Origin of the sequence: Bacteroides salyersiae WAL 10018 = DSM 18765 = JCM 12988 (assembly GCF_000381365.1) — a bacterium.
In the GTDB taxonomy this organism is placed as follows: domain Bacteria; phylum Bacteroidota; class Bacteroidia; order Bacteroidales; family Bacteroidaceae; genus Bacteroides; species Bacteroides salyersiae.
Map to the genome: position 1 here is coordinate 184,744 of NZ_KB905466.1, position 57,671 is coordinate 242,414.

Below are 57,671 nucleotides of genomic sequence, written 5' to 3' on the forward strand. Positions count from 1 at the left end.
TTTAGGAGAGCTATCCCCTTGAAGTGTAAGTATAATAAAAATCGGACCAATATAAGATACAACTGTTGTACCAAATGCTTCTGCTGCAGTACCCAAAGTCGTTAAAATTGGAACAGGAAGAGCTGTTGCAGATTTTTTCTTTTCCGTTTTTTCACTTTTCTGTGGATTATCTTCTATTTTGTAAGAATCTATAAAAAGATGCTCTAATACAAATTGTGGCACATGTACAGATGACGCACTCGAAAATACTTGCTTATTATAAATATCCATATTAAAATTCTGTATAGAAAGCCAGTCAGACACACTACTCTCTTATCAATATATTTTATAAGATTCCCCATACAATATGCATACGGATTCCAATCATAATGCAAGATTCACCATTTTCATTCTTTCAAATTTATAAAAAACACTATTTTTTTCTGCTGCTTTTATATTCACCTCTGGTATAAACCCCAATCCACTTATCCATGTCAGCGTATCTGTATATCAAGAAAATAAAAAGGAAGAAAAAACCAAAAACAACCATACCTGATTCCGGACTATTCAATTTCAATTCTTTTGTTCCAACATAACTTAAAAAAGGAATTTTCTTATTATAGTACACACTATTCTCATAAAAATCGCATTCTGCAATACTTGGTATGTAAACAGACTGTTTCGATTCGTATACTTTCTGATCAACAACGTATTTATAAAATATTGTTTTTGTTTCCTTTATAGAATCAATCTTAACATGAGTCTCAAGCTGTTCAGGTTTTACGTATTCAAAAATATCACCAAAACCATTATATGCAATATATTGGAAAAAAGCAATTAAAAAGCCTCCACCCAAAAATAAAAAATTAGCAACAAATATTAGTTTTACAAACAATTTCATTTCAATGTCCTCCTTTTTTTATACGATCTTCTACTAATTTTGTTGAAGCTTCGGTTACAACTGATGTAACAGTCTCCACTTTTATCATCGATTTTGTAGTATTAGCTCCTACAGTTCCCATCCCTTTGGTTATACCACTTACTGCCGTGGTTACAGTTCCTTGAGAAGCACCTTGTTCGGTTAATGTTGCTACCGTTGTTGTGATGTTTTTAGACATTGTTCCTTGAATAGCTTGCGTAGAGGAAGCTGCAGTTTTTCCCATTACTCCTAACAATCCTCCACTAAAACCGGTTATTGCACCACTTATTGCACCTCCTTTAGCTTTATCTGCAAAATTATCAGTCGAGATATTACTTACTGCTTGAGAAAATGTTTTATTTTCATTTTTGGCTGTAACAACTTGCCCCACAACATCTCCTGCAATCGCTCCTGTAGCCCCGGCTACCGTTCCTGCAGCAACACCCGCTCCAATTACAACCAAGGCCCCACCTCCAGTAGCAACCGTGGCTGCAACAGCAAGATCTACAGCCGCGCCTGTTATAGCACCAGCTACCATTCCTTCTGCAGCCCCTGCCCAAACATCAGTGCCATTCTTATGAGCCTCATATGCTCCCTTTATTCCTCCAACAATTGTCCCTATGGCAGTTCCTATAAATCGTCCGTCCGGATCAACATACCTCATCGGATTATTTGCGCAGTAAGCATACAAACTGATATCGTAATACTCCTCGCATAACGGATCCCGCGTCGTAAAATGAGGAATCTGAAATTCCTGCATACGCGCATCCGAATCATACTGATTCAATCCATGCATGGAAATTAACTCCTTACCTGTGTATTTATTAGATTGCAAGTCATAGTTTGTACTACGAAAAATCAATCCGGACGGATAATATTCCAAACTTTGTACAACATCCCCCGTCACAGCATCACATACTTGACGAATGCTACCCAGATGATCGCAAATATATGCATAATAACCGATAGCATTTAAAGCACCGGATGTTTTATTTACATCTAACTGTAAATAACCGTCTTCAATATCTACCCGTTCCGCTATACCGTTTTTATAATGTATCCCTTCATTACGCCATTCCGTAGTTTCCACATAAGGATCAGCACTATGAGTTACTCCATCCAATGGGACCGACAGTGGAGTCGTATAGGTGCGTGACACACTCCCTAACTTAGTACCATTTGAAAGATAATAATTCACTATACGATTTCCATTCCCAAACTGCACTGTATCAGGTAAATTAAGAATATTGTAACGGGTGGCAACAATGTTCTTATCGAGATTAGCTATCTCGTTCCCATTACTATCATAATAATATTCTTGTTCGTGGTCAACAAGATCAGGATAAATAGCAAAATCATAAGTTGCAGGAAAACTATGATTTCCATCCGTCACTTTCAACAATTGGTTTCCACGATAATGAATATCCAAATCATTCACCGACCCCGATTCTTCCAAACGAAGTAAAGAGGTTATATTACCCATTTTATCGTAATCGAAAAATTCATCATTCCTCATACGACTACCATTCACTCCATACATCATACCCGACGTTAAACGATCAAAACCATCATAATCAAAATGATAGAAATACAAACGCCCGCCCTGAGAAATGGATATATCAGCTATATTACCATTATTACAACGAGACAATTGATAGGGTAACATAGAATTGCCGAAATAAAGAGTTTCATTAAAGCCATTCATGCTGCCAATATTGAACAACGTTCCGTCATTATGATAACCATATGTCATCTTAACTTTATTTCCTTGCATCATTTTTTCAGAAATACGACCATGGGAATCATAAGTAAAAGCACGCAGAGGAGAAGTATAATGAGTGGTCCCATATCCCAAAACACATATACTGTTCTTTTCCCGTCCTGCATGATCGTAATTATAATCCAATCTCAAAGAATAACGATTACCGTAACGGGAGTCACTTCGTATCAATGCTCCACTAAAATTATAGCTATAATCGGCAGACAATGTATTGTTCGACAGAGTCTCTTTAGAGTCGCGACGAATCAAGCGTGATTTATCATCATATTGATTAATCGTAAAACGTCCTTTATCAGGTTGATTTAACACAGCTTCAAATACCCCTGTCAGCAAACCTTTGGCAGAAGCGGATGACGCCATATTAGCAAAAGACCAATCAGAAGAAAATTCTGTAAAAGCATAATTATCATAATAACGTATACAAGTTAAAATATAACGATTCTGTCCCATCTTTATATGATCTGTGTATCCACGACAAGGTCCTTCAGTTCCAATATATTCTTCGTGTACCAATACATCCTCATATATATCAGCCAAATCATCGCGAGTACGTTTATCTTTAACTATGCCTTCTATAACAACACGCCCTAAGCCGTCATATTTAATAAAACTCCATTCATCCCGTTTCCGCTGATTACCATCTTGGGAAAGAATGGGGCGATAATCTCCATCATATACTGTGTAAATCCAGTCCGCACCCGGATATTTTACGCCAACACATTGGTTATCGTTATCATAAATATAAAAATAAGCATACAAGTCGAGAAAATTACCGGCTGAAAGACTTTGATCATCAAAAGAAGAGTAAGCATCTACAGCAGCAGGTGGAAGAACACAACGTAAATGGTCGTAAGCATCGTATACCATATATGTATCGTGATATACATCTCCATCTACGCGACGCTTTAGCACCGTATGCCCATCGCTATCAGTAAACAAAAGAATACGATGTCCATCCTCATCTATTTCTTCCACCACCTGATAAGCCCCTCTCGCAGCCATACGTTTATTTATTGTAGTATTGTTCTGCATCCTGAATTCTAAAGCCGATAACTCCGGTTCTGAAGAATTACTTAACCGATAATCATATTTTATACTTTTTCCTCCGACATGCATCCCGGAAGTTTCTACTATCCGACCTTCCGTAGAAGCTTCATACAGATGCGTACGAGACCATGTCTGGGTGCTTTGTTCAAATTCAGAGACAGGTACAAAGACTCCATTATTTCCGGTAAAAGGAGTAGAGAGATACTCTTTCGCTATCCGGCCTGCTTCATCAAATTGAATATAATCCGCCAAATCTTCACCATTCGGTCCAAACCCTTTCCGTATCGTTTGTATCAAGCGGCCTGCCGTATCATAATACTCAATAGTAGTGACCGAGTTAGCATCATTTACTTCTGACACTTTTTGTACCGGTTCACGCAAAACGCGAGAAGTCAGAATATTCTCCTGTGCACTGAGAGACAGTGAAGTCCAAAGGAATCCTATAATGTATAATCTACTAAAACGTTTCATTTCTCGGTTGCTAATTTAAGATGGTTTGTTTGAATAATATTATAATCATTATCACGTACACAACTCAACCGCCCCATATCATCATATTCATAATAGGTCGTCATTCCACGTCCATCCGTTTTTGAAGTAATACCAACTTCCGGTTCATAGGTCATCACGCTCACATCCGCTTTCGGGAGTTTACTTCGCAAAGCATGTAAAGCCTGCCACTGTGTTGCAGTGGGCTCGGCAGTACCACCTATTTTTTCAATGTCAACTCCTTGTGCTTTGACTTCTTCCAATGTCGCATTAAATATCTGAGCTATCACATATCGTCTGTGGTATCCCCAAACATAGACAGCACTTTGCCCCATACGACTTTCAATAGAAGTATGGTTACTCAAAGAATCATAACCAACATAGCGGATATCCGGTTTCTTATACAAACTAAAGTCACCGTACCGTACAGTAGGCTCTGCCAAACTTTCCGGCTGATAATAAGTATACTCAGCATCCGGAACAAAATGCCCTCCATGTATATTTTGCTTATTTTCTTTGTACGCATGCAAAGTTTTCTTTATGAGCCTGTTTTGTGCTCCCTTATAAAAATTCTCTTCTATCGGAGTACAAACCATATTAGCCTTGCTACACATTTCTCTATAAGGAGAACGATCCTTAAAATCAGTAGTATAAAACAATTCTTGTGTTTCACTACGGTTACGGTCTGTTACCACTTTAGTAATTTGCCGAGGTTGAAAATTATCCGGATTATATTGATAACTAATTAAATTTGTATGAACTACTGGAAGCTCGGCAGAATTATCAATAACAGAATCACGACGCTGAAAAAGCCCACAGAACTTCACAGGTATCTTATAAGGAGAAATTAGAAAGAAATTTCCTTCATCCTCCCGAAGAGCTTTCAATTCATATAACGGAGTTTCCTGATAAACAAATCCGGAAGATTTTACCAATTGTCCATCCCGATAAATACAATGTCGTTTTAGTTTTCCGTTAGTAAACACAAATTCTCCCGGATATCCCGGAATTACCGGTTCTTTTTCTTTTCGATTATAATAATAAAAATCTTCTATCAAATCACCGTCTTTCGTATCAGTCAATACTCGTACTTTGCTATATCCGAATAATACTCCCGCTGTTTGACTCTCTACCGGATTAACCGGCATTGAACTTTGTTTTAATACGGCTACAGACCCTCCTTTTACAAACAAATTACCACCAGCAGATACTTCTTTGTTATAAAAGGAATAAGTTTCGCGAACCGTATGTAACAAATCACGAAGTAAAATGCCGGTACTTTGGTTGTTACTATCAACATATTGAAACCTTTTGGTTGATAAAGGAGATTTCACTTTCGCAATACGAACACCACAAGAAGGCGGAAGGCCCGTGTAATAAGGGATTTCATAGAATTTTATGGTTATCTCCGATTCAACCACTGTCGTGTTGGATTGAAGGTCAATCGTACTTATCCCCTTAAATAAATGAAGTTTATGTTTATTCATTATAAAATTTTCCCTGTCGTCAATATCCTGAATAGTAAAGTAATATTTACCAAAAGCAACCATAGCCGTCCCTTTTTCTTCTGCGGCATGAAATTCATTACCATGATACCGATACTCAAAATCGATATAACCATCACACGGCATATTAAAAACAAATGTACAAAGGTGTTCTTTAGCAGGTTTTACAAAATGTACTGAACCTCTATATACTCCATCTGATGATAGAGGAATACGTACCGTTTCTCCAGCTATTTTGTTTGGCTCATATGTAAACTCGGTACGTCCCCCTTCCGGAGTTTCAAAAGCCGTCAACATGGACGAAGTAACAAGTGCTGGATTAGCTGTACGGTCAGCACCGGATAAAGAAGTTCCTTTATGCATGGCTATCTCACCTTGTAATCCCAAGTAATCACGATCTGTTACAACCGATGGATAAAGGCATGTATTCGCTTTTCCGTTATAATACCCCCAGTAATCACATGAAAAACTGTATTTAGCAGGTAAAGCATGTAATGTATCATACTCCATTTTATACATTTGACAACATTCGGATGCCCCCTTTAAAGTTATAGAGTCTAACCTCAAACGAAATCTCAAATAAGGTTCACAAAATTTATCTGAACTAAAATAAGAAGTATGGAATTTATATGTTTTTAAAAGCCGATTATTTTTCCCCGAACTGTAAATTCGAATTTCTTGCAATGAACGGGCATAATCATTTTGGGTTGTCCCCCAAGAATGTTTATAATCATCCAAAGAACGTATATCCTTTCTTTTAGCTTCAGATGCGACAAATTCAATATACCCATTCTCCCATGTGATACGCTTTAAACGAGGATATTCAACAGTCAAATCTGCGGAATATATTCCTTTCGAATCCAATAAATAAGCTGGATGCTTTTCGCCTTCTTCTGCTAATATATTATACAAGTATTGAGAGACGCTGACCGGAGATAGATAAGCATTACGTTCTTCTTCATAATCAAATGTTATACGATTACCATTGGGGTAGTAAATATCTTTCAGATACCAAGCTGTCGTATAAGCATTATTGTTTACGAAAATATCATTTTGCGCAAATGGGCCTTCGTAACTATGCATACTGGCTCTCTCGTCCTTTATTACTTGCGAGTACTTCATTTCAGGTTGTACAAAACCATAAGCCGTTCCATCTGGTGTTGTTATTTTAAGACCAGCAATAGCTGTTTCACTGCCCAAATGTATTTCCTCTATTTTAAGGTTATTTTCCGGCTCAGCACAAATAAAGCCACTCCCGGGATTTATCGCTTGTAGTTTATCACCTCCGCGTTTGCAATAAAAATGTCCAGAATAATCTGCAAAATTATAATAAAAAATATCTGGTTCTACATCACATCCGAAAAGTAATCGGCAATAATCCAATTTACTCACCGGATCCTTCGTAAGACCTGTATAACCACTTTTTTCGATATCCGAAGTTTTTTCAGGAATCTCTTCTTCATTATAATAATAACCCTCAAAATCATCATGCCCCCTAATTGTCCGCATAATAGCTCCACCGGCATTCAAAACCCATCCCAATCCTACCCAAGATGCTTCCTGAGCCACTCGAATACCAGAAGCGTGATAACTCAAATTTATAGGAAACTTATAGTCTCCCAAATCAATCGTATAAATAGGTATGTCAATAGCAGGAGTTCCAGTATATAGAGATACTGGAAAGTCCGCATACTGAGCCAACGCGCATGAATTAGGAGAAGGAATAATATCTCTGAACGGTGTCAGGCCTTGACTTTGCGCTTTCAAAATAGCACAACCCAATAACAAGCAACAAAATAACGCGTATCGTGTCTTCATAATAACAATAATTTATACGAAGTTAGTAACAGATAATTTTTTGAGATTCCTGTTGCCCATTAACAATAGTACAAAGAACAAATTCATTTTCTCCTTGTCCGGCAAGACTCACCTGTTCGGTATAAATTCCATTAGAAACGGTATGAACTGGTTGATGATAAAGCACAATACCCGAAATCGTCGTAATAATCACTTCCAATTGTACCGGTTCATCAACCTGATAATGTAATGTCAGTTGTTTTTCGGAAGTCAGCATATAGTTTAATAAAACATTGCCATATTGTCCGCCGGAGGTGAATGAAAAATCGTTCGATTCTTGTTTGAAAGCTCTTTCATCAAGCATAGCTAACCGATCGCGAATAATACGATTTTCCGGGTCGTCTGCAAGATAGCACTGTTCCGTAAGAGGATAATAAAAAGCTGTATTAAAATGCTTGTACAAAGAACCGGATTTATAAATAGAGTTCTCAAACGTTTCGAATACCGGATAGCGATAACCGGGAACATACCACTGGCAATGAACAACATGCCACCTGGCCGGATCATGTTTCAGCCATTGTCGTACACTATCCGGCAAACAAGAAATACTATCGTTCATAAACTTACTTTCAGCATGATAAACTTACCCTATATATTGATTGTGACGAATACGGAGAACCTGTCGTAAAGTATCTACACCAGGGAGCAAAAGAGAACCTAAGCCATCTGCTACGGTAGAAGTAAATCCATAAGAAGAAATTCCTAAAGAATGGCTGTAACTACCCTCGCCATAAAAGTAAGACCCGATAGAATCACCATAAACAAAAGGGTAACATAAAGTAACTGCCGGAAGCTTATTTTCGATACGGATATTGGCATTTTCATAACCGACAAAAAGTAACGAATCTCCTGAAAGCCTATATTTATACTGTGTCCTTGATTCCGAAAGACACAATATTGAATCAATCTTACCAGAATAACTTACTTTGTAATTATCATCACGTACTGTCTGTTTACGAAAATCCCATATCACCTCTCCCCCACTCGCACCAGAAGTCGTGTAATCTAACTGTGTCTTATCAAGTATATCTCCCGCACGAGGAAGAGATATCTCTTGAGATAACTCCTGCGCAGATACCCGTATAAACACAAAAGACAGCAAAAACAATAAAATGTAATTTTTCATATCATCATTTATAGGTTAACATATTTCAGATAACTTTTAATAGTTTTTTTTAATTATCGTAAAAATACAACAAGAAAACCTGTAAAACAAATAAATAAATATTTATTTTACAGGTGATTAGTATGTTTGTTAGCATTTATCAGCCAACAAAGCATTTTATATATTAATTATAAGTAGAAACTAAAGGAAAGTTGCATACCCCTCTCATTCATCATTTATACCCCGGATTCTGAATCAGATTCGGATTCATACGTCTTACCTTATCGGGAATCGGAAATACGGTAGTATACCCATTTCCCTCATCCGGCAGTTGTGGCCGGCTGCTATATGCACGGGTAAACAAGTCGAATCTGATAAGATCTTGCCGTCTCCAACCCTCCCAGGCAAATTCTAATTGTCTTTCGGCAAGCAAATTTTCCAAAGTAGCTTCACGATACGAAGCGCCCACTCGGGAACGAACCCGGTTCAATTCTTCATCGCCCGCTCCACCGTTGCGGATTTTTGCTTCACTCTTCATCAGGAGCACATCGGCATAGCGATAAAGTACGATATCATTTTCCATCAGTTTACCGTCTTTCGTGGCCGTTTCATCCACTTCATATTTCTTCATACGGGCTCCTGCCGTTTTTTCATATGGGGTGTCGGATATATCTAAAGCAGCTTCCCAAGGCAGATACTCAAGTACCGTGCCATCGTCCAATCGGACTACATTCCCTTTCAAATCGTATACAATACCGGCAAAATAACAAATATCAAAACGGGGATCGACCTCCGCAGTGCCATACCCAAAAGTGCGCAACGCCTCGATGGTTGCACTGGAGCCATTCTCGCCGCTCAGTCCGTAGGCTTTGGCATGATTGTAATGGCGGGAACGGAAAAGATATTGCATTTGGTTAGTATACAGGTTTTTATTCATTGGAATAATAAATATATTCTCGGCCGACGACTCATTGAAAACTGCGAAGTTCATCTTATAGTCTTCTTCAAGACGATATCCGAATTTCGTAATAGAATCACAGTAGGCTTCCACTGTCTGCCAGGCATTCAAACGCTTTCCGTCAACAGTAAAATAAAGTTCCCGTCCATCCGGACGTACTCCGTCCGTCCAGTCATTATCAGCATATACCTCTGCATTCAAAGCCAATTTTGCTAAAAGGAAATAGACAACCGGACGGGTAATACGTCCATAATAAGTGCCGGGTAAATTGCTATGAGCCGTACTCAACTCCGGAGCTGACTCTTGTAATTCCTGTACCACGAAATCATACACTTCCCTGCGGCTCTTCTGCGTCACCTCTTTCATCGACGTGGAAGAAGAAAGAACCAAAGGGACATTTCCAAACAGATCTATCAGATGATAATAATACAGTGCCCGTAATGCACGCACCTCAGCCCGATAAGCCGCCAACTCCTTATCAGTGTGAGTCTCAGCGTAAAGATCAATTCGCTCCAAAGACTTATTGCTGAGTACTACTACCTTATACAGATACTCCCAAGTTGCCTGTATGGCATCATTATTGACACCCCAATCATGCAAATAAAGTCCTTGCCAGAAACCACCGTCATACCAGTCACCTCCCCGAGTCGGCATAATGGCCTCATCGGTAGTGAAAGTGTTCAGATCGTAAATACCACGGCCGGTTCCCTGCAGCCCTTGACTGTCGCTATAACCGCCTATATGGTTATATAGAGAGGCTACCGCGTTCAGATAGAGCTCCGAAAGGTTCCGATAGGCTTCTTCCTCACCTATTCTATCCCGGGGATTTTCCCGGAGAAAGTCATCACAGGATATTTGTGACAATGACAACAACAAAAAATATAGTGCATAAATAAATGAACGTTTCATAGTGCAACCTTTCTTTAAAAGTTAATACTCAATCCTAATGTATACGTACGTGCCAACGGATACCCCCGTTTATCATCTACTCCTAATGTGGAATTTACAGTGGAACTGTTGATCATGGGCGACAGTCCGGAATACCCGGTGATGGTAGCCAGATTGTTCACCGTCAGTGCCAGGCGAAGCGACTGGATATACTTCCGGCTCTTACCCAATGGCACATCCCAGCCGATAGTCAGATAATCAAAATTGATATAATCTCCCTTTTCCAACCAATAATCGGTAGCAGTCTGGTCCTTGATGTTCCGTCGGGGAGCCTCTTCCATAACGTTATAATCGGGAAAAATATTCATATTCATGTAAGTAAGCGAGGTGCCGTTGTAGATTTTATGCCCGAAAGCGCCATTGACCTGCAACGAAACGTCAAACCGTTTATAGCGAAAGCTAATATTGGAGCCCAACAACGTTTTAGGCACCGCCTGCCCGGCCACATAGCGGTCTTCGCCATCTTCAAGACTGACTCCGCCACCATTCAGATCAGCAATACCATAGGTATATCCACCGTTGCCGTCGGAAACGAGTCCACTGGAATGAGGAAGATAAAAGACACCCAAAGGCTGGCCTACTATCTGATAAACAATATGATTGTATCCGCCGTGAAAGCCGGCTCCGTCAAGACTCGCCAGACTCTTATACTCCGGCGCCGAAATATTCTCTCCATTGTAATCGCCGCTCAAGGATAGCAATTTGTTTCTTTGGAAAGTAATATTGGCATTGATGTTCAGTTCCATATCCCGGGTTTTAAGCGGAGTGATGCCGATGGCTATTTCAGTACCGCTATTGCGCATGGAGCCGATATTGGCCAGCAATGTATTGTAGGCAAATGGCGGGACGCTGACATTGTACAGATAAAGCATGTCGGTCGTTTTAGAATTGTAGTAGTTGATAGAGAACAACAGGCGGTTCCCAAACATCCCCAAGTCTGCTCCGGCATTAAAAGTGTGCTTCACTTCCCATTTCAAATCAGGGTTTATATTCTGCATCTCGCCCAATGTGACTACGGCAGAATTTCCCACAGGTACTACTCCGTTGGGGCGAACCAATCTCAAAGTGGTGTAAGAATCTATTCCATTCTGATTGCCGGCCAATCCGTAACCCACACGAAGTTTCAGATTATCCACCAAAGGAATGCGTTTCATAAACTTCTCCTCACTCACCGCCCATGCCGCCGAGACAGATGGGAAAAAGCCCCATTTATGATTATTACCAAACTTGGAAGAGGCGTCCGTACGGGCATTGACCGTAAGAATATAACGGTCGGCATAAGTGTAGTTGAAACGCCCCATAAAAGAAGCCAAGTGTGGCTCTTCATAATAAGAATTCGTCCCCTCCCAAAGCCGGACAGCTCCTGCCTGAAGATTGTCATAGCCGAAAAGATCGGTACTGAAATTAGTGACTGTGGTGTAATATCCGGTATATGTCTCCTTTTGAAGCTCTGCCAACGCCAACACATCAAAGTAGTGTTTCCGCCAATTCTTCTTATAGGTCAGCATCAGATTACCCAAAAGCGACTCCATCTTTTGGGTTCCTTTATAGGCTTGCCCATGTGCCCATACCGAAGTAGGAAGATACTGGGAGTTCTCTACTATATTATAAGTATAAGACCCGAACATGACGAGTTTCAGTTCATCAAGCAGGTTAAATGTCAGCTTCGCATGGGTGCTGATGTGAGACGTTGCATCATGGTCCTTCACTTCCATCCATGCCAGAGGATTGGTTATCTGGCTGGCATTGGTGATTTGATCCCAGGAACCCGTCTCCGTATTCTTATGATTCGGAAAAGTAGGATTAAAGGTAGCTGCCGAATAAAAAGTCTTCTGATAATCGAAAAGATTGTGATTTTTCTGTACCGAACCGAACATACCCAACTCGCAACGGATAAAATCACCGAAGATTTTCTGTGTCATATTCATATTGGACGTGAAATTCTTCATATCCTCATTCAAGATCACTCCTTGCCGGTCAACATACCCTAAAGAGACACGATAATTGGAAGCATCGGAACCACCATAAAAGGCAATATGATGATTTTGCTGGAAGCCGGTCTGTTCAATCTCCTTTTGAAAGTCCGTATTATTTCCCAAATCGAGAATGGAAATGCCCTGCTCAGCTGCTACTTGACGGAAAGCACCTGCCGGAAGCATTTTAAGATTCTTATAGACAGTGGCTATACCAAAACTACCGTTATAGCTGATCCGATTTTTGCCGCTAACGCCCTTTTTAGTGGTGACTTCAATCACTCCGGAAGCTCCGCGAGATCCATACTGGGCAGTTTCGGAAGCATCCTTCAAAATGGTGAAACTCTCAATATCAGTGGGATAGATAGACGAAAGCATATTCAGATCACCGAACACGCCGTCTACAATAATCAAAGGATCGTTGCCACTGGTAAGCGAGGTCGTTCCGCGCAGGCGGACGGCATCCAAAGTGGCCGTACCGTTTGTTCCTTTTTGTATGGTAAGTCCGGGAACACGTCCGCGAATAGCATCGAGAGGATTCAGTATCTGATCGCGGTTCATCTGTAACTCGGTGATTTTTTCCACAGAACCGGAAAGGTTCTTAATGTTGCCGGTGGCATATCCTACAGTAATCAAAGAGTCGAGAGGAACGGCCGACGGCTTCTGAGAAAAGCCATCCAATGACATTGCCAACAGAGAAAAACAGAATGAGACAGTCTGAAGAAAGATGAGTCGGTGTTGTTTCATGTTATCTTTATATTAAGGAATATAAAGATAAAACAAAAAAAGACTAAAAGCTGTTCTCCGGATACGGTCTTTTTTATCCGGAGAACAGCTTTTTTTAGCGGGAACGGAAAGTAGAAGCCGGCAAGCTCTGAGAGTTTACCAGATTTGCCCGGGTAAACGGCCGCCAGGCATAACGGACATGGCATGGATGTTTCACCCGGTCACTGTATACCTTCACCTGGTTTCCCACAACTTCGGCTTTAGCCGGATAATATACCCCTTCCGTCTCGGCTATTTCAAATTCCCTGATTGGCCTCCCGTCAGCCGTATGCAATCCGTCGGCATAATCAAAACTCACATAAGCCGCATCCTCCCGGAAATCCACACTACGAAACAAAGGTCCCGACGGAACAACCTGTTTCTTATCATAAGTACGGTTTAATGCCCAATGTGCCAACCGTTCGCCTATGGGACGTTTATTCTTTGGATGTACATCCAGTGAATCGCCATAATCGCTCGAAACCGCCATTCCCGTATGAGGAATCGCATCCATCAGCCTTCGTTGGCTATCGCGAAACCAAGGCCATGACGGCCTGTCGATAGAAGACAACTGTACATAGTAAAAAGGCAAATCCGGATCATTCCAGTTCTCACGCCAGCTACCGACCAACAAACGGAACAGTTTCTCATGTGCCTCATAATTATGGGCATTCGATTCTCCCTGATACCAGATAACCCCTTTTATGGGATACCTATCCAACGGCACTATTCCCGACTCAAACAAATAGCAAGGTTCATAGGGATGGCGCTGTAATTTATCAGTTGTCAGCTTAATATTCAAAGCCGCACGCCCGTGTACCCACTTCTGAACAAAATCATTCTTCAGCCAATCGCGCATAATAGCCGGAAATTCATATTCCAAAGCTTTACGACCTACCCAAGCTTCCGTAGGCGAACCGCCGATAGCATTGCAAATCAACCCTACAGGAACCTGCAAGCTGTCTTGCAGCATCTTCCCAAAATAATAGGCAACGGCTGAAAAATCCGCCACCGTCTTCGGGGAACATTCCACCCATTCGGTATTTGCATAATATTGCAAATGATTCAGTGAATCCAGCACGGAAGCATCCCATTTTACTGCATTCGTACGCCAACGGGCTTTCATATCGAACAAACGAATGCCCGCATTCCCACTCTGTGGAATATCGACCTTGCCATCCACCCCCTCCTTCATCATGAATTCCATATTGGACTGTCCGGAACAAAGCCAGACTTCTCCTACCAGCACATTCTCAAAATGCAACCGGCGCTTTCCGGTAGAGACGGTCAGAGCATGAGGGCCTCCCGGTTGTAGCGGTTTCAAGCATATAGCCCATTTACCGTTTGCACCTGCTTTCGTACTTTCTGTCTGTCCGGCGATACTGACGGTGACTTTTTCACCGGCATCGGCCACACCATGAATATCCAACGGACATCCACATTGTAACACCATGTTATCACTGTATATTTCGGACAAACGCAGACCGCCGTAATCTCCGGTAATGGCAGAATACACAACTCCCGCTAAAATACCCGCTCCCTCTACCGTAGGATGTACTGCATCCGGTAACATGAAAGGATAACGATAAAGCGGTTCATGAAAATCAATCAACTGTACATTGGCGTATCTTGCAACGGTCTCAATGGCTTGTTGTATCTCTCCATGCCAGTCACGCGTACCGGACTCAAAACGCGGATGACGATCGGCAATAGGAGTCATCCGTGCCACCAAAATCCGTACATCAGGGTTTACTACACGAAAAGAGTCGATCAGTGCCAGATAATCCCTGACAAAAAAATCCCGATAGTCGGGCCAGTTTCTCGGATCCGTATCATTAATGCCCAAATGAATGACAACGATGTCTCCGGCAAAAGCCAGCGCCTTTTGAAACTCTTCCTGCTTCATATAAGGACGGTGACCTTTATTCAGCAAAGTCGCTCCGGATTTTCCAAAATTTCCAACGGTATACCCCTCACCCAGCATACGTTGTAACTGGGCAGGATACGAATCTCTTTCCCTGTTTTCAATCGTATAGCCATACGTAATGCTATTTCCTACACAGGCAATCTTTACAGGTGCTTTGGCCGATACCCCCAAACACAGCAAGAGACATAAGGCTCCTAAGAATATCTTTTTCATTTCTTCGAAATATAAGGTTTCACAATCTCTACCCATTTCAAATAACCTTTCCCCAAAAGATGGAGACCGTCATTGGTATATTCAATATTCATCTTACCCGTCTTTGAGTCTACAAAGTGGGAATAAAGATCGATATATGTCAGTTTTTCCTTCTCCGCCAGCCGGATTAATCCTTCATTTATCTTCGCCACTTCTTCCCAATGTGCCGTATGCCCTTTGAACATATTATAATGATCGCTTACCGGAAGCACACTTTGTAAATATAACCTTGTTTTAGGGGAATCTTTTTTTATTTTAGCAGCAATCATCCCGATATATCCGACAATGGTATCCGCCGAAGTCCCCCGGCTCACATCATTGATACCGATCAACAAAAAGATCTTTGCCGGCTTTCCTTTTAAAACGGCATCCAGACGATCATAGACCCCCATACAGATATCCCCGCTGATCCCCCTGTTCTTGACATGCTTATTACTGAACAGTTCCGACCATTCCGCTCCATTCGTAATGCTGTTTCCTAAAAAGATAATGTCTTTCGAAGTGACCGGAAGTTCTTCAAATAAAGTTGCCCGTTGATAATAGAACGTTGAATATTTCCGCTCCTGAGCATTGCCTGCCATCGATACAAGCAACAATAAAATAAAAATCCATTTGTGCGTCATCATATGCTTTAATCATTTTACTTGATTGTAATTCTGCTGATTTCTGCGGTACGAATACCCGGTTTCAGTTCGCCTCCTACAATAAATAATTGCTGTCCTTTCCCTAATAAAGCAGCACCGGCCCGTGCCAGGCAAGCAGATTCCTCCCATTCCTCCCAATGGTTCCGGCGGGTATTGTATGCCATCAACCGGCCATTAAACCGATACCAAGCAACGGGTTGCAGCAAATAATCTTCTTTTGCAATTCGCTTATAATCACCACTGATAGCATCCAGAAAAATATCTTTATCCACTCCACCTGTACATAGAATAATACTATCCGACCAAACGCAGGAAGTTCCTCCGGTCAAAGTAAGCGGCTCTCCTGTTTCTGCAACGGCAGGCGCCGGTACCGGTTCCCATTGTTCTTGTAAAGGCAGATACCGGTAACCATCAGTAGCTACACTGGCTTCGCCCCCATTCTGTGAAGGACAAAAGCCTCCCCACAGATACAACATACCATCTTGTACGGCACAAACTGGCTGTACACGTGCAGCACCCGGAAATGGAACTTCTTCTTTCCAACCGAGCTCCGGTTCATTGAGATTTAAAGACAACATCGAAGTAGAAGGAGATCCATTCCGGTTTCCCCCCGCCACATAAATCGTATTGCCGGATGCAGCACCGGACATATTGTCCTGTGCAAAAGGCAACGCTGGCAATGTATCCAAAATAGCCCCGCCATCCTCTGCCAGTTTCAGACGGAATACGGAGGTAAGCCCTCCGTCTGCATTATTCCCTCCGATAAGAATCATCTCACCGGACCGTGAGATAGAAACTCCATAGGCTACCGGTGACGGCAATTCTCCAACTTGTTTCCACACGAGCACGGAATCTTTCGTTATTTCGGCTGTATATATGCCTTTATAAAAATATTTCGGCCCACCTTCTGCCGCAGATTTCCCTGCAAAATTACAACCTCCGGCCATAACCAATTTGTTACCGATAATACCGGCGTAACAAGCAGACACTCCCAACTCATAACCGAATTCCTGATTCGGAAAGCCGGACATCTGCTGCACATGGATATCCTGCTTCCGGGACGAGTTTTCCCGAACACACGAAGCTGCCAAAAAGAAAAATGGCACAGCACTGCATAACAAAACCTGTCTTACCTTTATCATCGTTTCATCCTTTTTATTTTTGAAGTAACCCTGTTCAAACATTTATAAAGAGCAGATATGAAAAACCGAATTAATACAGTAGTTAAGTAGTCAAGTAGTTAAGTAGTAAGTAGTAGATAGTTAATGGAAACACATCAAACAAACTATTTCTACTTAACTACTTACCACCTGACTACCTACTATTTGACTATCTACCACTTACTACTTAACTATCTACTACTTGCTACTTGACTATCTACTACTTGCTACTTAACTACTTGACTACTTAACTACTTAATTATTGCATATAAATCATTCCGGGCAATATACCGCTTCCCGGGCAAGTTCGGAAAACAACTTTGCATATTTTTCCGCAACGGCTTCTGCATATCTTTTTCCTTTTTCTGCCGTAGCCAGTTTAGGGTTTCCGATCCCCGTATCATCAGACACTTTCTGCCAGTCACGTGGGATCCACGCAACCTTTTCTTGTAAAGACTTTATAGCAAACGGCTTGTACCGGCCCTCACCGGCTTCCTCCAGATTTACCAATTCAGGATGATAATGCATCATTACGGAAGTCTCCAACTCATCGGCATGATCTCCCGGCTGATCAAAATAATCTTTTGCAGGAAGCACTGTAAACCACTCACTGCAAGCAATCAGAAAATCGGGATAATCCATTGACAGGTCACGGATCATATTCTTAAAATTGTTTCCTCCATGTCCGTTTACAATAACCATTTTACGGATACCTTGCGTATGAAGCGAAGCTACAATGTCCGTAAGGATTGCTTTCTGTGTTTCATACCGGGCATGTATACAAAACGGCAGTTCGCGCTGTCCGGGGTTTTGTGATCCCATCGTCACAGGAGGCATCACCATACAACGTACACCATATTCTTTTTTAGCCCGTTCTGCCGCATCGACTGCAATCGAATGAGATAATATGCAATCCGTCAAATAAGGTAAATGCAAATTATGGGGCTCAGTAGCTCCCCAAGGAAGAATTACTAAATCGTAATCCAAATCTTTCGTCTTTCCGTAGCATGATACGGATAAATCAATTTCTTTATTCATCACTATCGTTATTATCAGATAAATCTCTTCTACCGAATCCTGAATGAGGAGATAATCCTCTTTTTCTTATGAAATTTCCGGAATCGTTCTTATTTCAGTTTCTTCTCAGGAGAATAAACCAACCCGTCGACAGCACGTTCACCATCAAGCGTGACAAAAACAGTAGTAAACATCCATTTCACCAGACGTACCTGATGAGTTTTAAATTCTCCTACGGGAAGTTTCAGCAATACCTTGTTCCATCCTTTATTCAAATGCACCTTCAAGGGAGGACGAGCCGTGAAGTTCTCATTCCCCAAGGGTATCTCATTATCCAACACAGTATGGTTGGCTGTCCACACAGGAGGAAGTATCTCGGTGTCATTCAACCAGATACGACTTCCTTTATAATCCCACTTACCGGCAGGAGGAGGCAGATCTTTCTCGGAACGTCCATAGTTCTGAAACTCTGCCCACAAACCAACCTCCTGGCTTTTGGGAGAATAAACCCAAGTATATGCATACGCCGTATGATTTTCTTCAGGTTCTTTATAGAAAGCAGGAATCAGAGTTCCCCACACATGACGCAGATAGATACCGGCACCAATGGCTTGTCGCACATTGTACTCCTGTCCTTCGTATACATATGATTCTTTCAACTCGGATTCGGGAGGAAACGTACGTTCCAAATCACCTTCATTGGGAAATGCATCCGTAATGTTCCATTTCACATTGGTTTGTTTCACATAGGCAAAAGGATACCCCTTGAAACAATGCTCTTTGTGCCACAACATTCTTCTCTCGAAATCGGCAAAACTCCGGAATTCGTCTGAATCCTCTCCCGGAAGAATCGTCCCGTTTTTATCGAAATACTCAAAGCCGCCTCCTTTCCAAGACCGTTCGGCAAAAGCCAGCATATTGGGATAAAAGGAATTTTCTCTGATAACATTCACTTCCGGTACGACCCATCTGTCCTGCCACACAGACAGAATACTTCCGGCAATATCATCACTGCCATAGGGCTGGTTATAGATGCGGCTATTGTACAAAGCAATGATATCGGCAAACACATCAAAATGATTGAGATAATGGAATCTTGAATCGATGGCCGGAATACCCTCCTGCGCCTTCCCTCTATAACTCCATAAATGGGTCATATCTATCTCCCCCGGCTTATAATGCCAGCCCGGATTCCAGGAAATCGCCTTTTTCCCTTTAGCACGGACATAGGCCACCATTTCCGGCACAAACTGCGGATTGGTAAATGCCACCTCATCCGTCCCGATATGCAAATACGGCACATCGAATGTCTCACAAATTTCATCCACCAATAATTTCAGGATTTTCATACCGGCTTCACTCTGCATATCGTGTCTGAAAGCCCGCACAAAAGCCGCACTATGCCCCGGCATATCAATCTCCGGAATAAGCATCACCTGCCTTTGTTTACAAAACTCCACCAGATCCCTAACTTCTTCCAGTGTATAAAACTTGCCGGGCATACGTGTCATATTGCAACTATCATTCAATACCGGAAAGATTTTGCTTTCAAGACGCCATGCCTGGTTCTCCGTCAGATGCCAATGAAATACATTGATTTTATAACGGGAAAGAATATCTATTTCCCGTTTCAATTCCTCTACGGAAATATATCCCCTGCCTACATCCTGCATGAAGCCACGAACGCGAAAAGCCGGCCAATCTACAATCTCCCCTCCATGAATGAGAGCCGTTCCTTTACAATGTAGCTGTCTTAAAGTCTGTAACCCCCAGTATGCTCCCTGTTCCGTAGTTGCTTCGATAGATATTTTATTCTTCCTCACAACCAAACGATATGCCTCGTTCTCATTCAAAGCTATTCCATCCAGTTTTTCTACTAAATGGATCTCAATTACGGAAGAGGATTTGCCATCTATCATGCCTCCTAATTCCGACACCAGCAGTCCCAATTGAGGAATGAGAATATCACCGGATAACCTTACTCTCTTTATACTGAATTTTTCATTCGTCAGCTTTACCTGTTGCGGTTCGGGCAAAAAATGGATATTACCTGCCCGAACCGTAGCAAATGTGCACAGCAATAGGAAACAGATGGCACAACAGGTTCTATTTTTCATTTGATTATGTCTTCTATTTTTATTCGCTGAAAAGTCATATGCGCTACGCTACTTTCATACAGAATACCAATCGTTTCCTTATCAATCAAAGTAAGGCAGGAGTATCCCCATCCCTCGGCTTCATCTATCAGCAACTGATGTTCGGGCAGCCAGGTCACTCCACCGTCGAGACTGGCCTTGATGGTAATATGATTCCGTCCCTTTATCGTATTGGGGTTGGAAAACAACAAAATGTCTTTTCCCAGTACATTCTCTTTCGCATCTATCTTTATCAGACTTGCCATGCAAACCGGTTCACGCAAAGCACTTCGCGAAGAGACATGCTCTGTCCATGTTTTCCCTAAATCCTTTGTAATAGCCACCGCACGGCTTCCTCCCCGGTTATCACGCATATTCAACATCAGTACGCCGGGTTCTACCTCCGCCACTTGTGCCTCTGTAGTGTTTATACGGGCATAATTATGAATTTTCCATGTCTCCCCACGGTCTTTGCTATACATAATTCCGGCATTAGGTATACGGGCGGCATCGATAAACTGAATAGGAAAAACCAGCGTACCATCACTCATCGTAATCCCACGCCCCGGCCCTTGCAATAAGAAGTACCAGGAAGGGTCTTTCACCTGTTCTGTGATATTGATCGGAGCCGACCATGTTTTTCCGTCATCCGTACTCTTCGTCATTACCAATTGTGCCGTATGATTCATATCCATTCCCGGATGCGAACTCCACCACGCACGTTGATTTCCCATTCCATGTGTCCATGCAGCAACGATCCAGATGGTATTTGTTTTCGTATCTACCAGAATAGAAGGATCTCCTACCCCATTTTGTGCGGCCGGCAATCCTCCGTGTTCGCCAAACGCCAATGGCAAACGCATCTTTTCCCATGTCTTTCCGCCATCCGTACTACGGCTCAACCCCACATCCACATGCTCTTGTAAATCGACGCTGCTATTATAACGCACGTCATATACTCCCAATAAAGTACCTTTATTAGTCGTTACCAATCCCGGAATACGAAATGCTGCCGAATGATCATCTCCGGCATGGCGCACTCCCACACCCATATAATGCTCGATATTTTCAGGAGAAACCAGATTTAAGAGCGCATTTTTACCATCTAAAGTTGCCGAAGCTATCTTTGCCTTCACTTTGGCAGTAAGCGAAGTTCCGGGTTTCATTTGCAAACTGATCCAGAAATAATTGATACCCGGAAACAGTTTTTGTTCACCTTTCAGTACAATCTCATTTTTAGGATTATTCACTTCGGCTTTTTTTATCGAATAAAAAGGATTGGCAGCCAATGTTTTTCCCGGAGCATGGCTGGATATATATTCAACGGGAGCAAAACGCTTTTTACCTACATCCTGTAAAGCTTCCGTACCTCCATAATAAAGCTTCACAGATTGAATATCCGAAAGCACGGTTTCTTCATCAAATTTCAACACAACCTTGTCCAGCACCTTACTATCCTTTGCGTCCAGACGCAAATAAAACAAGACATTATCTTGCCTTTCTATCAAAATAGGAATACGTGTTTCTTTGATAAAAAGGGTATCGGCCGCACAAAGTGTAGACACTGCACATAACAAACAAAAGAAAGGAAGTAAAAACAGAGTTTTTTTCATGGTATTGACTAAAATTATATTTACGTTATTGAGGACAAAGATACTATTTTTCATTTTATATCGGTTTACACACTTTTTTATTTCCAACCATACCGGTATTGAAATCCGGAGAAATCATCCACATCACTGCATATTATCCGTTTTAGGGCGCAGGAAGTAGAGTTGCAATGCCAATGCTATTAAAACAACTACACTCAGCCAGGCAAAACCCAATCCTAATTCGCCACCGTCGGTCCATCGCCCTAATAAACTGGTGACGGCAGCCCCGGCAAACACCCCTGTCATATTCATGATACCATAAGCAGTTGCACGATATTTAGCCGATACGAACTGGCAAAGAATAGGCATATTATTCGCATCAAAGATTCCAAAACCGATGCCAAACAATAATCCGGCTCCCACAATACCTACCGTATTGTGTCCAAACCCTAATAGCATCAATGCCGGGATAGTAAGTCCTAAGCCGATAGCTCCTGTATAAACCCGGCCACGAATATTCTTTAATACCCATCTGTCCGAAAGGATTCCACCGAGAAGCACTCCGATAAAAGAAGAAACAGCAATAGTAATAGTTGACATCGGACCTGCTTCCGACATCGGGATATTCAGATTCTCGGCAAACAGGGTCGGCAACCAGTTTTTCGTGGCCCATCCCGGAAGGCTGGGAGCAGCAAAATAAAATAATATCACCCAGAATGCAACATTACTGAATAACAAAGACAAACCTTTAAAAACAGATGACTTCTGCTTCGGTTCCTCCCGACGCAAACGCTCTATCTCCATATGCTCCTTATTTTCGCGCAAAAAGACAACTAATATAAAAGCATAGACAATACCGATGATCCCAAACCAGTGAAAAGCCGTATGCCAGGAATAAGCGGCTGCTACGGTAGCTCCAAATCCGCCAATAGCCTGACCTGTGTAAAGTCCGGTCATATGAATTCCCACTGCCAACGAACGCGACTTATCCTGATGCCAATCTGCAATCAAAGAAAGTCCGGCCGGAATATAAAGCGCTTCACTCACTCCCATCAAAGCGCGTAACCAATATACTTGAGTGAACGTTTCGGCATATCCCATACCAAAAGTAACGGCAGACCAAACAAAAAGACTTCCTACAATCAGCCATTTTCGGTTTAATCTGTCAGCAATCATACCGGCAACAGGGCTCATAAATCCATATATCCAAAGAAAGACAGCCATCAAACGGCCGAAATTAGTAGCTGACTGTAATTCTGCAATATCCAATTGCATAGCATCTTTCATAGTCGAAAGCATCTGACGATCCATATAATTGAGTAATGCTACTCCCCAAAGAAGAGCTACTACAATCCAAGGATAAATTTTTGAGTTTTTCATGATTTCCTGTTCGTTTTCAATTATAATAGCGTATGCCCTCCTGCTTTTTTGCTCGTTATAATTTACTTGCTATAAAAACAAGTATATTCTCTCCGATTATCAATGATAAGAAAATAAATATTCCTGTCGCTTTCATCTTCAAAAAAAATAATCAACTGAAAAACAACAGTTTCCGTGGAATATTCTTACTATTTACAAAAGTATATACTAAACGGCACATTAAGTATATACTTTAACCACATATAAATATATACTTTTAAATATCAAAAATATATACTCTTATAATGGAGAATTCAGGGCCTTAAATTTCTAATTAACAATGTTAAAACGGGTGCCATCGGGATACGCTATAACCCCTATGGCAAGCCGTACTCTCTCTATTCCGAATAATTCATGAGCTATTAAGTAGTCAAGTAGTTAAGTAGTCAAGTAGTAAGTAGTTGAATGATGAGGTAGAAAGTAGTTAAAGAAAACACATCAGACAAGTCATTTCTACTTGACTACTTAACTACTTGACTACTTACTACTTAAGCACTTCTTAGCCACTGTCACAAATTATTCAAACTATATATTCTTAAGGTAATAATTCCCGGCAAAGCTCATACCCCTTTGTCATCATCCGAGGGATGTGGAAAGGTCCTTTAAAGATATTACCTTTTGCCGGTTGTGAGACTGTTCCATCGCGATGAAGGTATCCGTACCACTCTCCAAATTCATGATCAGGGAAATGGGCATATGTCCAATCACTGACCTGCCGGTGCATAGCAAGATACTTTTCATCTTTCGTAGCCTGATAAGCATACAGAGAAGCAATGATCGCTTCGGTCTGTGGCCACCAGAATTTCATGTCATGTGCATAATCCTGTGGGGGCAGGTTACGACAGTCGCGGAAGTTTATAATACCACCATATTCTTTATCCCATCCCCACTCCCACGACCAGTCGAGGATAGTAAGCGCCATATCGGTCAGTTGTTTATCCCAATTACGATATTTAGCCTCTTCAAGAATAAACCAAGAAGTTTCAATACAATGCCCCGGATTGATAATACGTCCATTAATCGTATCGATGAATTCCCCGTTGGAACCAACCGTCTCCAATAACGCATTGAATTCCGGATGCATAAAATCTTTCTGTAACAATGCAATCGAATCATCGATCTGCTTATCGAGTGCCGGATCGGCGATAGCAGCACGAATACGTGAAGCTGTATTGATGAGAATCATAACGATGGAATGGCCTTTCGACTGCACCGTATTCCAATACTTAGGTTCCAATACACCGGGAGTATTGAGAAAACGCTGTATATCTTTAAACAGTTTCAAAGCCTTTTCCGCATATTCCCTTTCACCCGAAGCGATAGCATATTCTGCCATAGCAATAGCTGCAAAAGTTTCAGAAAAGACATAACGACGTTTGCGCAAAGGCTCTCCCGATGCGGTAACTTCAAAAAACATACGCCCATCAGAATCAAAACAATGTTGCTCTATAAAGTCAATCGTACTTTTTGCAGCAGCCAGCCACTCCGGATTTTGTTCAATATGATTATAAGCATAACTGCATGTGAACGCAAAACGCCCTTGAAACCAAACTGATTTGGTAGTATCTATCAAAGAACCGTCACGATCCAAGCAGGTATAAACACCTCCGTTCCGAAGATCCAACCCATGCTTCAACCAAAAAGGCATTATATTTCCCAACATGTCGTCCCGGTAAGAGACTGACCATTTTTGTAGATATTCGGTTACATTCATAACATAAACGGATTAAAACTTATTACAACGATCAAAAAAGTGAATAGCTTCCAATTCTGCTTTCATACGAGCCTCTTCCTCGTCGGTCATATTCTGGAAAGGTGTACGATTCTTGCCCAAATCCAAGCCGATCAGTTTCATAATGCGTTTACCACCTACAATATTACCTCTATAATGACAGATCACATTGATCACTTCCTGAGAGAAATTCTGAAGTTGACGCGCTTTCTCCAAATCACCGGCATTCCAGGCATCGATAATACCTACCAGATTACAACCGTTGTAGTTAGTGGTACCACCTATTCCTCCCTGAGCGCCTCCCATTGCCAGACAAGGAAGAATAGTCTCATCCTGCCCATGCAACATATCAAACTTTCCATCCTTATAAAGACGGCATTGATTGTACTCATACAAGCTCTCATAGGTGTATTTGATGCCTGCAAAATTAGGAATACGCCCGTCTACCGCTTCAAGAAAAGCTACCATAGACAGAAATGCCCCGTTAAAAGCAGGAATATGATAAAAATAGAAAGGAAGCTCGGGAGCACCGCAAGCAATCTCTTCACAGTATTTCACCAGTTCTTCTACACGACCTACCTTAGGGAAAGGAGGAGCCATCGCACCAATACCCCATGCTCCGATCTTTTGTGCATGCTCTGCCAAGCGACGACTCGACTTCACGCAAGTACTACCCACATGAACAATTACTTTAAAATTTTCCGGAGATACTTCGATCCAGCGTTCCGCCAACTTCATGCGCTCTTCTTCGGTGAGCATATAGCCTTCACCCGATGAACCGTTAATAAAGACACCTTTCAAACCATTTTTTGCCAACATCGCCGCATAGGCAGCAATCGGTTCGTAATTCACCTCACCATTTTCATAAAAAGGAGTGAAAGGGGCATTTATCAACCCGATAATCTTTTCCATAAGTATACAGTTTTATTCTATCAAACATGTGATTTAAACATTCATGCCACAAATATAGATATTTCTTAATTAACAACAAGATTATTTTTAAAATTTCTTATTATCAACTCGCAAATAAACAAAAATGATTTATTATATAATCCCTTATTAGACTATAAACAAAGAATATTAATAAATTAAAAAGGAAAAACAGAGCAAAATATTCAAATAACCCGTATATTTGTTCATCATAAACCACTAATATGGCATACATGAAACATAATTTGCTCAAAGAAATAGAAATAGGTTCCAAAAATGCTCTCGTAAAGAAGAGAATTATTACGCATTATATATATAATGGAAGCTCAACGATCACCGACCTTTCAAAAGAAATGGACTTGAGCGTACCCACCGTAACCAAGTTTATTGATGAGATGTGTGAAGACGGGTATATCAATGATTACGGCAAACTGGAGACAAGCGGCGGGCGCCATCCAAACTTATACGGACTTAATCCGGAATCCGGGTATTTTATCGGAGTGGATATTAAAAAATTCGCCATCAATATCGGACTTATCAACTTTAAAGGAGATATGATGGAGCTCAAAATGAATATCCCCTACACTTTTGAAAATTCAAAAGAAGGATTAAATGAATTATGCAAACTCATATCGAGTTTCATAAAAACACTTAGTATCGACAAAGAGAAAATATTAAATATCAATATGAACGTATCCGGTCGGGTCAATCCGGAATCCGGATATAGTTTCAGTCAATTCAATTTCGAAGAACGCCCGTTGGCAGATGTACTAACAGAAAAACTGGGCTACAAAGTAACCATAGACAATGACACCCGCGCCATGACCTACGGAGAGTATATGCAGGGCTGCGTAAAAGGAGAAAAAAATATCATATTCGTCAATATCAGTTGGGGATTGGGCATTGGCATCATCATCGATGGGAAAATATATACCGGAAAATCAGGTTTCTCCGGTGAATTCGGGCACGTAAGCGCTTATGAAAATGAAATCATCTGTCACTGTGGGAAAAAAGGATGCATTGAAACAGAGGCATCGGGATCGGCCTTGCACCGAATATTATTGGAACGTATCAAAAACGGAGAAAACTCAATCTTATCCAACCGCATATCATCGGAAGATCCGATCACTCTTGACGAAATCATTGCATCCGTCAACAAAGAAGACGTCCTCTGTATTGAAATAGTGGAAGAGATCGGCCAGAAGTTAGGGAAACAAATTGCCGGACTTATCAATCTCTTCAATCCGGAATTGGTTATTATCGGTGGCACTTTATCGCTTACAGGAGACTATATCGCCCAACCGATAAAAACAGCCGTCCGCAAATACTCCCTCAACTTAGTAAACAAAGATTCGGCTATCCTCACTTCCAAACTGAAAGACAAAGCGGGAATTGTAGGAGCCTGCATGCTTGCACGAAGCAGAATGTTCGAAGATTAAATCTCGGACATCCGCTTCATAAAAGCCTTGATTCCCTCCTTATCGGCAACATCAGGCGCCCAAGGAGCCAGATTTTCAGGGATCAACGGAGCATAAGGCCCCTGCTTTATTTCATATATCACCGTATTGGGCTCAAGCACTATAATACAATGCCATATGCAAGGCGGAATTTCTATACCATACATGCCCTTATCCGGATTCAAATTCACTTTATCCGTAACATTACCTTCTTCATCAAACAGAATAGCAAGCAAACTACCTCGAAGAACGATATAAATCTCTTCCTTATCCGGGTTCTTATGACGATGGGGCGGCAAATACGTATCCGGCTCAAGTGCATTCAGCATACGATGAATCGGTGCATCCATTGACTCATGAAAATTGTAATTCATGCGCAGGCGCGGATTCTCTTTTGCCTGCCCGGATACATTATTCAGTAAAGAATCGGTAATTAATTTCATAGAATCCTCATTTCGTTTTTTCAACAGAATCAGCGGTAACTACAACCAAAGCGGAACCTAACCCTACAATACGAAGCATCAGTTTGTCTTTTCCCTGATAATCGACCAGTTCTCCTTTCACACCTTTGAGCTGTCCATGAACAACTTGAACCATCACACCAGATGCCAATTCTTCTGTAAATTCAACAAGTTCATCTGTATTTTCTACCATACTGCGGAAAGTTTCCATCTGATCTTCCGGAATAGAAACATATCGCCCCTCTTCCCGAAGAAGAAAAGAAATCCCTTTTATACTTTTAATTCTGGTAACTTCGTCCATCGGCAAACGTACAAAGACGCATCCCGGAATAACCGGAACCATCACCTTCCTCTTACGATTATTCCATGAACGAACTATAGACTGAAGTGGTAAATAGCTCTCAATACCTGCTTTATCAAGCTGTTCTTTTACACTCTTCTCAGCCTTTACTGCTGTATACACAGCATACCAACAAGATGTTTTTTCTTCTATTTTCCTGTTTGTTGTTTCCATCCCTTTAATAAGTCTTTCACAAAAAGCATCCATCTTATCCAACCAATATCCGCCAAAAATAAATAAGAATCAAGATATTACCTAATAAATCCGGCTTCCAAAGTATCACCATTTATCATACTGTCACTTACACAATCATCAGTCCGCACTTTGCTTATTTGCAATAGCTGAACTGTCTGACTATATATATCATAAACAATAAATCTACGCATAAGATATTCAGATTAATCTTTTTGAGTCTTTTATAAACTGGTCACAAAGGTAATATATTATTTTCATAATATACATTTATTTTATTACTAAGTTTTAGAATTTGTATCAAAAGCCAGTTATAAGTCCCCTGACAACTTAGTAACTTTCGCATACAAAAGCCGTTTTTATAGGATATGCAGCAAGATTAAGATTCGAAAAATCAAATATATATTAAAAACATATCATTTTGCCAAGGCTATTACCTTATAATAAAAATCACCAATCATCTTGCCTTTTATAAACGCTCTCATTTCAAATATGACAAATAGTTTCTTCAATATATTCTCTATCCACATCCATTTTTTCAATGCTATAGCTTTACAAATTCCATTCCATAACTGCTTATTTATCTCCAGAGAAATCCCATGCTACTATTCTTTTTTTAATAAGAGAATGCCAACTAACTGAAAGACAGAAACCAAAGAAAATAATAATCAAAAAAAAGAAGATTTCTTTTTGATTATTCGAATAAAGCTGTAATTTTGCATGCCGTAAACGGACAATGCCGCTATAGCTCAGTTGGTAGAGCAACGCATTCGTAACGCGTAGGTCGCCAGTTCAAGTCTGGCTAGCGGCTCTTTCATTAAGCACTGATTATTTTAATCGGTGCTTTTTGCTTAAATAGAATAATGTATTCAAAAAAAACACCTATAATCGTTATCTGAACAAGCGTACTAATTGCGATACCGGTAGTTTTTTCAAGTTAATCCTGTTTTAGTAAAAAACGCATCACAATCAGTTTTAGCCATGTCATGAGCCGAAAAAGGAATCAAAAAAAGAAAAAAGCCCAAAAATATTCCCAAATAGGATGTATTATTACTATCCTAGTTTTAATACCTGTTTTTTATGGTTTATACCTTTATTTTCAACAATCCGAAACGCTCCCCTCTTTTCCGGACAAGACAGTCAAAATTCCTGCTACATCCATTCGACAGCCGATACCGACAGCCGAAGAGCTTACGATACCGCGAATGATTATTCCCAGAAAAGAACAAATCATCCACCATACCGGATATAGCGTATCATATAATGAAAATCTCCGCCTGCCTAACTGGGTCGCATATGAACTGACACGCCAAGAGACACAAGGCAATGCTAAAAGAACCGACCGTTTCATTACCGACCCTTCGGTAAAAGGTATCATTGCTACCAATGCCGATTACGCACGCTCAGGATATGACAAAGGACACATGGCGCCCGCAGCCGATATGAAATGGAGCAATACGGCAATGAAAGAATCATTTTACTTTAGCAATATGTGCCCGCAACACCCGGAACTGAACAGACGCAAATGGAAAGACCTGGAAGAAAAAATACGTGATTGGGCCATTACCGACAGTGCTATTATTATAATTTGCGGACCTATTATAGAAAAAACGCCACAGAAAATAGGAAAAAACAAGGTAACAGTTCCACAAAAATTCTTCAAAGTAATTTTATCACCTTTTACCACATCACCTAAAACCATTGGATTTCTATTCAAAAACGGACGTTCCGTATCCCCACTCGCCACTTACGCAGTATCAGTGGACAGTATTGAAACGCTGACGGGAATGGATTTCTTTGCCCCTCTGCCTGATGATTTGGAAAACAAAATAGAATCACAAGTGAATTGCGACCAGTGGGGACTTTAAATCCGGGCAATAACCCTAAAACGCATTTATACCAATAACATCATCGGCATTCAAAAGCAAATAATAGCTAAACACTCAAAAAACAGTCTCCACCAAGTCGCCTATTTAGTCGAATTCTTATTACCTTTGATGAGTTTTTATAATGTGAACGTCTTTTTATGGACAAGAAAAAGAAAAAAATCCTTATCAGCCTAACGGCTATCTTCTTTATAGTCTGCATAGCAGGAATCGGTACTTTTTATTACTACCTCCTGTATCCGCAATTTCATCCCGCTAAAACAGTTTATGTGTACGTAGACCGTGACGACACGGCAGACTCCATATATAATAAGGTGAAAGCAAAAGGACATCCCGGTAACCTTACCGGATTCCGTTGGATGGCAAAATATCGTGAATTAGAAAAAAACATCCACACCGGCCGCTATGCCATTCGTCCCGGAGAGAATGTATACCATGTTTACAGCCGGATATCCCGTGGTTATCAAGAGCCGGTCAACCTGACAATCGGCAGTGTAAGAACGCTCGACAGGCTGGCACATAACGTAGCCAAACAATTAATGATAGATTCTATCGAAATTGCAACTTTACTATTCGATTCCACTTTTCAGCAAAAAATGGGATATGACAAAGAAACAATGGCATGCATGTTTATTCCCGAAACTTACCAAGTATATTGGGATATGAGTGCCGACAGCTTCTTCGAGCGTATGCAAAAGGAACATAAAAGATTCTGGAATGACGAACGTCTTGCCAAAGCACAAGCTATAGGAATGACTCCGGAAGAAGTGTGCACGCTGGCATCCATCGTAGAAGAAGAGACAAATAATAATGGGGAAAAACCTATGGTGGCAGGATTATACATCAACCGGTTGCAAAGAGGCATGCCGCTTCAAGCAGATCCTACGATCAAATTTGCATTGCAAGACTTCGGATTAAGAAGAATCACCAACGAGAACCTACGGGTTGAATCTCCATACAATACTTATATAAATACCGGACTTCCTCCGGGACCGATCCGCATTCCTTCCACTAAAGGCATAGATAGCGTTCTTAATTATGCAAAACACAATTATATTTATATGTGTGCAAAAGAAGATTTTTCGGGTACCCACAATTTTGCATCCAATTATACCGACCATATGGCTAATGCCAGAAAATATTGGAAAGCATTGAACGAAAGAAAGATTTTTAAGTAATCCTGTAATAAAATGATCTTAAAAATGTATCTTTGCCCAAATAAATAATAGAACTGTGACTAACACTAATTAAAAAGATATATGAGCAAGCAACTCTTACTTGGCGATGAAGCCATTGCACAATCTGCATTGGATGCTGGGCTTTCAGGCGTTTATGCCTATCCGGGCACCCCTTCAACTGAGATAACGGAATATATCCAATCATCCCCCGTCACGAGTGAACGGAACATACACAGCCGTTGGGCTGCCAACGAAAAGACAGCAATGGAGGCTGCCTTGGGAATGTCATTCGTAGGTAAGCGGGCACTGGTTTGCATGAAACATGTAGGCATGAATGTAGCAGCCGACTGTTTTATCAATTCAGCAATCACCGGTGTAAAAGGCGGACTTATCGTTGTTGCAGCTGATGATCCCAGCATGCACTCCTCTCAAAACGAGCAAGACAGTCGTTTTTATGGTGATTTTTCATTGATTCCGATGTATGAGCCGAGCAATCAGCAAGAAGCTTATGACATGGTTTACAACGGATTCGAATTTTCCGAAAAGATCGGCGAACCATTATTGATGCGTATGGTTACCCGCCTGGCGCATTCCCGTTCCGGAGTAGAACGAAAAGCCCAAAAGCCGCAGAATGAAATATCTTTTGGAGAAGATCCGCGTCAATTTATTCTTTTACCGGGTAATGCACGCAAACGCTATAAAGCATTATTATCACGCCAGGACGAATTTATCAAAGCATCCGAAGAATCTCCCTATAACAAATATACCGACGGTCCGAACAAAAAGACAGGTATCGTAGCCTGTGGCATCGGATACAACTATCTAATGGAAAACTATCCGGAAGGCTGCGAATATCCGGTATTGAAAATAGGGCAATATCCGCTACCCAAAAAGCAATTAATGCAATTAGTGGAGACTTGTGATGAAATTCTTGTTTTGGAAGACGGGCAACCGTTTGTAGAAAAACAATTGAAAGGGTATTTGGGTATCGGATTGAAAGTGAAAGGACGTCTTGACGGTACACTTTCACAAGACGGAGAATTAAATCCGGATTCCGTAGCACGTGCCGTAGGAAAAGAAAACAAATCCGAATTCAAAGTTCCGGGTATTGTAGAGATGCGCCCGCCCGCCCTATGCGAAGGTTGCGGCCATCGCGATATGTATACCACTCTGACTCAAGTACTAAAAGAAGAATATCCTACTCATAAAGTATTCAGTGACATCGGATGTTATACATTGGGAGCCAATGCGCCGTTCAATGCCATAAACTCCTGTGTCGATATGGGGGCATCCATTACGATGGCAAAAGGTGCTGCCGATGGAGGATTATATCCCGCCGTAGCCGTTATAGGCGATTCGACTTTTACCCACTCCGGAATGACCGGATTGCTGGACTGTGTTAATGAAAATTCAGATGTTACCATTGTTATTTCCGACAATGAAACAACAGCTATGACAGGTGGCCAAGATTCTGCCGGTACAGGACGTATCGAAGCAATCTGTACCGGACTCGGAGTAGATCCTGCACATATCCGTGTAGTAGTTCCCTTAAAGAAGAACTACGATGAAATGAAACGGATAATACGTGAAGAACTTGATTATCACGGTGTATCCGTTATTATCCCCCGCAGGGAATGTATACAAACATTAGCACGTAAAAAAAGAAGTAAATAAGCCATGAAAAAAGATATTATACTATCAGGAGTAGGCGGGCAAGGTATCCTGTCAATCGCCACAGTCATCGGCAAAGCAGCCTTGAAAGACGGACTTTATATGAAACAGGCAGAAGTACACGGGATGAGTCAACGTGGTGGAGACGTACAGTCTAACCTGCGCATCAGTGACCAACCTATCGCTTCAGACTTGATACCATCGGGAAAATGTGACCTGATCATATCCTTAGAACCCATGGAAGGATTACGGTATCTTCCCTATCTCAGCCCGGAAGGATGGCTGGTGACCAACGAAACACCGTTTATCAATATTCCAAATTATCCGGCAGAAGAAAAAGTACTGGAAGAGATTAACAAACTGCCTCATAAAGTGGTCTTGAATGTGGACAAAGTAGCTAAAGAAGCAGGATCGGCACGTGTCGCCAATATTGTTCTATTAGGAGCCACTATCCCATTCTTAGGAATAGATTACACAAAGATACAAGATAGCATCCGTGAAATATTCCAGCGCAAAGGGGATGCCATTGTAGAAATGAACCTCAAAGCGTTGGCAGCCGGAAAAGACATAGCAGAAAAATTAATGTAATCATGTGTATCCTGCCGATATGTCAATCGGCATAACAACTGTTCAAAACATACAGTTGGCATATCGGCAGGACAGCACATTGAATAATTGTTCAAACCATGAATACAAGATACTGGGAAGAAGAAATAGAAACGATGAGTCGTGAAGAACTAAAAGAATTGCAATTACAACGACTCCGTAAAACAATTTCCATAGCAGCAAACGCTCCTTATTATAAGGAGGTTTTTGCCAAACACGGCATTACCGCCGACTCCATCCGGTCATTGGAAGATATTCGTCAAATACCATTCACAACCAAAGCGGATATGCGTGCCCATTATCCTTTCGGCCTCGTAGCCGGTGATATGAAAAATGACGGAGTACGAATCCATTCATCCAGTGGCACAACCGGTAATCCAACTGTCATAGTACACTCACAGCATGATCTTGACTCATGGGCAAACTTGGTGGCACGATGCCTTTACATGGTTGGAATCCGTAAAACCGATGTATTTCAGAACAGCTCCGGATATGGAATGTTTACAGGCGGATTAGGATTTCAATACGGTGCCGAACGCTTAGGAGCATTGACCGTACCTGCTGCTGCCGGTAACAGTAAACGTCAGATAAAATTCATCAATGATTTTAAGACGACTGCCTTACACGCAATCCCCAGCTATGCCATACGCTTGGCAGAAGTATTCCAGGAAGAGGGTATGGATCCGGCAGGCACCACCCTAAAAACCCTTGTCATCGGAGCAGAACCGCACACCGATGAACAAAGAAAAAAAATAGAACGCATGTTGGGAGTGAAAGCCTATAACAGCTTTGGAATGACAGAAATGAACGGCCCGGGAGTAGCCTTCGAATGCACCGAACAAAATGGTATGCACTTTTGGGAAGATTGCTATTACGTAGAAATTATCGACCCGGAAACCGGCGAACCTGTCCCCGAAGGAGAAATAGGAGAACTGGTACTGACCACACTCGACCGAGACATGATGCCCCTGATTCGCTACCGGACGCGCGATCTTACACGTATTCTTCCGGGCAAATGTCCTTGCGGGCGTACTCACTTGCGTATAGACCGAATCAAAGGACGCAGCGATGATATGTTCATCATCAAAGGGGTTAATATTTTCCCAATGCAAGTCGAAAAAATATTGGTGCAATTCCCAGAATTAGGCAGCAATTACCTTATTACCTTGGAAACCGTCAATAATCAGGATGAAATGGTCGTTGAGGTAGAGTTAAGCGATCTTTCCACTGACAACTATATTGAACTGGAACGTATTCGTAAGGAGATTACCCGCCAATTGAAAGATGAAATATTAGTAACACCTAAACTGAAATTGGTTAAAAAGGGCTCTTTACCACAAAGCGAAGGAAAAGCAGTACGAGTAAAAGACTTGAGAGATAACAAATAATTCAATATAATTATATGTCTAATGCGCCAATTAAGAAAATTGTTTCTTCAGTTGGCGCATTAGTACATCCATACTTTAATCATACCTTATGCAACTATTAAAAAAAAGAATCCTGCAAGATGGAAGATGCTTCGAGGGAGGCATTCTGAAAGTAGACAGTTTTATAAACCATCAAATGGATCCCGTACTGATGAAATCTATCGGAGTAGAATTCGTACGCCTTTTTGCAGGAACCAATGTCAATAAGATTATGACGATAGAAGCCAGTGGTATCGCTCCGGCCATTATGACCGGTTATCTGATGGATTTACCGGTGGTATTTGCCAAAAAGAAATCTCCTAAAACCATACAGAACGCATTAAGTACCACAGTTCATTCTTTCACCAAAGACCGTGATTATGAAGTTGTCATCAGTAGTGATTTTCTAACCCCCGAAGACAACATTCTTTTCGTTGATGACTTTCTGGCATATGGAAACGCCGCCTTAGGTGTTTTAGACTTGATCAAGCAATCCGGAGCTAACCTGGTAGGAATGGGGTTCATTATAGAGAAAGCCTTTCAAAACGGGCGTAAAACACTCGAAGAAAGAGGTGTACGCGTAGAAAGTCTCGCCATTATAGAAGATTTATCCAATTGCCAGATTAAAATAAGATAGCTTCTTCTATTTTTCATTCGGATTAAAATATTGTCCTTTTTTCCCCGTCACGCTCCCGTATTGTACAGCATTTTGGGGACAGATATGATAACAGGCCAAACAAGAAGTACAATCTGTTCCCCAAACAGGTTTCCATCCTACCATTACAATATTGTTCATAGGACAAGCTTTTTCACAACGTTTGCAAGCTATACAAGCATCTGTGGTATGAAACTTCCTCGCAGATATCCCCCATTTTGTGAAAAACGGATTAATTATCTTCGTTTTTATAAAAGGGAAACTACCTTCATGGCATTGAAACACCTCTTTTCCTTCTTCCAACATACTGCCTATTTCTGCCAATTTTGGAATCGCATCAGTCAGTTTCCGTTCTTCAATCTCTTTAGAGTCCACATCAAACCCCGGGAGTAATACATAATTATTAGGCATAATAACAGAAAATCCGGCATCACATTTCCATCCCCTTCTTGATACAGCATTGCAAAACACCTGCTGAGTCAATCCGGTGTCATCCCCGCAAGAACATACAAAAAAAAGATACTGCTTATCATAGCGCTGAAGATTCAGTTGTTCTATAAACTGCAACACAATGGGAGGAGGCCCCCAGGAATACACAGGAAACACAAAGCCGATTTTTTCTTTATCAGCCATTTCATAATCAAATATCGCGTTTCGCATTGTTTCCGGAATAAATATCAATTGCTCCTTAAGCCTGTCAGCAAGCTGTTCTGCAATCCATTTAGAGTTTCCTGTACCCGAGAAATAAAAAATCATAATTGAGATTTTTTTAATAAATCAATATAAAAAGAAGGGCGGTAGTCTTCGAATGATTACCGTCCTTCTCCGTTATAAAAAAGCCGCACCGACGATGTGATGAAACTCTGATAGAACAAGATTTGAGTGCTCGCCCCCTTTGTAATCCACCGGCTAAAAGCTGTCCCGAAAGATGTGGCCCGCCATTGAGAGCAGAAGCGTTCTCGGTATATCAGATTAATTTGAAGAGTTTCCCGATCAAGTCGATACGGCTAATACTTTAACTACACAAATGTAGTAACTTTGTATGAGATAAACAAGAAAAATATAGAATTTGTTTATTCTAAAAGCCACTTTTTATAGCCTGAAAATTCTTTAGTAATAATAAAAATGCCGATCACTTTTCAGTAATCGGCATCTATTATTCTTAAACTGTGCAACTTAAGCCGCTTTAGCTTTAGCAACTACAGCTTTGAAAGCTTCCGGATGATTCATTGCTAAATCAGCCAAAACCTTACGGTTTATTTCGATACCGGCTTTATGCAAGCCACCCATCAATTTAGAATATGACATTCCTTCAAGGCGTGCAGCTGCATTGATACGTTGTATCCAAAGAGCGCGGAAGTTTCTTTTCTTGTTTCTACGGTCACGGAACGCGTATGTCAAACCCTTCTCCCAAGTGTTTTTAGCTACGGTCCAAACATTTTTTCTTGCACCAAAGTAACCTCTGGTCAATTTCAAAATTTTCTTTCTTCTTGCTTTTGAAGCAACATGATTTACTGATCTTGGCATAGTTTTACTCTTTTTTGAATGTTAGCGCCGTTACTTCACGTAGCGAACTTAAAGCTAATGCATTCGGTTAATACTTTAATAATACTTTTACGCTTTTGATTACTTCATAGCTAAGAGTTCCTTAACCTGGCTTACATTTGTTGTATCAACAGTTGTAGAGTAGCACAGATTTCTCTTTCTCTTTTTAGTTTTCTTAGTCAAAATATGACTATGAAAAGCGTGCTTTCTTTTGATTTTACCTGTTCCGGTAAGGGTAAACCTTTTTTTAGAACCGGAGTTAGTCTTCATCTTTGGCATCTTACTTGATTTTAAATTATTAAATTATATGGCAACGCACTATACCTGCGCGTTACGCATTTCTGTCTTATTCTTCTGCTGCCTTATCCGCAGGCTTTGGAGCTGCAGGCTTCGGTGCAGCCGGCTTTTTTGGAGCTCCTTCTTTCTTTTTCGGAGAAAGCTGGATAGTCATACGCTTACCCTCTAAAACAGGCATTTGATCTACTTTTGCGTAATCTTCCAAATCATTGGCAAAACGCAACAACAGCACTTCACCCTGTTCTTTAAAAAGAATGGAACGTCCTTTAAAGAAAACATAAGCTTTCACTTTGTCCCCGTCTTCAAGAAACCCTTTAGCATGTTTCAACTTAAAGTTGTAATCATGATCATCCGTTTGAGGTCCGAAACGTATTTCCTTTACGTTCACTTTCACCTGTTTCGCTTTTTGTTCTTTCTGACGTTTCTTTAGTTGATAAAGAAATTTTGAATAGTCAATAATACGGCAAACCGGGGGTTGTGCATTAGGGGAAATTTCTACGAGGTCTAACCCTTTTTCTTCCGCCATTTTTAATGCCTGGGAAATAGGATATACCATAGGTTCCACTTCGTCGCTTACAATGCGAACTTCCTTGGCGCGAATCTGCTCATTGATTCTGTACTGCCCTTTTAAGCTGTCATTCTTCATCAAATAACCTTTACTTCCGAATTGTTTTTTATTGTCTACCAAAATTTGTTTATTTATTAATTGGGCGCAAAGTTACCATTTATTTATCATATTTTGAACTTCTTCGTTCAAAATTTTAGCAAAATCTTCAAATTTCATGGTACCTTTATCACCTTCGCCTTGTCTACGAACTGAAACTTCTCCATTTTCTGCCTCTTTCTCACCGACAATCAGCATATAAGGAATACGTTTCATCTCATTATCACGTATCTTACGGCCGATCTTTTCGTTACGATCGTCAACGATCGCACGAATTTCATGTGTCTTCAGATACATTTTCACCTGTTCGGCATAATCATTGAATTTTTCACTGATCGGCAGGATAGCAACCTGGTCCGGAGTTAACCACAATGGGAATTTACCTGCAGTATGCTCTATCAACACTGCTACAAAACGCTCCATTGACCCGAACGGTGCACGGTGAATCATCACCGGACGATGTTTCTGGTTATCAGAACCCATATATTCAAGTTCAAAACGTTCCGGTAAATTATAATCCACTTGAATCGTTCCCAACTGCCAACGACGGCCAATGGCATCTTTCACCATAAAATCAAGTTTCGGGCCATAGAAAGCAGCTTCGCCATATTCTATCTTCGCCTTCAAGCCTTTTTCTTCACAAGCTTCAATAATAGCCTGCTCTGCCTTTTCCCAGTTTTCATCGCTACCGATGTACTTTTCGCGATTCACTTTGTCACGCAAGGATATCTGTGCCTCAAAATTAGTGAAATCCATGGAACGGAACACGATCGAAATAATATCCATCACCCGAAGGAATTCACCCTTCACCTGATCGGGACGACAAAAAATATGCGCATCATCCTGTGTAAAGCTACGTACACGGGTCAAGCCGTGAAGCTCGCCGCTTTGTTCATAACGGCACACCGTACCGAACTCAGCAATACGCAAAGGCAGATCCTTGTAAGATCTTGGGAAGTTCTTATAGATTTCGCAGTGATGCGGACAGTTCATCGGTTTCAGGAAATACTCCTCTCCTTCTTCCGGAGTATGGATCGGCTGGAAAGCATCCTTACCGTATTTAGCATAGTGACCGGAAGTTACATACAATAACTTATTGCCGATAGGCGGAGTTATTACCTCCTGATAATCATAACGGGTCTGAATGCGGCGCAAGAATTCCTGTAAACGCAAACGAAGCGCTGTTCCCTTCGGCAACCACATCGGCAAACCTTTTCCTACTGTTTCGGAGAACATAAAGAGTTGCATTTCCTTACCAATCTTACGATGGTCGCGCTTCTTTGCTTCCTCCAGCAATACCAGATATTCATCCAGCATTTTCTTTTTCGGGAAAGTAATACCATAAATACGAGTCAGCATCTTACGATCTTCATGACCACGCCAGTAAGCGCCTGCTACAGAAGTCAGCTTTATGGCTTTGATAGGTGCTGTCGTCATTAAGTGAGGGCCACGACAAAGATCGGTAAACGCCCCTTGTGTATAAGTAGTGATATGTCCGTCTTCCAATTCAGAGATCAACTCGCATTTATAAGTTTCGCCACGGTCACCAAACATTTTCAAAGCATCGTTTTTAGCGATGTCTGCACGAACTACGGCCTCTTTCTTAGCTGCCAGTTCAGCCATCCTGGCTTCTATGGCAGGCAGATCGGATTCCTTAATGATCGCTTCTCCCGGATCGACATCGTAGTAAAATCCATTCTCAATAGCCGGTCCGATACCAAATTGTATCCCCGGATAAAGTTCCTGCAATGCTTCGGCCAGCAAGTGGGCACTTGTATGCCAGAAAGCATGTTTACCTTCCTCGTCCTCCCATTTATAAAGCACAATAGAGGCATCCTCATTAATAGGACGGCCTAAATCATAAATCTCACCATTCACGCCACAAGCCAGTACATCCTGAGCCAGACGCGAACTGATACTTTCTGCAATCTGCAGACCGTTCACTCCTTCGCTATATTCACGAACAGAGCCATCGGGAAATGTTATCTTTATCATAATGTGATGTTATATTTTTCTTTTTAGCACGCAAAAATAACTAATTCTTTTTGAGTTTTCTATTATTTATCAAAAAAATGTTATTCGCCCTGATCGGTGAAGCGCTTGATTATATTGTATGCCGAAACAATTCCCAACTCTCCGGCCTTACTCAAATCGGTGATACCTTGTTTATTATTCCCAAGGAATATATGGGTCAGCCCACGGTTAAAGTAAGCGTCGGCAAAATCATGATTCAAGTCAATAGCCTTGTCATAATCAACCAATGCAGCCCTGTAGTCTTTCAACATGGCCAACACATTGGCACGATTATAGTATGCATATACAAAGTCCGGAGCCAATGCAATAACTTTATCCAAATCGGCTTTCACAACATCATAATCTATTGCACCAATTTCCTTCGAGCCATCCCCGCCTTGTTTTGCATTTGCAGCCTCCTCTGCTTTCTGATACTCCAACTGCTTACAACGTACTAAAGACCGCATAAAGTAAGCCGGGAAAAATTTATCGTCAAGTAAGATAGCCTGCGTCAAATCATCCATTGAGCTCGCAAAGTCCTGTACCAGATAAAAATCGAGTGCACGGGCAAAACGCTTCGCAGCACTTTTCTCATCTTCCACAATTGCCGATGTATGTGCATCGATCAAGGCAAAATGGAATTTAACCTGCTCTTCTGTCAGTGGCGCTTCCATATTAGTTATACGCAAACGTTTTGGAAATATCCCCGACTGGTTCAATTCATCAATAAACGTATGATAATTCACAGAGCGTTTTACATCGCTCATCTTTTCATAATAAGTAAGTGCAAACAACGGTTCCGGCTTAATCGTCACGTTACGATCCTGTACCCGTCCCCTATAATCGCTCTTGTATTGACGTTCCTGTTCGGAATCGTCGGCAATTACTATCTTCCGATAGTTATTCATATTCTTATCCGACTTTTTACGTGTCTTGCCTTCATCCTCCTCATTATCATCCTCCTTGTTTTGATCATTCTGTGCCACATCATTTTTCGAAACGCCATTCTGACGATCCAACTGCGCTTTCATTACCTTAAACTCATCCGCCTCGGCTCCTTTACGGTCTCCAATTTTTTTACGCGCTTCAGCACGCTGGTAATAACCGGCCAAGAAGTTAGGATATTGGTTGATCACAGTCGTATAGTCTTCTATCGCCCCACGATAATCTCCGGTCTGCGCACGTAGCAAACCTCTATTAAATGTAGCCATCATGTTATCGGGCTCCATCTCGAGCACAAAGTTGAAATCTTCAATCGCACGATTATCATCACCTACCTGAGCACGCAACAGACCACGGTTATAATGTCCGATAAAGTTATTAGGATCGATATCCAATGCCAGATCATAATCACTCATGGCACCTCTCAAATTATTCTGATGAAAACGGGCCAACGCACGATTTATATAATTTCCGGCATTCCGTGCACTCAGGCGAATTGCTTGATTAAAGTCCGCTTCCGCCTCGGCATACTTGGATTGTTGCAATTGGACAATTGCCCGGGAAGACCATGCATCCGGATCGTATTTATCCAATTCGATAGCCGTATTGAAATCTTTTAACGCCCTAATAGTGTCTTGTTGTTTCAGTGCAACCTCTCCCCGCATCAGATAAGCGCGTGTATATTTAGGAGAGATTGTAAGCAGCTTTTCCAAATCATCTTCCGCAGCCTTGTAATCTTTCTTTTGAATATGGCACAAGGTCAGATTATGCCAAAGTGTAATATTCTCCGGCGCGTAATGCAAAGCTTTTTTATAATCTTCAATCGCCCCATCGTATTTATTTTGACGAATACGTGCCAAGCCACGAATCTGATAAGCCCCCACTACAAAAGGATTACGTTCGATCGCTTTATCACAATCAGCTTCCGCACCTTGAAAATCATCCAGATTTATTTTTGCCAATCCCCTGAAAAAATAAGGTTCATACAGATAAGGCTTTGCATTAATCACCTGGTTAAAATATTGAATAGAAAGCACATAATCCTCAAAATAAAGAGCATTACGGGCTATCATCATTACCCGTTCCGTATTTATCTGAGCACATACCAGTGTAGGTAGCAGCAGAAGAGCTACTAATATCTTTTTTATCATTGGCTTTTGAATATACTTAATAAATGAAACAAAAGTAATGCTTTTCGTCTATTATACAGGGATATCAGATAACTTTTTATATTTTTTGAGCATTTGATGCGACATAAAAACTACTTCAATATGAATTTAAAACAAACTCTCTACTTGTCAATATGACAAGTAGAGGCAAACTGTATTTTTTCGAGTTTGCAATACAAGAAGATTTCATGGAAAGCAGTACATCAAGCCAAGCAACTGTATATCAATCATATAAACAAACATTTCCTAAAGAAGAAGGGTCTATTTTCTCTAATACAAGAAAGCGTTATTAAGACTGTGTTAAATAGTATTCTTTGGCAATAAGAATACTATTTCTTGCACTTAAAGAATTAATGTTTTATCGGGAGGAAACCGTACTTTGGAAAAATCAATTAACAATGTTAAATAATTATCCTGCCAAAACGGATTTAGTAATGTTTTAAAAATAATCTGGCACCTATTGTTCCGGTTTGATCGGATCATTTCATTTTGGAAGTTTCCTCTAAAGGACGTTTTTGTCCATCGGAATATATTATTCACATAGAATCTCCCCCCTTCACCGGCTTCACCTTTTTTAATCAAGCTCCCTATTCATCTGTAATACAGGGTGAAGGCACGCTCCAGTCTCTCGGTAATCGTGTTTGCCGCCCGTATGCCCGGTACTCACCACCCGTATGCTCGGTGTTCATCGCCCGTATACCCAATACTTGGGAGACATTTGCACAGAGACAGAAAAACGACAACCGCCCTTCACCCAGTATTGCCGATGAACAAAGCAGTGAAGCAAAAAGGTGAAGGCGGTGAAAGGGATGAAAAACATACAAAAGAGACATTCTGAAGAATAAAAAACATTCACCGGAAAAAAGATGCTACATCTTTTTTTAAAACCTGCACATCTTTCCGTTGAAACCTGTTACATCTTTTTCGGAGAGATGCTACGTCTTTCTTTGAAAGGCACTATGTCTTTTTGAAAGAGATGCTACGTCTTTTTCAAGCAGGCAGGAGTTACATTGATGTGAAGTATATGGGTTGGATTAACGCTCTGTCACAACTTACCTTTTCACGATTACTTAGAAACCGTTTCAATTTTTATAATATTTCTTTTTTGTTTCTTGATCAATAAACAGAATATCTGCCCACCCAATAAGCCTACATACAGTATTATTTTATTTGCTTCATTTTATAAGAGCTGCGAGCCTTTCCTTTCAGCATGGTATTCAATTTACCCTTTATCATTTGCTTGCGAAGCGGCGAAATATGGTCAATGAACATTTTTCCATCCAAATGATCAAATTCGTGCTGCATCACACGTGCAAGATATCCTTCAACCACTTCATCATGCTCTACAAAATTTTCATCCATATACTTCACGTGAATCCGATTCCCTCTTTTCACCGTTTCATGAATACCCGGCAAACTGAGACAACCTTCTTCCATTGCCACTTCCTCGCCACCGACTTCAAGAATGTGCGGATTAATGTATGCCCGGTTAAAATCTTTAAATTCAGGGAACTCATCCGACAGAGGATCCAACGTAATTGTCACCACCCGGATAGGAAGTCCGATTTGAGGTGCCGCAAGTCCCACACCATCCGCATGCACCATCGTCTCAAACATATTTTCAATCAGTTTCTTTAATTCCGGATAATCAGGGGTAATGTCTTCGGCCACTTTTCTCAATACAGGTTGGCCGTATGTGTAAATTGGTAAGATCATATTTTACTATTGCTATTTTATTATATTATTCTCTATATTAAAAACGTTTGCTTTCAAGATATGTTTGCAAAATAATGGTAGCACTGATTTCATCAACCAAGGCCTTATTTTGCCGATCTTTTTTCTTTAATCCGGCCTCCAGCATGGTACGATGTGCCAGTACAGAAGTGAAACGTTCATCCACAAATTCAACAGGGATTTCCGGCAGTCTTTTCTTTAGAGAACGGACAAACGGATCAATATACTTCATACTCTCGGATGCTTCATTATTCATCTGTTTAGGCAGACCTACAAGAATACGCTCTACCGGTTCTTTTTGTACATAACCGGTTATAAAATCCAATAATTCATGCGTAGGTACAGTAGTTAAACCGTTTGCAATGATCTGCATCGCATCACTGACAGCTACTCCCGTACGCTTCCTACCATAGTCTATTGCTAATATTCTACTCATAATTGGGGACAAAAATACAATTATTATTTTGATTATAACCCATTGCCATACAAAAAAAGGATGCCTATTTACAGACATCCTTTCCCTTAAAATTCAGAGCAAAGCTCTGTTAATCCATATTTTATTCCAGAATTACTACACGATTCAAGAAATCTTTGCCGAACATATTAGCAGTACCACCATAGCCAATGAGTTCCATTTGTTTTTCACTAACTCCCTCATTCACAAGAGCATCATAAACTGCTTGAGCACGTTTTTCAGACAACTCTTTATTCCATTTTGCACTACCGGTTGCACTGTCACAATATCCTGCGATTTTGTACTTCTTATCAGGATTGGCCTTCATCAATTTAGCAGCCAACTGAATGTTGACCTTTCCGTAATCGTCGATCTTAGCACTGCCTATCTTAAAGAAAACAGCACGCGGACCGGCAACTTCAACTTCTTTCACAACCTCCTGAACAACAGGCTTAGCATTTGCCATCGCGTTTTTAGTATCAGCCAAATCGCTCTGAGCTTTGGCTAATTCATCGCGATACTTGTTCAACTCGTCGTTAATAGCATTCTGATCGACTTTAGAACTGCAAGAAACAAACTTCTTGCCGCCAAATGTATAAGTAGCACCGGCTGTCAGATGAAGGTAACCGTCGGTGTTACCACTGCTATATGCACCCAAAACAGAAGGAGTAACCTGTCCGCGAGCTTCTACGTCGATGGCCCATTTCGGATTGATATTGAACTTAGCACCTAAACCAAGACTGGCACCAACTAAACAACGAAGTTCATGACCGGTAGGTCTTGTACGATCATAATCCAACTCTTTCTTGATAACCGTATGTCCGTCTTCCACCGTCTTATGTTCCGAATAAACGACATCCCAATGGCAATAGTTTTTCACTACATTCATAGAAGGACCGGCAAAAAAGTTCAATTCAAATACGCGCCCCGGTTTATAGCCACAGAACAAGTTTGTCAGGTTCAAAGTACCATCCAAATTGATACCAATGTAGTTTTCTTTTCTTTCCACTTTCGGCGCATTCAAACTCTCAAACGGATAATTTGTTTCCATCTTCGAGCTCCATCCGTATACTTGGCCACGGAATCCCCAGATAGGATTAATCAATTTTCCAATTGACAGATTCACCAGAGGGGTAATAGACTTCCCGAATTTAGTATCCGGATTCGTTGTAGCCTGCACTCCACCTCCTACACTGATATAGATATTATCCTTCCAGCTCTCGCTGTAGTATTTATCTTTAGTCTGTGCAGAAACAGCAGTTGCAGTTCCAGCTAACAACAGAGATAATATTACTAATTTACTATTCATTTTTTCTCTTTATTAATAAATTCAACTCTTCTTATTCATATCCGCTCTTTACCATCATTTCATTTCAGACAAAATCTGAACATCAATCCGCCGGTGAGGTATTTCATTCTCTGCAGCTCCACCTGTGCATGCAAATGATTAAAAAGCAAATAAGTGGCTCCCATCGCAAAATCTTTGGAATCGTATTCGGCTATCAATCGTAGCTGCGGATGAAAAGACGGATTATAACTAATTCCGGCAGCCACACCATTCAATTTATAATCTTTTCTTCGATTATATAAATAAGAAAGGTGTATCCCTATCGTCTCTTTTCCTATATCCACATGCTTGGAAGCGGCAATATAGAAACGACTGTAATATCCGTTCCCCCGTTCTGAAGCAATTACATCTCCCGAGGATGTAAATGGATCAGAAGTTCCCAACACGACGGCAGGTGTATATTTCCAAAACTGTCCTTCTTTCAATGCTCGCAAACGAACCGAAAAATACCGGTCCTGATTCGTAAAGCCTGTATAACCGTAAGGCTTCAGCCCCAATGCTTCCGCTTTGAAAAGCGTACAAGTATAGGCAACTTCCAACCATGGCATAATGGTTACATTCAGGTAATAATTGTACGTATGGTAATACCACGTAGGAGGAGTTATCTCCTTATTTAAAAAATTAGCACCCAACATTACTGTCTTATCCTTTTGCATTTCCGCTGAAGGGGCATGCAGCAATCCTGTAGTACCATAGGTCAATTGAGCCGAAAGCATAAATGTACAGCACAAGCATACCAAAGTGGTTATGATTCGTTTTAGCATTTATTTCTACTTTATTATTTATACTTTCGGTTCAAAAATCAGTATATCTTATTATTCGCCTACAATGATACCGCCTCCGGCATTCAAATCATTGCCATGACCATGACTGTGACCGATATGTGTCATGTCTTTCTCCAAAGTAACCACCTTCAAGTATTCAACTGTAAGAACATTAAATTGGATCTGAATATTGTTTACAGTAACAGTACAAGGTTTTGTAACTTCTTTAGTTTCAACAGAAACAGAGTTCAACAGAGTAAATGCCGGAACTTTAATATCTCCTTCAAGCGTTACCGTTTCAAACTCCTTCTTAACGTCTGCATAAGCATCCTGAATAGCGGTAAGCACTACATTCTGCACATTCTCATTAGAGAATTTCTGTTTCACTTCTGCTACTAACTGATCATAATTCTCATATTTAACACCCGCTTTCAAACCAGTACAAGTCACATGAACATCAATTTCTACATCATTATTATTCATGCGTCCTACAGGGAATGAAGTATAATCACTCTTCACAACTCCTGATTCTTCTGAGATACCTAAATCAATAGCTGCGCGGAATTTAGAGAAGTGCTCAATATTCATCGTGTAAACACCACCTGACAGTTTAACCCCCTTATCACCCTTCGGATCAAGAGACCATACTCCGTCAGTTCCTTCATATTCCAGATTAAGATCACCCAACTGACCGTTATAATCATCAGCAAAGCTAATAAGCAACGGATTTCCAGCAAATGCCAGGCCATCAGGCAAACCGATATAGCTACGAATTGACAATGGCGTAGTTCCTGTTTTATCATTATCGCCCGGAGCAGCTTCATCAGCCAAGTTTCTAACCAAAATCAGAGTTGCATCTGCCGGAGTAATCACTGTATTTTCTTTCAAAGTAACAGTAGTACCGTCGGCCATAATATTAGATACAGTCTCAAGCACCTTACCATTTGAATCAACATCCGGTATTATTGTACCTGTAGCGCCCTCACCGGCTTCGATCACCTCTTTACCATTCTCAACCTTACATGGGTAAGATAAAACCTGATAATAAGCAGTAACATCCGTTATGGTAACTTTTCCCTTTGCTGCAATCACTCCGGTAGCTGTCGAGTTAACCACTTCCGAATAAATGGTATAAGAAGAAGCGGCATCTTTTTCAACTGTAAAATCAAAATTAGAACTATTATAAACAGGCTGAATATTAGCGCCTTCCAGTCTTATTACTTGTGATTCAGCCAAAACTCCATATTTATCTACAGTTGCACCGTAAATTCTAACATATTCAATTTCCGGCTTTTCTTCTTTTACCATTTCAATATCGATCACACGATATACTTTATCACCGGCCTTGCCATATACCACTTCCAAAGCTACTTTGACTTCTGCCTTCTGATATCCGGTTGCAGTTGCAGTAACAGTATAAATACCTGCATCATAAGAAGCCTGAATTGCAGCACCATTTATTTTCACCTCGGCAGTTACCGGAAGTTTCGTATCTGCATCAACTACGTTTACATCCAATACATAAGGCAATTTTACAGTAGCCTCTTCACCTATTTCAGTAAATACCAATATACAATCGTAATTTCCACCATCTGCATTAATCTCAGCCGATTTAATTTCAGTAGCCCCTTTTTTAGCACCAACCTGATAAGTCACATCAGCCTTTTCCACAGTAAAGCGGAATTCACTGGCAGCAGAAATAGTTTTTGCAACCTGTCCATCTGCATACAATACAATTTCGTCAGCCTCAAGCGCCTTACCGTTTTTATCTGTTACCGCACCGGAAATATTGATATAAACAGGTTCCGTAATAGTAACCGGTTCAACCAACAGTACAATAGCCTTGCTGATTACATTATTTTCACCTTTTTCTACCTGCATAGCCGGAAGGCTCACAACTGTTACACTTGAATAATACTTATCATTAGCAGCAGTTTTCACAAGATATTCACCTGCTGCATATTTACCCTCACTATTCGCTGCAGGAGTTACTTCGGGAGTAATACCTTCAATAACTGCTCCTGTCTGTGCATCCTTCACAGCAAATGTAAGATCATATACAACGTCTACATATTCTTTTGCAGGAATATCCTTTTTCATAACAACCGACAGAGGATATACTACAGTTTGCCCATCTTCTATTTTAGCAACAGATACAGTTCTTTTAGCATCTTTATATCCTTCAGCTTTGAAAATCAAATTCACCACTTTCTCACTCTCAGTAAATTTGCTGATTTTTACAGCATACGAACCGTCACCTAAGATAGTAGCAGTACCAACATTTGTTTCAACTGCTGTTAAGTTAACACCATCACCCGTTTCAATATCTGTGACAGATCCTGAAATTGTATAAGCAGCATCCGGTAGTGTAACAGTTTCGCCGGGCTTACTGGCATCCAGTCCGTCCTCTTTGTAACATCCGGTCATTAACGCCCCGGACAAAGCTAAAGTGAGTAGCGCTATCCTTGCACTCACAACACCTAAAAAACTTTTCTTTTTCATCTCAATAAAATTAAAAATTTAGTAATTCTGATTTAATAAAATATGGATTAAAACTATTTGCTTGCATAATGTTAGCTCCTGGATTCGCCCGGTATCCCTGATAATAATATCGTTCATTCCCCGCATTATACGCTATTCCCATATTCTTTGAAGGCGTAACACGCGGAATATATCCCTTTCTTTTATATCTGTAAGGCGGCAAAGCTATTTGAAAACGAAAACCACCATTTGCTTTTACGCCATCTGCTTTCATGGCATAAAACCCGATAGAGGCATAACGGAAATGTCTGATCACATCCAACCGTATGCCTTTTTCACCTAATAAATATTGTTCAGCCTTTAATGTGGTCTGAACGTTGTATTCCGGCCAATAAAAACTCCCACCGACACTCCACGTCACCCTCCGCTTGGTGCCGTATATCAATTCAAAGCCATCCCAATAATAAGCTGCAGTTACCCCCAACCTACCCTCTACACTGAAACGTTCGTTTTTAAATGGATGAAACAATTTTAAATCCGCTCCATATCGCCCAGCATTGAAAGTACCTACCTCCAACGTGCCCCATATATTATAAGGCAACCGTACCGTTTGCTGTAGTGTCAGAAACCCCGGATGGATTTTCCCCAACCGATCACCATAACCATCATTGTATACCGGAAACACCATCTGAGCCGTTAATTTCATCCCTTTCCAAAAAGAAACTTCAATAGCTGGTGATAAATTGAACAAAACTTGGTATATTTGCGTTAATACTAAGTTTTTCAATGACAATTCGGGATAGACCACAACATCTACCTTAAATAGAGAACTATTCAAGCCATTACCTTTGATTAGTTTCCTCCAGTTATCTCCAAGATTATAGCTCACTACCCAATCCTGGCGATTGACTTCGGGGATACTGTCACCGATAACGGGTTGATAATAAAGAGAAATTTGAGGTACATTATTGTCAAGTATAATTATTCGACATGGCTTTTTCTCCGGTAAACCCATCCTTTGAACAACATCAACAGCTTTACCGAGTCCTACCCCATTTAAACGATATGCAGCATTTTCCATAACATACACACGTTCTTTATCGTTCTCATGCCAACCTACGTTTTCAAATCCCATACCAACTAATACATCAACAGTCTCTTCACCTGTCTGACACACACCTTTTAAGGGAAGCAAACAGAAAAGAAAGATCGCTATATAACGCGTTATATTGTTATGTATCAAGTTTGTATTCATGTAAGAGATCCTATATCCTCATCCTTTTATTTTCACTTATCACTTGCAATGTTGCAAAACACGTTACAAAAATAGAGACATTTTTAATAATAGCAAAGAATCTTACACTAAAAATTAAAATATTGTATCATTTTTTTTTATCCATATTGCTCTAATTTGAAAAACAAGCCACTTAACATTGCAAAATATTCGATAAATGACTTTTTTAATACCAAAATACAACTGAAAACGAAAAAATATTTTATTCCATTTTCGATCTTTAGCTAAAACAGAGATTAATTGTAATATGTTGTGAAATATTATTGCATAAGGAAAGCAATTGCGGATTAAAATTAAAAATATGTACTTTTGAGATACAAAATACATATTTAGCTAAAAATTAAATACGTACTTTATATATACAAAGGTACACACTTTGGGCCGTAAAAATAACAGTTATCGCGATATATTGATTATCAGATTTGTGTCAGATCGGGTATTAAATCAATTGCTTTGCTTTTGGTTTCGTCGACAATCTTTGCATAGATTTGAGTTGTTTGAATATTTGTATGTCCCAACAGTTTAGAAACTGTATAAAGATCTGCTCCCAATGTAATCATCATTGTTGCATGTGTATGCCTTGCCACATGAAAGGTTATATGTTTATTGATACCGGCAGCTTGGGCCCAACGCGATAAGATCTCATTTGTCCTTCCCAATGATATCAAGTCATGGAAAATAATATCTGTATCTAATGCGCCATTGCGTTTGGGTAACTGTTTTAAAGCCTCTTTGCTAAGAGGTAAAGAAATAACTTCTTGGGTCTTTTGTTGCACTATATGTAGCTGGGTTTTACCCATATTATCTCTTTTAAGATTCCCCCACGTCAGAGCAACAATATCACAATGCCTTAACCCGCAAAAGCAACTGAAAAGAAAGGCCTGTTTCAGTGTTTTATTGTAGAAATCCGTTTGAGACAGGGCTTTAAGTTCTTCAATGGTCAGGAACTCCCGTTCTGTCTTTTTTCTTTTAGGTTTGTCTTCATTTCTTATCTTGTTCATAGGATTTAAGAGCAAAATATCTTCAACAACAGCATAGTTTAGACAGTAATTCAGCTCTTTAAAATAACAGACTTGTGTGTTGGCGCTAATTTTCTTTTCTTTTCTGCTATGTTCTTGATTAGCTGTACTTAAGTATTTTATAAATTTTAAAATATATTCCTTATCTATATTTTTTAATAAAATACCTTTTTTGTCATATCGTTGAAGATGATAAATCAACGTATTCATCAACGTTTTCTTTGATTTTTTTACAGAGTCTCTGTGTGCCAGATACTGGATATAATCTGTGAGTGATATGTTTAACCTCTTCTTATTCAAATTAAAGCCATATTTACCGTTTTGTAATGCTACGATTTTTTCAGCTTTGATAGCATTAGCTAACCTTAATGTTTCTGCATTTCTTTCTTTATCGACTTTACTGCGTTCGGGGATTATATAAAGTTTTAAAAATTCATATTTTCTCTTTCCATTTATGTAGATGTCGAGGTAAAGAGAATAACATCCGTTTAGCAATTCTTTTGTCCGAAGCCTTATCGGCTCTTTTATTTTAATTTCTTTTTTCATTTTAGAATCCTTTCCATGTAATTAATGCATACAGCTCTACATAGGGAGTAACAAGTCAGTAACATCCTGTGTCGTGGATGATTAAGAAAGTGTTACCGGCTTTTATTATTTTCAAGAAAATAAAAAATGCTCTTTCGGTTAAAATACAATGAATAATTTATTCAAAGTGCCCTGTAATGTATTGTGCGTCGCCATTTGTTTTTGCTATTCCTTTTTTAAATAAATCAAGTGTAGAAAAAAATTCCTCTTTTACCATAAAAATAGAAATATCAAATTGGTAACAAATATAACGTTATTATAGGTAATAAACGCACTTTTTATTCTTTTTTATTTTTTACCTGATGAACATTTAATATTCAGTTATATAACAGTTTAGTTTCGTAAAATTTCTTCTTTTATATCGTTATTCCCATATCCGGAGAAAAAGCCATGCCGGCTAATCATATTAGACAACAACATTCCACAGATTTCCCTTTACTATCAACCAATTAGCGAAGATAGTACATCTAATGTCAACCGTCAAGACTGGGAGGTAAGTTACAACTTAGGTAAGAATTGGAAGCAAGCAATCAGAGAAAAGAGAAAAAACAGTTCGCTATTCAAAGTAGATATCACTGTATACCCGGAACTTTCACTTAAAAACCTGGTAATTACACAAATATACCAAGTATTACTTAATCTGTCACCGGCCATAGAAGTTTCTTTTTGGAAAGGAATGAAATTAACAGCACAGATGGTGTTTCCGGTATACAATGATGGCTATGGAAATCGCTTGGGAAAAATCCATCCGGGATTTCTAACGCTACAACAAACGGTACGCCTACCTTATAATATATGGGGGACATTGACAGTAGGAGCATTTAACGGAGACCGGTACGGAGGTGATTTGAAATTATTTCATCCATTTAAAAACGAACACTTCAGTATAGAAGCCAGATTGGGTGTTACCGGAACTTATTATTGGGACGGTTTTAGCTGTACCTATGGCACAAAACGAAGGATTACTTGGAGCATCGGAGGGAGTTTTTATTGGCCGGAATACAATATTCAGACTACATTAAAGGCTGAACAATATTTATTAGGCGAAAAAGGCATGCGGTTGGATGTGATCAGACATTTCCGTTATACTTCTATCGGTTTTTACGCCATGAAAGCAAAAGGGGCAAAATCGAATGGTGGCTTTCGTTTTCAAGTAGCATTGCCTCCTTATAAATATAAGAGGAGAGGATATATCCCGCGTATTACACCATCCCACAACATGGGGATAGCTTACAACGCAGGAAATGAACGATATTACTACATGGGATACCGTACGAATCCAAGCGAAAACATAATGCAAAATAATAGTTTTAATCCATATTTTATTAAATCAGAATTACTAAATTTTTAATTTTATTGAGATGAAAAAGAAAAGTTTGTTAAGTGAGCTTAGTGCAAAAATAGCATTACTCACTTTGGCTATATCCGGGGCCTTCATGACCGGATGTTATAAGGATGACGGCTTGGATGCAAATTCTCCCGGAGGAAACAGTAATCCCCTAACCCCTGTTTATGTAATATCAGGAGTTGTAACAGATGCTGAAACTGGAGAGAATATTCAAGGAAATGTAACCTATACTGATGGAACGTCTCAAACTCTGTCTTTTGATGGTTCTTATAGCATAAAGATCGCCGAGTTCAATGAAGAAACTAAAACCGTTAGCCTGTCCTTCAAAGCAAATGATGAAACATACAACGGTGGAAAAGCCATTGTACGGACTGTTGTGTTGAACAAAATAGAAAACGGAAATGCAGTTTATCCTGTGGATGTAATAATGAAGAAAAATGTTTCTATGTATCCGAGACCATACAATTTGACGTTTATTTATAAAAATGCTGTTACTGGAGAAGAAATAGCATCGGATATAAGTGACCAAATGGGAATGACTATAAAATCGGCTGATGGAACTGCCGTAACGAATTATAACGGATTAGCATCCGGCAATTACACCATCAGAACTCAAGCTATTGAAAAAGCATTTAAATCAAGTGTCACATTGCTTTCTCTACCTTATGTAGAATCAGAAACAAAAGACGACTACATAAACAAAATCGTAGAACTTCTTATTACTCCGGCAGATCCTGATAAAGAAGATACTTATACAACATTAGCTGGCGTTGTTGTTGACAAAGATGGTAATTCCCTGTTGGCTGACAAAATTGAATTACTGAAAGATGGTACAGTGGTAAACGAAAAAACGATTACAAATAGTGCTAACTTTGTATTTACTGTAAATGACAAAGAAAAGGGTGAATATAAAATTCAGGTTACTGTAGGAAATTTGACTCCTGTTATATCCGGTATTTACAGTATTCCTGCTTGTGGTAATCAAAATATTACAATCATAGCCCAAAAGCCAATAGCACCTACATACCCAAGAAATTACATGTTGACGTATGTTTATAAGAATGCACTTACAGGTGAATCTATAAACAAAGAAACTGAGGGAATCACCAGTAATCCGGCAGAAGGCAAATTTACCCCTGGTGAATATGCCATTACAACCACGACAACAACAGATAAATTCAAATCAAATGTTACCCATATTACCCTTGAGGAAGTAGCAGAATCAGCCACGGAGAATGATTTCATCAAGAAAACGATTGTAATCTCACTGACTCCGGTAGATTCAAAAGAAACATTCACAACTTTGTCAGGTACCATAATCAATGACAATGGCAACGCTGTAATGGCCGATAAGATTGAACTTTTCAAAGAAGGGACAACAACAGCCGTTAAAACGATTACCAAATCTGCAAGTTTCACATTCACTATAAATAATGAAGACGAAGGAAAATATAAAATAAAAGCCACCAAAGGTACAAAAGACATTATCACAGAAGGATACACTGTTCCTAATTGCGGAAACCAAATAATAACAATTGTATTCGAAAGTGATAAACCGGCAGAGCTTAAAGATGTTGTTTATAATTTAACATTCAAGGCTTTTGACATTGATACAAAAGTAGAGATAAGCGGTGTCACATTTAATTTTAATGGAAATCCAGGGTCTACTGCATCATCAATTGCTCACGGAACTTACACTTTGACTGCCACAGCAGACAAATACTATACAGGACAAGTGACTATTGAACTGCCAGCCATGAAAAACGAAAGTGGCATAGCAGCACAAACAATTATAGTATATTTGCAAAAAGAGCCCACTAAAGAAGATGAACCTACAAAAGTCATATTAATGGGTGAAGTAGTTGATGCACTTGGCAACATGGTTATGGCCCAATCTATCAAACTTAATGATCCAAGTACTGCCGTATACAACACAAATCATTTCTCATTTGAAATAGAAATACCGGCAAATAAAGCTAAAGCCAGCAATCTGAAACAATGGCTAATAACTGCAAAGGTATCCAAGATTAACTCAAAAGGAGAACCTTTGGCTCCTATAGAAATGCCTGTAACATTTGTATACGATCCTGCTAAAGGTACTACAGCAATCAATAAGAACATTTCTATCCCATTCACAGCAAATAAGGATGGTATCATTGTTATAAATGAAACAACCGAACCAGGCGATGGTGAACAAGGTCAAGTTACTCCGGATGTAGATCCCGAAACCGGTAAGGTTGAAGCCGAAAAAACGACTGTAATGAACGGCAATGGAACTCCAGAAGACAAAACTGTCATTGTGATTGAAAAAGGAACAACAATCCAGACATCTGAAGGAACTCCGTTAATATCACCGATTATATTGACCAGAGATGTAAAAGAAGAAAAGGCCCCTACGGGAAATCTGGATGCAGAAGGTACTCAGCCCAAAGTTTTACGTAGTTTCTACGGTAATCCGGATGGTGCTATGTTCGTAGGAAACCCGCTTAAAGTCACATTTGCTGACCCATATGAAGGAGAATTAGGTTCATTGCAGCTTGAATACAAAGACAAAGTTACAGGTCTTTGGGGAGTTAGTGGAAACAATGATAATGACGAAGTTGTTACCGACAAAAAGGAATATACAATGTTAGTATCGCACTTCTCACAATTCCGTGCAGCTGTTGTAGGGACACTTGATGATGGTACTTCTGGTGAAAATGAATATGGAAACTCATATACTAAGGAAGTTAACCAGCAGAACAACACAGATCAAACGCAAAATTTGAAAATCACATTCAAAGACGCACCTACAGGGGCTATCTATCAATCTTTGGAAGAATCTATAGCTAAAGTATTTAAAAATGAAAATGCTCAAAGCATAGTAAAATCAACCATTGAAAATATATTTACTTCCAGAGGAGAGCCTATAAACAGTGAGTTTAAAAAAGAAGACAAAGAGTTAACATTTACCGTTGATCCTTTTACTTATGTAGAATCAATTCAAGTAAAAACTGTATATACCATTACTACTTATAAATTTATATTGAATGGTAAGACAGTTGAAGTAATCGTTAAATCAGTATCGGGCCATGAGGTTACAGCAAAAACATTACCTATCGGTCATGGCCATGGTCATGGACACGGTGATGACTTAAATGCCGGTGGTGGTATTATTGTTAGCGAATAAATATTGAATCATTGAACCGAAAGTATAGATTAAAGTAAAAGGAAATAAGATGCAAAAACGAATTATAGTTAGCTGTCTGTTTTTATGCTGTACATTTATGCTTTCGGCTCAATTGACTTATGGTACTACGGGATTGCTGCATACTCCTTCAGCAGAAATGCAGAAAGATAAGACGGTGATGCTGGGTGCTAACTTTTTGAATAAGGAGATAACTCCTCCTACATGGTATTACCATACGTACAATTATTACCTGAATGTAACCATTATGCCATGGCTGGAAGTAGCATACACCTGTACGCTTTTTAAGGCCGAAGCGTTAGGCTTAAAGCCCTATGGTTACACAGGCTTTACGAATCAAGACCGGTATTTTTCGGTTCGTTTGCGAGCATTGAAAGAGGGACAGTTTTGGAAATACATGCCGGCGGTTGTGCTGGGAACATCCGACCCATTCACATCCTCGGGAGATGTAATCGCTTCAGAACGGGGAAACGGATATTACAGTCGTTTCTATATTGCTGCTTCCAAGCATGTGGATATAAAAAAAGAGACGATAGGCATACACCTCTCCTATTTATATAATCGAAGAAAAGATTATAGATTGAATGGTGTTGCTGCCGGGATTAGTTATAATCCGTCTTTTCATCCACAATTACGATTGATAGCCGAATATGATTCGAAAGATTTTGCGTTAGGTGCCACTTATTTGCTGTTCAACCATTTGCATGCGCAGGTGGAATTACAGAAAATGAAATATTTCACCGGTGGATTAATGTTCAGGTTTTGCTTGAAATAAAAAGATGCTGGGAGAATAAAATAGCGAATATGAATAAAAAGAGTTGAATATAAAAAAGAAAAACAAT

At 40.2% G+C, this 57,671-nt stretch carries 44 protein-coding genes and 1 tRNA gene (1 of these 45 running past the window's edge); 13 read left to right on the forward strand and 32 right to left on the reverse strand.

Features of this window, described 5'->3' with window-relative positions; all coding sequences use genetic code 11:
- From HMPREF1532_RS21590 to HMPREF1532_RS00835, 17 genes are all read right to left on the reverse strand, one after another.
- On the reverse strand, positions 1-270 hold a 270-nt coding region (locus HMPREF1532_RS21590; RefSeq protein WP_187373828.1), incomplete at its 3' end, for a hypothetical protein.
- 142 nt (positions 271-412) lie between these two features.
- Entirely contained in the window at positions 413-880 is a 468-nt protein-coding gene (locus tag HMPREF1532_RS00755) for a hypothetical protein (protein WP_005923443.1), read from the reverse strand.
- 1 nt (position 881) lies between these two features.
- Positions 882-4,196, reverse strand: a complete 3,315-nt coding sequence (locus HMPREF1532_RS00760) for a DUF6443 domain-containing protein (protein ID WP_005923446.1) — start codon at positions 4,194-4,196, stop codon at positions 882-884.
- Complete coding sequence (locus tag HMPREF1532_RS00765; RefSeq protein ID WP_005923448.1) at positions 4,193-7,537, reverse strand: YD repeat (two copies); 3,345 nt, start codon at positions 7,535-7,537, stop codon at positions 4,193-4,195. Before HMPREF1532_RS00765 ends, HMPREF1532_RS00760 begins: the two co-directional genes overlap by 4 nt.
- A 22-nt stretch (positions 7,538-7,559) precedes the next feature.
- Complete coding sequence (locus HMPREF1532_RS00770; RefSeq protein WP_005923451.1) at positions 7,560-8,135, reverse strand: hypothetical protein; 576 nt, start codon at positions 8,133-8,135, stop codon at positions 7,560-7,562.
- A gap of 24 nt (positions 8,136-8,159) precedes the next feature.
- Entirely contained in the window at positions 8,160-8,702 is a 543-nt protein-coding gene (locus tag HMPREF1532_RS00775; RefSeq protein ID WP_005923454.1) for a hypothetical protein, read from the reverse strand.
- 211 nt (positions 8,703-8,913) lie between these two features.
- Entirely contained in the window at positions 8,914-10,548 is a 1,635-nt protein-coding gene (locus HMPREF1532_RS00780) for a RagB/SusD family nutrient uptake outer membrane protein (RefSeq protein WP_005923457.1), read from the reverse strand.
- Positions 10,549-10,562: 14 nt separating this feature from the next.
- Positions 10,563-13,307 carry a SusC/RagA family TonB-linked outer membrane protein gene (locus HMPREF1532_RS00785; RefSeq protein ID WP_005923460.1) on the reverse strand — a complete coding sequence of 915 codons (2,745 nt, stop codon included), beginning with the start codon at positions 13,305-13,307 and terminating at the stop codon, positions 10,563-10,565.
- Between the two features lie 94 nt (positions 13,308-13,401).
- Complete coding sequence (locus HMPREF1532_RS00790; RefSeq protein WP_005923462.1) at positions 13,402-15,465, reverse strand: GDSL-type esterase/lipase family protein; 2,064 nt, start codon at positions 15,463-15,465, stop codon at positions 13,402-13,404.
- Complete coding sequence (locus tag HMPREF1532_RS00795) at positions 15,462-16,127, reverse strand: SGNH/GDSL hydrolase family protein (protein ID WP_044097437.1); 666 nt, start codon at positions 16,125-16,127, stop codon at positions 15,462-15,464. Before HMPREF1532_RS00795 ends, HMPREF1532_RS00790 begins: the two co-directional genes overlap by 4 nt.
- A gap of 17 nt (positions 16,128-16,144) precedes the next feature.
- Positions 16,145-17,290 carry a cyclically-permuted mutarotase family protein gene (locus HMPREF1532_RS00800; RefSeq protein ID WP_005923468.1) on the reverse strand — a complete coding sequence of 382 codons (1,146 nt, stop codon included), beginning with the start codon at positions 17,288-17,290 and terminating at the stop codon, positions 16,145-16,147.
- A gap of 291 nt (positions 17,291-17,581) precedes the next feature.
- Entirely contained in the window at positions 17,582-18,346 is a 765-nt protein-coding gene (locus tag HMPREF1532_RS00805) for a creatininase family protein (protein ID WP_005923471.1), read from the reverse strand.
- A gap of 89 nt (positions 18,347-18,435) precedes the next feature.
- Positions 18,436-20,442: a family 20 glycosylhydrolase gene (locus HMPREF1532_RS00810; protein WP_005923473.1), complete on the reverse strand. Its 2,007-nt coding sequence runs from the start codon at positions 20,440-20,442 to the stop codon at positions 18,436-18,438.
- The gene (locus HMPREF1532_RS00815) at positions 20,439-22,073 is read right to left on the reverse strand and encodes a sialidase family protein (RefSeq protein WP_122282049.1); all 1,635 of its coding nucleotides are present in this window, start codon (positions 22,071-22,073) and stop codon (positions 20,439-20,441) included. The genes HMPREF1532_RS00810 and HMPREF1532_RS00815 overlap by 4 nt, the downstream gene beginning before the upstream one ends.
- Positions 22,074-22,196: 123 nt before the next feature.
- A complete protein-coding gene (locus tag HMPREF1532_RS00820; protein WP_005923478.1) occupies positions 22,197-23,432 on the reverse strand; it encodes an MFS transporter in 1,236 nt (411 codons plus the stop codon).
- A gap of 574 nt (positions 23,433-24,006) precedes the next feature.
- Positions 24,007-25,185, reverse strand: a complete 1,179-nt coding sequence (locus HMPREF1532_RS00830; protein ID WP_005923484.1) for an AGE family epimerase/isomerase — start codon at positions 25,183-25,185, stop codon at positions 24,007-24,009.
- A gap of 12 nt (positions 25,186-25,197) precedes the next feature.
- Positions 25,198-26,115 (reverse strand): dihydrodipicolinate synthase family protein, encoded by a 918-nt coding sequence (locus HMPREF1532_RS00835; protein WP_005923487.1) that lies wholly within the window; start codon positions 26,113-26,115, stop codon positions 25,198-25,200.
- Between the two features lie 251 nt (positions 26,116-26,366).
- Between HMPREF1532_RS00835 and HMPREF1532_RS00840 the strand changes: the two genes are divergently transcribed.
- Complete coding sequence (locus HMPREF1532_RS00840; RefSeq protein ID WP_025819702.1) at positions 26,367-27,572, forward strand: ROK family transcriptional regulator; 1,206 nt, start codon at positions 26,367-26,369, stop codon at positions 27,570-27,572.
- On the opposite strand, the gene HMPREF1532_RS00845 is transcribed toward HMPREF1532_RS00840, so the two are convergent.
- Both HMPREF1532_RS00845 and HMPREF1532_RS00850 read right to left on the reverse strand, forming a co-directional pair.
- Entirely contained in the window at positions 27,569-28,033 is a 465-nt protein-coding gene (locus tag HMPREF1532_RS00845) for a WbuC family cupin fold metalloprotein (RefSeq protein ID WP_005923493.1), read from the reverse strand. The two genes, HMPREF1532_RS00840 and HMPREF1532_RS00845, sit on opposite strands and share 4 nt — an antisense overlap.
- 7 nt (positions 28,034-28,040) lie before the next feature.
- Positions 28,041-28,565 (reverse strand): UpxY family transcription antiterminator, encoded by a 525-nt coding sequence (locus tag HMPREF1532_RS00850; protein WP_005923496.1) that lies wholly within the window; start codon positions 28,563-28,565, stop codon positions 28,041-28,043.
- A gap of 756 nt (positions 28,566-29,321) precedes the next feature.
- On the opposite strand from HMPREF1532_RS00850, the gene HMPREF1532_RS00855 reads away from it, so the two are divergent.
- The 7 genes from HMPREF1532_RS00855 (at position 29,322) to xpt (ending at position 35,967) form a co-directional block, all read left to right on the forward strand.
- Positions 29,322-29,394, forward strand: a tRNA-Thr gene (locus HMPREF1532_RS00855).
- A gap of 175 nt (positions 29,395-29,569) precedes the next feature.
- Positions 29,570-30,451, forward strand: a complete 882-nt coding sequence (locus HMPREF1532_RS00860) for a DNA/RNA non-specific endonuclease (RefSeq protein WP_005923503.1) — start codon at positions 29,570-29,572, stop codon at positions 30,449-30,451.
- A 158-nt stretch (positions 30,452-30,609) separates the two neighbouring features.
- Positions 30,610-31,647 (forward strand): endolytic transglycosylase MltG, encoded by a 1,038-nt coding sequence (gene mltG / locus HMPREF1532_RS00865; protein ID WP_005923506.1) that lies wholly within the window; start codon positions 30,610-30,612, stop codon positions 31,645-31,647.
- Between the two features lie 81 nt (positions 31,648-31,728).
- The gene (locus tag HMPREF1532_RS00870; RefSeq protein WP_005923509.1) at positions 31,729-33,321 is read left to right on the forward strand and encodes a thiamine pyrophosphate-dependent enzyme; all 1,593 of its coding nucleotides are present in this window, start codon (positions 31,729-31,731) and stop codon (positions 33,319-33,321) included.
- A 3-nt stretch (positions 33,322-33,324) separates the two neighbouring features.
- A complete protein-coding gene (locus HMPREF1532_RS00875; protein ID WP_005923512.1) occupies positions 33,325-33,906 on the forward strand; it encodes an indolepyruvate oxidoreductase subunit beta in 582 nt (193 codons plus the stop codon).
- A gap of 98 nt (positions 33,907-34,004) precedes the next feature.
- Positions 34,005-35,312 (forward strand): phenylacetate--CoA ligase, encoded by a 1,308-nt coding sequence (locus HMPREF1532_RS00880; RefSeq protein WP_005923515.1) that lies wholly within the window; start codon positions 34,005-34,007, stop codon positions 35,310-35,312.
- Positions 35,313-35,400: 88 nt separating this feature from the next.
- Positions 35,401-35,967, forward strand: a complete 567-nt coding sequence (gene xpt, locus HMPREF1532_RS00885) for a xanthine phosphoribosyltransferase (RefSeq protein WP_005923517.1) — start codon at positions 35,401-35,403, stop codon at positions 35,965-35,967.
- Between the two features lie 6 nt (positions 35,968-35,973).
- Here xpt and HMPREF1532_RS00890 read toward each other — a convergent pair whose 3' ends face one another.
- The 6 genes from HMPREF1532_RS00890 to HMPREF1532_RS00915 form a co-directional block, all read right to left on the reverse strand.
- Positions 35,974-36,741, reverse strand: coding sequence for an EFR1 family ferrodoxin (locus tag HMPREF1532_RS00890; protein WP_005923519.1), 768 nt, complete (start codon positions 36,739-36,741; stop codon positions 35,974-35,976).
- A gap of 420 nt (positions 36,742-37,161) precedes the next feature.
- Entirely contained in the window at positions 37,162-37,512 is a 351-nt protein-coding gene (gene rplT, locus HMPREF1532_RS00895; RefSeq protein ID WP_004297540.1) for a 50S ribosomal protein L20, read from the reverse strand.
- A gap of 99 nt (positions 37,513-37,611) precedes the next feature.
- The gene (rpmI, locus tag HMPREF1532_RS00900) at positions 37,612-37,809 is read right to left on the reverse strand and encodes a 50S ribosomal protein L35 (RefSeq protein WP_004326827.1); all 198 of its coding nucleotides are present in this window, start codon (positions 37,807-37,809) and stop codon (positions 37,612-37,614) included.
- 67 nt (positions 37,810-37,876) lie between these two features.
- Positions 37,877-38,473: a translation initiation factor IF-3 gene (gene infC / locus HMPREF1532_RS00905; protein WP_081623164.1), complete on the reverse strand. Its 597-nt coding sequence runs from the start codon at positions 38,471-38,473 to the stop codon at positions 37,877-37,879.
- 72 nt (positions 38,474-38,545) lie between these two features.
- Positions 38,546-40,486, reverse strand: coding sequence for a threonine--tRNA ligase (thrS, locus tag HMPREF1532_RS00910; RefSeq protein WP_005923525.1), 1,941 nt, complete (start codon positions 40,484-40,486; stop codon positions 38,546-38,548).
- A gap of 80 nt (positions 40,487-40,566) precedes the next feature.
- Entirely contained in the window at positions 40,567-42,597 is a 2,031-nt protein-coding gene (locus HMPREF1532_RS00915; RefSeq protein WP_005923527.1) for a tetratricopeptide repeat protein, read from the reverse strand.
- Between the two features lie 507 nt (positions 42,598-43,104).
- On the opposite strand from HMPREF1532_RS00915, the gene HMPREF1532_RS21200 reads away from it, so the two are divergent.
- Positions 43,105-43,410, forward strand: a complete 306-nt coding sequence (locus HMPREF1532_RS21200; RefSeq protein WP_025819730.1) for a hypothetical protein — start codon at positions 43,105-43,107, stop codon at positions 43,408-43,410.
- A 366-nt stretch (positions 43,411-43,776) separates the two neighbouring features.
- On the opposite strand, the gene def is transcribed toward HMPREF1532_RS21200, so the two are convergent.
- The 7 genes from def to HMPREF1532_RS00950 all read right to left on the reverse strand — a co-directional run bounded on the left by def (position 43,777) and on the right by HMPREF1532_RS00950 (position 52,255).
- Positions 43,777-44,331 (reverse strand): peptide deformylase, encoded by a 555-nt coding sequence (gene def / locus HMPREF1532_RS00920; RefSeq protein WP_005923530.1) that lies wholly within the window; start codon positions 44,329-44,331, stop codon positions 43,777-43,779.
- Positions 44,332-44,368: 37 nt separating this feature from the next.
- The gene (gene ruvX, locus HMPREF1532_RS00925; protein WP_025819732.1) at positions 44,369-44,785 is read right to left on the reverse strand and encodes a Holliday junction resolvase RuvX; all 417 of its coding nucleotides are present in this window, start codon (positions 44,783-44,785) and stop codon (positions 44,369-44,371) included.
- A 121-nt stretch (positions 44,786-44,906) separates the two neighbouring features.
- Positions 44,907-46,112 carry an OmpA family protein gene (locus HMPREF1532_RS00930; RefSeq protein ID WP_005923534.1) on the reverse strand — a complete coding sequence of 402 codons (1,206 nt, stop codon included), beginning with the start codon at positions 46,110-46,112 and terminating at the stop codon, positions 44,907-44,909.
- A 59-nt stretch (positions 46,113-46,171) separates the two neighbouring features.
- Entirely contained in the window at positions 46,172-46,915 is a 744-nt protein-coding gene (locus HMPREF1532_RS00935) for a YjbH domain-containing protein (protein ID WP_005923536.1), read from the reverse strand.
- A gap of 51 nt (positions 46,916-46,966) precedes the next feature.
- On the reverse strand, positions 46,967-49,417 hold the full coding sequence (locus HMPREF1532_RS00940) for a DUF3869 domain-containing protein (protein ID WP_005923538.1): 2,451 nt from the start codon (positions 49,415-49,417) through the stop codon (positions 46,967-46,969).
- A gap of 10 nt (positions 49,418-49,427) precedes the next feature.
- Complete coding sequence (locus HMPREF1532_RS00945) at positions 49,428-50,651, reverse strand: hypothetical protein (RefSeq protein ID WP_005923541.1); 1,224 nt, start codon at positions 50,649-50,651, stop codon at positions 49,428-49,430.
- A gap of 455 nt (positions 50,652-51,106) precedes the next feature.
- Entirely contained in the window at positions 51,107-52,255 is a 1,149-nt protein-coding gene (locus HMPREF1532_RS00950; protein WP_005923547.1) for a site-specific integrase, read from the reverse strand.
- 385 nt (positions 52,256-52,640) lie between these two features.
- On the opposite strand from HMPREF1532_RS00950, the gene HMPREF1532_RS00955 reads away from it, so the two are divergent.
- The 4 genes from HMPREF1532_RS00955 to HMPREF1532_RS00970 all read left to right on the forward strand — a co-directional run.
- Positions 52,641-53,645, forward strand: a complete 1,005-nt coding sequence (locus HMPREF1532_RS00955) for a hypothetical protein (RefSeq protein WP_224204029.1) — start codon at positions 52,641-52,643, stop codon at positions 53,643-53,645.
- Between the two features lie 10 nt (positions 53,646-53,655).
- Positions 53,656-56,811: a DUF3869 domain-containing protein gene (locus tag HMPREF1532_RS00960; RefSeq protein ID WP_005923554.1), complete on the forward strand. Its 3,156-nt coding sequence runs from the start codon at positions 53,656-53,658 to the stop codon at positions 56,809-56,811.
- A 49-nt stretch (positions 56,812-56,860) separates the two neighbouring features.
- Complete coding sequence (locus HMPREF1532_RS00965; RefSeq protein ID WP_005923557.1) at positions 56,861-57,604, forward strand: YjbH domain-containing protein; 744 nt, start codon at positions 56,861-56,863, stop codon at positions 57,602-57,604.
- A 65-nt stretch (positions 57,605-57,669) separates the two neighbouring features.
- Positions 57,670-57,671, forward strand: a 2-nt sliver of a protein-coding gene (locus tag HMPREF1532_RS00970; protein WP_005923560.1) for an OmpA family protein. 1,204 nt of this gene lie beyond the right edge of the window; only 2 of the gene's 1,206 nt are visible here; the start codon is cut by the window's right edge — 2 of its three bases fall inside, at positions 57,670-57,671; its stop codon lies off the right edge, out of view.

Coding starts and splice junctions, on each gene's coding strand:
- HMPREF1532_RS00810 (WP_005923473.1), bottom strand. CDS start 20,442: ATGAAAAATAGAACCTGTTGTGCCATCTGTTTCCTATTGCTGTGCACA.
- HMPREF1532_RS00915 (WP_005923527.1), bottom strand. CDS start 42,597: ATGATAAAAAAGATATTAGTAGCTCTTCTGCTGCTACCTACACTGGTA.
- HMPREF1532_RS00765 (WP_005923448.1), bottom strand. CDS start 7,537: ATGAAGACACGATACGCGTTATTTTGTTGCTTGTTATTGGGTTGTGCT.
- HMPREF1532_RS00930 (WP_005923534.1), bottom strand. CDS start 46,112: ATGAATAGTAAATTAGTAATATTATCTCTGTTGTTAGCTGGAACTGCA.
- HMPREF1532_RS00960 (WP_005923554.1), top strand. CDS start 53,656: ATGAAAAAGAAAAGTTTGTTAAGTGAGCTTAGTGCAAAAATAGCATTA.
- infC (WP_081623164.1), bottom strand. CDS start 38,473: ATGAAGAATGACAGCTTAAAAGGGCAGTACAGAATCAATGAGCAGATT.
- HMPREF1532_RS00785 (WP_005923460.1), bottom strand. CDS start 13,307: ATGAAACAACACCGACTCATCTTTCTTCAGACTGTCTCATTCTGTTTT.
- xpt (WP_005923517.1), top strand. CDS start 35,401: ATGCAACTATTAAAAAAAAGAATCCTGCAAGATGGAAGATGCTTCGAG.
- HMPREF1532_RS00780 (WP_005923457.1), bottom strand. CDS start 10,548: ATGAAACGTTCATTTATTTATGCACTATATTTTTTGTTGTTGTCATTG.
- HMPREF1532_RS00775 (WP_005923454.1), bottom strand. CDS start 8,702: ATGAAAAATTACATTTTATTGTTTTTGCTGTCTTTTGTGTTTATACGG.
- HMPREF1532_RS00940 (WP_005923538.1), bottom strand. CDS start 49,417: ATGAAAAAGAAAAGTTTTTTAGGTGTTGTGAGTGCAAGGATAGCGCTA.
- mltG (WP_005923506.1), top strand. CDS start 30,610: ATGGACAAGAAAAAGAAAAAAATCCTTATCAGCCTAACGGCTATCTTC.
- HMPREF1532_RS00770 (WP_005923451.1), bottom strand. CDS start 8,135: ATGAACGATAGTATTTCTTGTTTGCCGGATAGTGTACGACAATGGCTG.
- rpmI (WP_004326827.1), bottom strand. CDS start 37,809: ATGCCAAAGATGAAGACTAACTCCGGTTCTAAAAAAAGGTTTACCCTT.
- HMPREF1532_RS00755 (WP_005923443.1), bottom strand. CDS start 880: ATGAAATTGTTTGTAAAACTAATATTTGTTGCTAATTTTTTATTTTTG.
- HMPREF1532_RS00945 (WP_005923541.1), bottom strand. CDS start 50,651: ATGAATACAAACTTGATACATAACAATATAACGCGTTATATAGCGATC.
- HMPREF1532_RS00860 (WP_005923503.1), top strand. CDS start 29,570: ATGAGCCGAAAAAGGAATCAAAAAAAGAAAAAAGCCCAAAAATATTCC.
- ruvX (WP_025819732.1), bottom strand. CDS start 44,785: ATGAGTAGAATATTAGCAATAGACTATGGTAGGAAGCGTACGGGAGTA.
- HMPREF1532_RS00950 (WP_005923547.1), bottom strand. CDS start 52,255: ATGAAAAAAGAAATTAAAATAAAAGAGCCGATAAGGCTTCGGACAAAA.
- HMPREF1532_RS00850 (WP_005923496.1), bottom strand. CDS start 28,565: ATGGAAACAACAAACAGGAAAATAGAAGAAAAAACATCTTGTTGGTAT.
- HMPREF1532_RS00830 (WP_005923484.1), bottom strand. CDS start 25,185: ATGAATGTAACCGAATATCTACAAAAATGGTCAGTCTCTTACCGGGAC.
- HMPREF1532_RS00875 (WP_005923512.1), top strand. CDS start 33,325: ATGAAAAAAGATATTATACTATCAGGAGTAGGCGGGCAAGGTATCCTG.
- HMPREF1532_RS00840 (WP_025819702.1), top strand. CDS start 26,367: ATGAAACATAATTTGCTCAAAGAAATAGAAATAGGTTCCAAAAATGCT.
- HMPREF1532_RS00845 (WP_005923493.1), bottom strand. CDS start 28,033: ATGAAATTAATTACCGATTCTTTACTGAATAATGTATCCGGGCAGGCA.
- HMPREF1532_RS00790 (WP_005923462.1), bottom strand. CDS start 15,465: ATGAAAAAGATATTCTTAGGAGCCTTATGTCTCTTGCTGTGTTTGGGG.
- HMPREF1532_RS00835 (WP_005923487.1), bottom strand. CDS start 26,115: ATGGAAAAGATTATCGGGTTGATAAATGCCCCTTTCACTCCTTTTTAT.
- HMPREF1532_RS00965 (WP_005923557.1), top strand. CDS start 56,861: ATGCAAAAACGAATTATAGTTAGCTGTCTGTTTTTATGCTGTACATTT.
- HMPREF1532_RS00815 (WP_122282049.1), bottom strand. CDS start 22,073: ATGAAAAAAACTCTGTTTTTACTTCCTTTCTTTTGTTTGTTATGTGCA.
- HMPREF1532_RS00805 (WP_005923471.1), bottom strand. CDS start 18,346: ATGAATAAAGAAATTGATTTATCCGTATCATGCTACGGAAAGACGAAA.
- HMPREF1532_RS00795 (WP_044097437.1), bottom strand. CDS start 16,127: ATGACGCACAAATGGATTTTTATTTTATTGTTGCTTGTATCGATGGCA.
- HMPREF1532_RS00800 (WP_005923468.1), bottom strand. CDS start 17,290: ATGATAAAGGTAAGACAGGTTTTGTTATGCAGTGCTGTGCCATTTTTC.
- HMPREF1532_RS00890 (WP_005923519.1), bottom strand. CDS start 36,741: ATGATTTTTTATTTCTCGGGTACAGGAAACTCTAAATGGATTGCAGAA.
- HMPREF1532_RS00870 (WP_005923509.1), top strand. CDS start 31,729: ATGAGCAAGCAACTCTTACTTGGCGATGAAGCCATTGCACAATCTGCA.
- HMPREF1532_RS00935 (WP_005923536.1), bottom strand. CDS start 46,915: ATGCTAAAACGAATCATAACCACTTTGGTATGCTTGTGCTGTACATTT.
- rplT (WP_004297540.1), bottom strand. CDS start 37,512: ATGCCAAGATCAGTAAATCATGTTGCTTCAAAAGCAAGAAGAAAGAAA.
- HMPREF1532_RS00760 (WP_005923446.1), bottom strand. CDS start 4,196: ATGAAACGTTTTAGTAGATTATACATTATAGGATTCCTTTGGACTTCA.
- HMPREF1532_RS00880 (WP_005923515.1), top strand. CDS start 34,005: ATGAATACAAGATACTGGGAAGAAGAAATAGAAACGATGAGTCGTGAA.
- HMPREF1532_RS00820 (WP_005923478.1), bottom strand. CDS start 23,432: ATGAAAAACTCAAAAATTTATCCTTGGATTGTAGTAGCTCTTCTTTGG.
- def (WP_005923530.1), bottom strand. CDS start 44,331: ATGATCTTACCAATTTACACATACGGCCAACCTGTATTGAGAAAAGTG.
- thrS (WP_005923525.1), bottom strand. CDS start 40,486: ATGATAAAGATAACATTTCCCGATGGCTCTGTTCGTGAATATAGCGAA.